Origin of the sequence: uncultured Draconibacterium sp., from assembly GCF_913063105.1 — a bacterium.
GTDB lineage: Bacteria > Bacteroidota > Bacteroidia > Bacteroidales > Prolixibacteraceae > Draconibacterium.
Map to the genome: position 1 here is coordinate 1 of NZ_CAJXYQ010000022.1, position 57,671 is coordinate 57,671.

A 57,671-nucleotide genomic window follows, 5' to 3' on the forward strand; every position below is an offset into this window, starting at 1 on the left:
TGAAGTCTTCCGGCAACTTGTTGAGATTAATTTTAACGGGGGAGTAAATTTCGCGCATGGCATAAAAACTACCTTCTTTTTCGCGATGGGGGCCAACCAAACCATCGGGTGCATTTACACGGTTGGCATCAATAACGTTATCCATATCGGTTCGCACCAATCCTTCGTCGGCCAACACCCACGAGAAACCGCCTGCCGAACGCTCCGAGTTCCAGAACAACTCCCAGAAATCAGCAAGCGCAGTTGCTCCGCCTCCATCATCCTGGGCATGCAAAAACTCAGTTGGCATATAAATAAGGCCACCGTCAAGTATTTTTTTCGAACTGTAGTAATTTTCGTAGTGGTTACAATCTACGCCGTTGTAATCGTTTCCGGGTTTATGGTGTGCATGAATTACCGGGCGTTTCGATGGGTCGTACATGCCGTAATTATCATCCAGTTCTTTGTTGGTGCCACCTTCGTTGCCGTTGCTCCAGAAAAGAATTGATGGGTGATTTACATCTCTAAGCACAAGCTCGCGTACCAGTTTGCTGCCCGATTCCGTATCGTATGCATTTTGCCAGCCGGCCAGTTCGTTCATAACATAAAGCCCCAACGAGTCGCAAAAATTCAGAAATGCCTTGTCGGGAGGATAGTGGGCGCAACGAACCGCATTCATGTTCATGGCCTTTATCAGTTTAACATCGTTAAGGTCGATTTTTGAATTTACGCAACGTCCAGTTTCGGGCCAAAAAACATGGCGGTTTACGCCCTTCATTTTAATTTTTGTACCGTTCAAGTAAATTCCATCTCCTTCACGGATTTCGATGGTGCGGAAACCAAATTTTTCAATTAATTCATAAGTGGTGGTATTTTTATCTTTCAAACTTACTTTTACTGAATAACGATTTGGCGTTTCGGCCGTCCATGTATTTGGATTCTCAAGAGTGCAAGAAAGCACAACAAGAGAATCGCCTTTTGAAACTTTGCTTTCGAAACTTTTAACAATATTGCCTTTTGGGTCAAATATTTCGGCAACAATAGTTTGCTTTTTTTCGATATTTACGGGGAAAGTTTCCATTGAAAAAGAACCATCCGCTTTTGCGTTTATAGCCACCCTTTCAATGAACGATTGTGGTACTGCCTCCAGGTAAACCGGGCGAAAAATACCTCCAAAAATCCAATAATCGGCATAACGTTCGGCACGGTTTACTGAGTGATTCGACGACCATTTGTCAACTTTTACTTCCAGCTCATTTTCCCCCGCTTTTAACTTATCTGTGATATCGTATTTAAACCGGTAAAACGAGCCCTGGTGGATAGGACCAGCTAGTTGACCGTTAATCTTAACTTCTGTATCGGTCATCGAGCCTTCAAAAACAATAAATACTTTTTTCTTTTCCCATTTTTCGGGAACAGTAAAACGGTGTTTATAAATACCGCTTTCTTTCGAGTAGTTAAATTTTTTGCCGTAAGTGCGGTAATCGCGGCCATAATCGTATTCGCCAAAACCTTGTTGCTCCCAATGCGAGGGCACTTCTATTGTTGTCCATTCGCCACTCTTTCGTCCTTCGGTACAGAAAAAATCCCAGGTTTTGGTGTTCTCATTATCGGTTCCCGAGAGGTATTTAATTTCTTTTTTTGTGGAATTGGCAATCGCTGCTAAGGAAAAAAATCCGAGCGTAATAAAAGTAATTAGTTGTTTTGTGAGATTCATATTTTAGTAGTTAACTAGTTTTCTATTTGTAATGAGAAGCTCTTTCCTGATTTTTCAATAATTACTTTTCTGGTATTTTCATCGTAGCTCCATTTATCAGCACCATTAACCTTTTTGGGTTTTGTCTTTCTTATAACTTCTATGGTATAATCATGTTCTTTTTGTCCTTTAATCTCAATAAGCTTTCCCTGGTTTTGAGTGCTTATTTCAACCTTCGACTGGTAGAAACCATCACCCAGAGGTTCGTAAAAATGCATATTGGCATTTTCTTCTTTTAAAATGTGTACCACAAACTCTTTCGAATACAAAGTTGTATCGCCGTTAACCAAGGCTTGTATTTCAGTTGGATTTACCGGAATAATTACCAATTCGGCTTTAAAGTTTATTTTTCTAAATTGCTCGTCAAGCGTTAGTTTTCGCTCTTCTTGCTTTGGTGCAGCATTGGTCTTTATCAATTCCGGCTGTTGAATATTTGCACACTCAATTAACTCAATTGGTTTACCACTGGCTGTTTTAAGCTGAACATTTTTCATGGTCCAATCGCTGGCATAACTCAATTTGCCGCTTTCTTCTGCTTCAACCAAAACATTTTCCCAATGAATATTATGAATTGGTTTTTCGGGGTAGGCATTGGCATAAAATGCACGTTTGGCTTTTTCAACAACAATGTTGCTGAGTTTTATATTTCTGAACTCAGGTATTCCTTTTTCCTCCGGTTCAACACGTTGACTAAGCACACGCCAGCGGTCTTTAATTTCTTCTTCGGGAATAGATTCTGGAATGTTGCAGTAGCTGTATTCGGGGTACCAGTTCAACTCAAAATGAAAAGGGTTAGCAACATTTTTCATTTTAATATCGTGAAAATGAATATTTTCCATAAGGCCACCACGAACTTTAGCTGATTTAAACCGGATTCCGATATTGGTTCCATCAGCCTCCAGCCCGTATACCTCAATGTTTCGCATACCGCCCGATGTTTCGCTACCAAGCGTTAATAAACCATGGCCTGCTCGGGTTATGCAGTTTCGGTACACAATATTTTCCGCCGGACGGTTTACTCGTAGTCCATCGGCATCTTTCCCGGCTTTAATACATAGGTTGTCATCGTTACAATCAATGTCGCAATTCTCCACCAGAATGTCTTTTGAAGAGTCGGTGTCAATACCATCCGAACTAGGTCCATGACCGCCAATGTTGTTTCGAACCAACAGACCATCAACATGAACACGGGAGCTGTAGGTGAGCGAAACGGTCCAAAAACCGGCACGTTTAACGGTGAAATCTTTTAAAAGCACGTCTTCCGATTCCCAAATTACCACAGGCCGAACACGTTCACAGTCGTAGTCAACCGCCCAGCGGATGCCTTTTTCTTTGTATTCGCCCCACATGCCACCGCTGTATTTTGGTTCGCCCCAAAATTTATTCCACCAATAGCGTCCGTTACCATCTATAACACCTTTACCCGTAATGCGTACATTTTTTTCATCGTAAACATTAATTAAGGCTGCCGGCCATTCCATTTCAATTCCGGCAATTCTTGTCCGTTTTCTTGGGTAGTGGTCGTTGTTCTGAATGGCTTGAATAACCACTCCTTCTCCAATATGGAGTTCTACATTCGATTTTACAAAAAGTGCACCCGAAAGGTAAGTTCCGGGTTCAAAAATTACTTTACCACCTCCGGCTTTTGCTGCTGCATCAATTGCTTTCTGAATCGCTTCAGTTGCAACAGTTTTACCATCGGCCACTGCTCCGTAATCGGCTACTTTAAAAGTTGCATCAGGAATTACAATAAAGTCATTGTTGTAAAAGAATCCTTCAAGTCGTTGAACCAGTTCACTTTTTGGAGATTGTTTTTCTTTTTTTGTACACGCAAAAAGTGCAAGCAAAATAAGTATTACTGGAAATGTTTTATTTATCATGTTTTCGATTTTTGTAGCATATTAAAATACGGGAGAAATGTTTTCCCATTTTACGTCCCAGTCTTCCGGAAAGCCGGGATTCTCAGTCTGGTTTCCTTCAAAACCAGCACACATCATTGCCACCGCCGTTAATAGACCGCCATTACCAGGCAAATAAATTCGTAAGCGTTGCCCCTGATAATTATGCCCGTTGGCTAAATAGGTGTTTTTAAGTACATCTTTTAAAAGCAAATCGATGGCTTTGTCTGGTTTTCCAAGTCGGGTAGCGCACATCGCTGCCATTGGGTAATCCCATCCCCAGGTTCTTTCCCAGTTCCAGGTTTTTTCGATGTAATCGAATGTATTTGCCATAATTGTGGTATCCATTGGAAGTGTTTCGGGCAAAATGCCAAATGCGCCTAAAACCATTGGATGATCAGAATAGTATTCTTCATTTTCGTAAGAATCGGGTGCGCTTTCGGCAGCCAAATACAAACCATCTTTATGCGCAAATTCCGATAAATCGTCGATAATAACCTGCCAATCAGGATTCGTAGGTAGGCCTAACTGCTTTAGCCAGTTTTGTGCAGTTGAAAGTCCCCAATGCCAGTATCCCAGCTCAAAGGGTGGATTAAATGTAACCTCTCTTTCAAGGCTTTCCTGCGCAGGAATTAAAGGTGGCCCCAAAATGTATCTTTTATTTTTCTCGTCCCAACGGGCAAAGCTTGCCATAAAATCGGCTGTTGCCGAAACCAAAGGCAGGTATTTTTTTAATACTTCCTTATCTTGATTTTCCTGAAACAGTTGTTCAGCAAAATAGATAATATGGGGTTGTTGCCAAATTAGAAACTCGCCAACACCCGATGGGCTGTCGTTTCCAGAATTGTCGGTCATTTTTGGCCAGCGAACTCCCTCGTAACCCTGAATCTCTGCTTTTACCTTTGCTTTTTCATAAATGTCGAAATAGTAATCGAGGCTTTTTTGCATTAACTCACTTCGGTTCCAATACGACCAGTGCGCTGCATGCCACCAATGCATTTCGAGGTGGAATTTGCCGTACCAACTGTTAAATGTTAAACCGGTTTCCTGCGGAGGGTAATTTCCAGCGCATTGAATTCGGGTTAAATATTGCGAAAGAATTACCCGACGTTCTAATTCGTAAGCTCGTTTGTCTTCCGTACCTGAAAAATCAACTATTCCTCCCGTGCTCCAGTAATTTTTCCATGCTGAAATTGCCTTAGATTTTGCAGTATCAAAGGTTTCATTTTCAGTGAAATTATTTTCTAAATTAAATTCAACCGAAACATTTAATTCAGTTGTCTCTGTTTTAGGTTGAAGTACAAAGTAGTGCTTTTCTTTCTCTGCTATTTCGGCATCTTCAATCCAATTTAATTTTACAAAATAGGTGGTGGTATCGATGGTGTGCTGAAATATCGCACTGTTTTGGTCAGAAAGGATAATTTCGGATTGGTGCTTATCCACATTATTCCAATCTGAAGCATTATCAACATGATTACCTGTAGGATACGGGAATTGCAACTTAAGCGAAACAAGGCCGTTTTTTAATCGGTCGGATTTTATTTGTGTATAAAGTTTATCTTTTTCAGAATGAGAAAAAGTTGTCACTTCTACATTGGATTCTTCAATTTCGAAAGAGCTGGAAATTACTCCTTCCCATAAATTTAATTGCTGATTAATGTTTTTTATTTGGGAAGGCTGAGTTGGTGAATTATCGGCATTTAAAAGTTCTAAGCCAATATTAGCCAATTGCAAGCGGTGCGGATTTACCCTGAAATAATTGGCAGCATCTTGTTGCTTGCCAGCTTCTTTCCACTGAACCGCATAAGCGATTTTTCGACCTTCAACATCGTAATATTTGTAGGCTTCTTCCAGTTTGTAATTTTCGGTATTTGGGAAACTGTGCCAGCCCCATTCGCTCATGGTTCCGAGGCAAACGCCATTTTTATAAACTTGCGGGAAAGTTTGCAATCCCGTTGCATCAACTGTTAACGCAAATTTTCCGTTTCCTACCGAAAGTGAGGAAAGAGAATCAAAATCGTTGATTTGAACATTATGGCGGTTTACCAATTCAAATCGATTGATTTTGGTTTCTGTTTTTTGTGTTGTGCAAGAGAAAAGAACAAATACAGCGAATAGAAAGCTTAAATGTGATTTCATTGTTGAGTTTATTGGATTTGTTTTTGAGTTATTTCAGAAATGGTAACCGGCCCCAGCAAACCAGAAGGAAGTGGTTGCCAGTGTGCGGCTGTAAAATTCCCATCTTCGCCTCTGTTTTCGCGTAAATGGGCGGCAAAATTGATGTTGTAAAATTTCTTATAATTAACACCATTTTTATCCATGTCAATAATTCGGTTTGCCATGAGGTTGGTAACCTCCACTTCCAGGACGTTTATGGTTTGCAATAATTCTTTTGGCAAAACAATCTGGAATGTTGGTCCAACCAGTGTTCCTAGTTTTGTTCCGTTGAGTTTGATTATTGCCGATTCGTGAACAACACCCAAATCGAGTAATAAATCTTTCGGCAAGTCGGTAGCTAGCTCAAAATTAGTTAAGTATGTTGCGGTTCCCGAGAACTTTGCTAGTTCTTCGGAAATGCTTTCCCAACCTTGAAGCTCGGCTAGTTGCAAAGGCTTAGGTAGGTAGGGACCGCCTTTTTCAAATGTAATTTCCCAGGAATTATTAATTTCCTTTTTTACTGAAGAGCTTTCCCAAACTGGATAGTCAGATGCTGTAACCCGAGCGTTATAACTCTGTAAAATCAAAGTTTCTCCGGGTTTAAGCTGTAGATGTACTTTCGTTGATTTATTTTCATTTTGCGTTAGAGCATTTCCGAAAGTTTTATTCATGGGGTTAAACCAAACTGCTTCCTCCTCAGCTGAATTTAAGGCTACCCATTGGTCAATGTTTTTATCGGTCCAGTTGCTAATAAAATAGCAGGTTCCTTCGATTCTTTTTACACGGTTAAACCACAGGCCAAGTTTCGATAGTTCTTCAGGTAAAACTTTCACCTCCTTTAGTAATAAGTCAATGTTACTTCCTGTGAAAACCTGTCCGTTTCCTTTTTTAGCGATTGCAACCTCCTGAGTCGATTTAAACTGCAAACGCTGGATAAGTTCTTTTACCTCATTTTCTTTTGCCTGGAAATTATTAAATCCGGGAACTTTAGTAGGAATTTGGTTTTGGAATACGATGTTTGCGCCGGATTCTGCCAGCTTCATAAGTTGCTGTAACGTTGACAACGAAAGGAATTCACAAGCAGGAATAAGAATGGTTTTGTAGTTTGCACCCTTCGATTTTATGGCTCCGTTTTCAACCGACAGTTTTGCAATCTGTTTGTCGGAAATATAATCGAAAGTATATCCTTTTTTTAGTAAACTATAACTGATTTCTTTTGTCAATTCTTCAGTGTGCATGCCAAAATGGGGCAGGTGTTCTTTTGTGCGTTTGGTCCATGCATCGTAAATGGGGAAGTAGAGTAAGATATCATTATCAGGCTCTGCATTTTGCATGAACGATTGACAGTTGGCTACGTATTCATTAACCGTTTTTAGCTTGTCCCACCAGGTGTTGGTTGGGGCAAAATGAACGGCTGCATAAAACATCCAGCCTGGCCATTTGTCCTCAATTGGCGAATAGGGTGTACCGTGATAAACAATGTGATTTACGCCGTGTGTTAAATACATATCGGCATTTTGTTTTACATCGGCGAGGTTGCTTAAAAAGTGTTCGTTTAACCAGGTGGCAGCTTCGCAGGCAACCAAAGGTTTACCTGATGTATGTGCAGCCGAAGTTGCCATTTTTATGCGCATGGGGTCGGTGCCTTCGGTTTCGGGAATGTGGCTGGCTTCGTACAAATCGAGAATTGCAGCCGGAGAACCGTGTGCCTGATTTCTAATGCTAGAATTATGTTTTTCGGCCCAGTTAGCCCATACTTTTGTGAATTTCTCTAAGATTAAATCGGAAAGTGTTTCACGATAATCGCATAAAACGCGATGGTTGGTTTCTTCATCCATATCGCCAAATAAGGCCGGTAAATGGTTTCGCAAATCATAACCACGGCGCTTTTGAAATTCTTCAAAAAATAATGGTGTCCAGTTGGCATCTCCACGAGCATCATCCACTTCGTATGAATCGTTAAAAAAGGCACGCAAATCAGCTAAATCGATGTTTTCTGCATTTTTATCGAAGTCGGACAAAAATACGTTCAGCGCTTCTTCCGAGAAGTGGTCGATAACATTTCCTTCGCCACCGGTTCCGGCACGTTCTACCATTTTGCCATGCCATCCCTGAAAAACAGCGTATAAATTCCATGTTCCTGCAGGAGCTGTCCAGTTCAATGCTCCGTTTGCGTTAACGGAGTCGGTTAAATTTAAAGTTTCGCCTTTTTCGTTGTAAGCCATGAGGGTTTGCAGCGGAAGTGGCGTTTCAAAACGAACCTGGTCGAGTGCCAATTCCTGCAGGTTTGTGTTACTGCTGATTGGGAATTTAACCTCAGAAATATCTACCCTTTTTCCTACTGCTCGGACCAAAGGTTCCTGAATAAATTCAATTTTTTCGGATAATTGCTCGCCTTCTTCTAGGGTGTATGTTTTATATCGTAAATTTTTACAGGCATGATCAGCAGAAATCCAGGGACCTCCAAATGGCCATCCCGAAGCATTTGCCAAATCAACTCCAAGGCCTAAACGTTGCGATTCTTTTAAGGTGTGCTCGAACATTTCCATCCACTTTTTCGATTGAAAAGAGATGGATTTATCTTCGTCACCTTTTACATCGTAAATTGGTGTTATTTCTACACCTCCAAAACCTGCTTTTGCCAGTTCTTTCAAATTTGACGTGATGTTGGCTTTATCAACTGCACTACCGTGCCACCACCAGCGAGTCCATGGTTTGGTTTCGTTGGTGTGTTCAGGCCATTGCGGAGTAACTGTTGGTGTGCAGGTACAAAAAGCAAAAGGCATAAAAAAGAAAAGGGCATAAACAGAAAGAACGGAGAGGTACTTTTTCATAGCTCAATATTGTTAGAATAGTAGAGAAGTATTGCGCAAAACTCCTCAAAATTATAGGTTTAAGTGTTTGCTGTCAATTATTAATTTTGCAAACATGAGTATTATTTTAACTTCCAAACCAGCACATCGGCAGTGCCTAACGGTTGTTCTCCAATCATTATTTCTGTTCCTGCCGGTAGTTCAACTTGGTATGGTTTATCTGAATAGTTTACTGCAATTCCAAAACCATCACGGTAATCGGTCATCACACCTTCCGGGTAATTTTCTGTTTTAATATTTAGGCGGGCAAACAGTTTTTTTAGAACCTCGGATTCAAGTTTTCCATTGTGGCTGTCGGCACCAACATAAGTTACGCTACCTTTTCCTAAGTGGTTAAATGTAACTGCTGTTTTGCCGGAATAAAAATCGCCGCTATAGCTTGCCCAGGTCTCAGTTGCTTCATCCGGATTTAATATATCTCCCCAGGTTGTCCATGCATACTTTTTATCATCCATAAGAATTGTATCGGGTGCATAGGTTCTCAGTAAATCATAAAATTCAATTTCTCCGCCAATTAGCTCGTACAAAGGTTCGGCATGTTTGGCCTCCCAAAGGTGTCCCAGTTCATTTTGGTGTCCGGTTCTACACGACATTACCAAATTCCCACCGTTTTTAACGTAAGTAGTAAGTTTTCCGATTGTTTGCCTACTCATTTGCTGGAATGCCGGAGCCACAATTACCGGATATTGTTGAAAATTCATTGTATCGCGAATAAAATCAACGGGGGCACCCAAAGCTTTTAAGGTTTTGTAGTACTTTAAAATATGTGCTTCGGTATTCCAGGCAAGTGTTTGTTTATTGTTGTTTATAGCTACGGTATTGTCGGGGTCGTACAAAATTGCGGTTTTTCGGTTTTGGTAATCCTGCGGAATTTTTCCTGCAGAAGGGGAATCGCGAAGCACTTGTATTTCTTTAATAAATTGCTGGTATTCCAGTCCTCCCGGTGTTGGAGTAACGCCATCCGGGCCAACAATGCCATAGTGGTATTGTTCGTAGCCATAAATTGGTGCACGAAAACGATAGGTACAGGTAAATTTACTACCTCCGGCAAAAACATGCCACAACCAAAGTCGTACTGCACCCGGCAAGGGTTGCGAGTTGATGGTTCCCCAGTTTACCTGTCCGGGTTGGAGTTCCATAACGCCGTAAATTGGTGTTAAAGGCCTGAAATAGTCGTTAGCCATGGCAATGCGCGAATATTCGCCTACCCGATAGCCTTTTTTACCAATGCCCTGGTGTTCGCCATAAATCATGTAGCGGGTGTAGGTTATAAAATCAAGTTCAGTGCTGGCACCAATATAGCGTGCATCGTAATACGGTATATAATTGCTTGTTATCCACTGGCTGGGGGTGGCGTATTTACGGATTACCCGGGCTTGTTCATCCAAAAAACTACTGGTTTCGTAATCGCAAAAACGACTATGATCCAGACGTTGGTATAAATTCATTCCCCACTGCGAGTGGTTCGGAATATTTATTTCATCAAAAGTACTGTAAGTTCCGCTCCAGAAATTCGTCCCCCAGGCCTTGTTTAGGGTTTCAATATTTTCGTATTGCTCCTTTAGCCAGTTTCGGAATCGGTTTTGTGCATCTTGTCCAAAATCAACATTTGTAGCGGGTTCGTTATCCAGCTGCCAACCACAAATGCGGTTGTCGTTGCCATAATGTTCGGCCAGTTTTTCAATCATTTTTAGGGCATAACTGCGGTAATAATTGTTCGAGAACGATGCGTGTTGACGTGCTCCATGGTCCATTTTTGTTCCGTTTTCATGCTCTTTTAAAATATCAGGATGCTTGCGCACCAGCCAAACGGGTGGGGTGGCGGTAGAGGTGCACATAACCACTTTAAGCTTGTATTTGGCAGCAAGGGCAACGGCCCTGTCAAGCCATGAAAAATCATACACTCCTTCATGCGGTTCAAGCTGCGCCCATGCAAATTCAGCAAAATGCGTGAATTCAAATCCCATCTCTGCCATTTTTTTGATATCGCGTTCCCACTGGCTTTCGTCCCAATGCTCGGGGTAATAATAGGCACCTACCGTGGTTAAATCTGATGAGGGAAAAAACTTGTTTTCCTGTGATTGTACCTGTAAAGAACAGACAAGAGAAAGAATGAATAGCGAATAAAAAAGTTTTGATTTCATTGGATAGTTTTTAATGCAGTGATGTTAATGATGGAACAAATTTATATCATGCACAAAAATGTAAAAAAAGAATAGTATGTATTTTATGACGATCAAATTTTATTACTTTTTAAAAGGTTTTATTGAAAATATCCCAGCTATTACTTCTGTTTTTTTGTATCTATTTGAAAAACCGGATGTTCATCTGGAATTTGATCACCTATTAATTCCAGCAATTCAATGGCATTTAAACACCATTGTGCTGTGTGGTTTGTTGATACTCCCTGAACTTCGTAAACCGGTTTTAATAATAAGGGATTATTCACAAAATTTAAATCAAAATTGGTATAACGTTGCTGGTATGGTTCCGGATTCAGAAAATAACTCCATGCTTTTTCGGCATATTTTTTTTCTCCTGAAATTTTGGCATAATAGGCAGGCAGGCGAGCGTACCAGGTTCCCTGCTGACCTAATTTTGCAGCAACTCCCAGTTCGTTTTTAATAGTATCAGCAGACGCTCCATAAAGTCTGCAAAACTGCAACCATAACTTATCCCATCTTTTATTGTTAAGCAGGGGCGAAAGCTCGAAAGCAACCTCCGGGCCTCCCATTAAAACCGACAGGTGAGATGATCCAATGGCATCTTTATCCAGTTGAAATAAGTTTTGCGTTGCCGGATTGTAACCCATTGCGGCACCTTTCCCTGAGAACAAGCCATAGGGCATTTCTGCAAGATCGTTTACACCAGCCAAAATCATATTTTTATATTTTTCGTCGCCTGTGCGTTCCCATTCGGTCATCCAGTTGCCAATCAGAGCGAGCCAGTCGGGGCCCATTCTTGCATGTGTTGGGTATTCTGATTGATCGAGTATCTTGCGTAAAGGATCAATTTTACCAATGGCTTTATTCGAGCCCTCCACGGTTGCCCGCATTAAATCGCCAGTGCGTTCGTCGGTGGTGAGGTAATAATAAAAACGTGATAGTGCAGCCTGGGAAATTCTTACCTCTTTTGCACCGCAGCCCCAGTGCCGAACATTATGTCGCGAGCCCAAGCCCGCAAAACGCCCTAAATGGTACACGTCAACTTCGCCATTGTGTCGTGTCATTGCCTCTGCCATTCGAAAAATTTCGGCTTTACCCGATCGCAAATATGAATACCAAAGCCACATGTTTGGCATTAATTCGGTGTTGTCCCAGGCATAACCACCAATATCGTATCGCCAGGTATGACGTTCACGATCGTAGGCGTGCATTACATCGCCAAAATCCCAGAATCCATACCAATTACGCTGTTCTACTTCCAATTGATAATAATTAAATGCCTTGTCCAGTTCGTTTTCCAGCCAGGCCTTTCCTTTTGAACTCTTGTCGGGTAAACTCCAGGCCCCAAAAACCGGGATACTATGAATATACTCGGGAGTTGCCGATAATAATGCCGGATTGTTACCTTGTTTTGTCAGAGCATTAAGTGTTTGAGCTGAAGGTACATCAGTAGATGCAAATAACAGTAGCTCGCTTGTGCGGCCTACACCGGTAGCAATACTGAAACCGGGTTCCACATCTTCGTAACTGGCTTCGAGGTTATGTCCGTACGCCAGGGTGTCGTAATGGCGCATATCCATTGCCTCGGCATCGGGCGACCACAACCATGTTTTTAATTTTGCCGTGTCCGATTTTGCATGGCATATTTCGAGGGTTGATGGGAATGATTGCCAAAAACTACGCATGCACACCGCTAAACCACCTGAAACATCGCCAACAAAAGCAAGCCCTGATGCGCGGCCACCTGCTCCCGCATCAATCCAGGCACTCTGGTCGTTGGTTCGTTTTCGTACTCTAAAACCAGAGGCATTTGCCTGATACAATTTAAAGTCGTTCCACGATGCCCAGTGTTGCGTTAAGAACTGTTCTTTTTCGGTTAATGATTCTCTGTTAAGAATACGTTTTCCCTGAAGTTGTCTGGGATAAGTTTCTTTGTTCGCCATCGATCGACGCCCAACAAGCGGCTGAACAGGTTCTGCCCATAATCCATCTTTCTCTGCAGAAAATCTTACATGCCGGTTATAAAATTCTTCATCCAGCGGTACATCAAATACCAAACCGATTCCGCGCACAAAATCCTGATTCTGATCTCCATCGTAAATAAAAGTATGCATGATTTTTACCGATTGTTGACCGGCGTAAAAATACAAGCGTATAACAAAAGGAAACAGGCTTTTGTCTCCTCTTTCAGACTGGTGGTTGCCTTCAATTTTTATAACCGAACGCACCGGGCTATGCTGTTCGATTGTTACTTTTGAGGTATTACCGATAAGTTTCTCCTTTATGGGTTGGGCACCGTATTCAGTTTCAGGACCATCTTGTACAATACAAACCAGTTCTGCTCCAGTTGAAACTTCTTTGTTATGTATTTTTATTGAATTGATGATTTGTTTCCCCATGCGAGGAATCCTGCACGTTATAAGCCCGGTATTTACTTCTATTGCATCATTGGTTTGTTTTACTTCTATTTTTGGCAACAACTCATTTGTTGTTGATGCATCGCCAGGGATTAGCCTAAATTCTGAACCAGATAACGAATCAACAACTGTGCTTAACCCGATCCATTTTATGGAGCCATCGGGCCAGTAGGCGAGAGGCCAGGATTGTACTGGCATCGAATCGCCATTTTCATCTTTTAGAAGGTATTGGTCATCAGGTTTAACTTCTCCTTGTTTGAACGGAACCCCCCAACTTACTCCGGTCTCAATAGTTGGAGCTTCTTCTCCGAGCCATTTGATTATTACAGGTTGTTTATTTTGTGCACTGGTGTTAGTACACGTAAAAGAAATGCCGAAAATGAAAAACATGCCTATAACTGGCAATTTTAAGGTAAAACAGCGTGAAATAAACTTGAGAACAGTATACATAAATATTAATCTATAATTCTTAATAACGGTTTAACCATTGTTTGGGAAGAGGTACAATACAAATGTTCATTGAGCGATTATCCTCTGAAAGCATTGCCGACTGGATTTGTATTTTTGTTCCGTCGGGGCTAAATGTGGGATGAACGTGATCTTTAGCCGAACTTTTATGACCTGTTGAGAGCAAAATCATTTCTCTGGTTTTTCTGTCTATCAGGTAAAGATTTCTGTCAAAATCATCGCCGGTTGCAAAACGTCCGTCTGAAGAGCCACTAACGTGCCAGAATCCACTTCCTTTTAGCGTTTGACCCACAATCAACATTTCTCTAGTTCTAAGGTTGACAATCCCCAGCCCTGTTGGCTTTTCGCGTGTTCCGCAAGGACCCCATTCGCTTTCCTGTCCCGGATTGGCCCCATAAACACCAGTCGCTTCTTTATACTCAGTTATTGATGAATTGGGGATGGCACGATGTCCCATTATAGCTATGGCTACTTCATCTGGACCGATCACTGCTTCATGAGTTACCCATTCGTATTTTGATTCCGGGTAAAGCGGCCGAAGTCCGCTTCCATCAGCGTTAACCAACCAGGTCCGTTGTGGTGATTTCCCACCGGTTTCCCAACAGAATATTATCTCTCCTGATTTCCAAAAATTACTTTGAACATGTCCAACCTGAAAGGGAACAGAAACAATGTATTTTGTCTCTCCGGTATTAACATTTATAGCTGCTATGCCGCCTGGGCCAGCACCCATATTTCTTGGTCCAAAATTTTTTTCAATTTTTGTGTCTTCCGGTAAATACTGAGCTGCTTTTTCTTTACCTACCGAGAAGTAAATCCATTCTTCGTTGGCATCTAATGCCAATTCTGTGCTGGCTTGCATTTCTTTTGGTATCGATCCGCAAATGCGCTGATAATTTTCGGCTGGTTTGAGATTCCCATTTTCACTGTGTGTAAATAACTTCTGAAGGTCAACTTCAATCAGTTTTTGCAGCTCATTTTTGTCATCTTCAACTGGCTTTCTCCAGTAAAACAAACGCATCGATTTTCGGGCAACACCAAGCGTTCCTGAAAAGCCACCTTCGGTAACCTGCACAATATCTCCCGTTTTTTCATTTACAGCCATTGCTTCTCCCTTCACTCTGTCTGACCGGAAGATTAACCATTTACCATCAGAAGTCCACTGGTTATGTGTGGGGTATATTTTAGAATCATCTGCTGCTGTGGAAGTTAAAAAAATAAGTTCAACACCAGTTACCGGATCTTTAACGATTTTTTTCTCCGACGGGAAACGACTTCCTATTTGCCCATTGCTTGTAAAAACAGTTAGCATGAGTGTAAAGAGCAGTAATAACATTTTGATTTTGGTTGCTCTCATTTTTTCTGGGATATTTTGAAATTAGAAAAACGCGATGAACGTGTAAACATCAATCGTAAGCCTATTCTTCCTTCCTCAATAATTGGTAAATCAGAGTTGTTGAATTGGCAATAATAACTTTGTTCGTTATTGGAAATGCGCATAAAAATCTTCCTGTTGGTCTTTATAACCGTAATTTTATGCGGAACTCCAGGAGCAAAAAGTCCTTCCGGGTAATAATCGGGATGCAAATCTGTCCCTTCTAAACCTTTTTTATGTGGCACATAGCGTCGTGCGCGCAGGTATGATTTTCGATTATCTCCACTATTGGGAAAAGCTGCATAACTGATATGATAGGTATTCATATGGTCGAAATACATGCGCATCGCCGGAATTTTTCGAAGATCATTCCATTTTGTAATGTCTTCGGAAAAAGGTTCTTTGCCACTTCCACTGGCTTGTATATAAAGAATATTTACACAACGTGTTTCGAAATCGAGCCGCGTGAATTCATATTCTATTTTCAAATCTCCTTTAAATGATTCTTTTGTCCACAATACCATGTGGTGAGCATCGTTTTTGAATTGAGGACCAGCGGTAAGTTGCATCCCGTTTTTATCGTTACTAACTGCTGCTATTTCACCATCCAGAAACCAGTTTCTTTCCCAGTTACCAGTGCAGGAATCAGTAAAAATCGTTTCCCAATTCTCTTTATTGGCTTGTGTAAAGGCTTCTTTTGAAATACCATTTTGCTGAGCAAAGCACACGACAGCACTACATAAAAGCAGAGGCACAAATGCCATTATGGTTTTTCTCATTGTAAAATTTCTTTGAGACGTAAGTTTAATGATGGTCAACAACTCCATCTTCCTCTACATAAAATATTGCAGCTTTTGTATCTATCTTTTCTTTGTAAAAAAGCACCGCACTATCATTCATTTTAGCGGTATGGTTTTGTAACAGCCGATACATCTCGGCCCCGGCATAAATTACCGGGCCATATCCATGACCTGCTGCTGTGTTTACCGGCCGGTAATAATAGAAAGCAGGATCATAGCCCATTCCTGTTCCAACGCAGGTACCTTCAATTTGTCCTTTCTCATTTACTTTGGTTGTAACACCGTGCCAGCCAAGCATGGTTTGCGAACCATAGGCCAACATGTCAATCCAACCTTCGTTAATGGCCTTTGCCATACAATACACATAAATAGCACTGGCTGAAGTTTCAAGGTACGAATCGTTTCTGTCTAATAGCTGATGCCAAAGACCTTCACTGGATTGTAATGCACACAAACCCTGAATATGAGCCTGTAAAAGCTTCAATACTTTTTCACGTCCAGGATAATCTTTTGGAAGTGCATCTAATACTTCAACTTTAGTAAGTAAGGCCCAGCCATTGGCTCGCCCCCAGTGGAATGCCGGGTGAGGGTGCATCGCTTCTACCCAGCCATGGCGGTAGAGGCCTTTTTCGGGCAGGAACATACGATCGGCAAACTGGGTAATTTGTTTAATCGCTTCATCGTAATATTTTGTATCACCGGTAAGTCGGCCCATGTTGGCAATGGCAGGTATGCCCATAAACATATCGTCGAGCCAAATGGTGTTTCGTTGTGGTCGGTTGCGGGCGAAAGTGCCATCGGGCAAGCGGTATTCCTTATTTATTATCCAGTCAAAGTAACGGTCCATTATGGCTTGTCCGTTAAACTCCATGCCATCCAATTTTGCTTTTATCATGGCTGAGCACATGGCCCCTGCATCATCGAGTGCCAATGGGCGCAGTAGCTGACGCATTTGCGGATCAGCCTTGGAATTGTCTTTGTGAAGAACTGGTGCAAAATAGGGCGCAACGGCTGTTAAAAACTGAAAACGATCGGACACATATTCTTTATAGCGTTCGTCTCCGGTAATTTTTGCAGCACTAAGCATTGATGAATACGTAACTCCCCACATATAGTTTGTTATGCTGAATGTACCTTGTTTGATTATGGAATTCTCATCTATATTTTTATAATCGGTGATTTCTTCTTTTGTGGTTTTATCTATTACTCCGATTGGTGTTGTTTCCTCAAGGTAAACAAGAATCCGGTCGATTACACCTTTAACTGCTTCTGGCTTTGTTTCTCCATAAGGTGTTTTGTAGCCGGGTTTGGCCAGGTAAAGCTTTGTGGAAGCATCCACTTTTTTTGTGTCAACATATTGTGCAATAACTTTTGTTGATGCGAGAGATAAACTGGCGATAATTAATAATATTAATGTATTCTTCATTGCTTATTGATTTATTTTTTCTGTTTACGCTTTTATTGGGTAAAATCTAGCACTCGTTCCATATCATCTTTAACAATCCTAATTATGCCGGTATTGTATATTGATTTCAGGTATGGACTATTAAAGACCATTTTGGGTTTGTAGTTGATATATTGTCCGTCAATCATTGGTATTTCATTATTGGCCAGGTTAAAATAGAATTCTGTTCCGTTTAAACCTTTATATTTTAGGATATGGTAACCCGGAACCACAGTTTTTTCGAGTGCAACAGGGTTTTTTAATATGGCCAACATAAAATCTTGTAAAGAAGGGTAGTGTGGCCTTCGCGAGCTTTCAAAGATGATTCCTGAATATTTATCTTTTAAATGAATGAGACTGCTGTCTTTACTCCATGTGTAACTGTTATTTATAATTTTGCTGACATTGCCGGGTGACGCATCATCCTGAAGAATTCTCCAGCCATGGGCATATTCTCCCAGGAGAGGTTTTATGGCTAAAAATGCATTGCCATTTTCAATAAACAACCAACCTTGCTTTTCAATAATTATATCGTGGTTTTGTCCAATAAAAACTCCATATTCCAGGTCTGCCCTCGATTTCATTGGGTACCAATCGGGGTTTACTACAGTAAAACCTCTCGATTGCTGCACAAGCATTACATTTTTATGTTGTACACACCGGGTGTATCCGTTGGCGTAAGCTTTATATTCTCCTGACTCGTTTTGCTTTAAGGCCGTTGGAAAAACACGGGGCCCATTCTCGCCTTTAAAGGTAATGCCCTGCCAGCGGTTTTGAATACTTAAATGACTGTGAACTGCCAGGGGGTGATCCATTTGGCATCCCATAATATAATCGGGAGTAATCCAACTGTAGCGAACAAAACGCGATTCCGTATTACAAAGCATGGTTCTCTCTGTTCCCCACGGGCGAGGCATTGTACCTTCTTCTTCTCCCGGTTGCCGAGAAACAGATTCGAATTCACCACGTCCTTCACGATCCAAAGCAATATGCCAGATAATTGGTTTCCATTGGTATGAACTCAGTAATTGAGCAAAAAAATGTGTTGAAGAACTTCCTTCTCCTCCACTGTAAAAACGAGCAAACCGGTACATTGCATCTTCCCATCTTGTTCCTATCTTCTCGCGTGTTTTTGCGCCACCTCGCACACCTAGTAGCTGTTCTTGTGCCCAATCAGCCCAAACTACATCCAGAAAATCTTCAGCCTTATGTTTAAGTTTTTCATTTTCACATAAATCGTAAATGTCGGTGAGGTAAGATACGGTAACAGCCATATAGCCAAAAGAAGCCATCTCAAGGAAAAAGCCTTTTTTTGCTCGTTCTGTAAAAAAGTCATCAAAATATTTTACCCAAGCCTGGTAATGGTCGGCTGCTGTATAATTTTTTCCATCCTTGTTATTGGCACGTCCGTGTGGCCCTTTAATTCTGTCTTTTCCATACATATGGTGAAACCAGTATTCTTCGCCGGCGCCGGTTCCAAGGTCGGGATAAATGCGGTACTTAAAATCCTCCTCGTTCATAAATATTTGCGAAGATATAAGATTACTTACTTTGGCAACAATGTCGTGGTTTTCGCTTCCAACCATCCACCAGGTACTTTCTCTGGCCAGATGAATATCGTTCTTTAGCTTTGTTTTGTCCCAAAGTAGCTCTAAAAGTGCTTTTTCAGTTTCTGGATATAAACGTCCGGGAAACCGTGTGCTTTTTGAACCAAAAACATAATACATATGGTAGGCAACCTGCTTAAAAGCCAGACACCACGGATCGTTTAGCCTATACTTTTCATGAATAGCCGGGTCATCTGAAGTAAAAATTTCAAATAATTTTTTATTGTTGTCATCAAGGTCTTTTCCCAGGTATAAGTTGGCTATAAAGGGACAAAATGCTTCACGTAATCCTTCTCCCGAGGTGTTCTCAAATGCAAATTTAATTCGTTTTTGTTTGGTGGCTGATGTGTTCTCAATGTAAGTTATTATTGTGCTGGGGTTATGAGAATAATCCTGTTGGAAAATCTGAGATGTGAATTTTGTTTGTGCCTGTGAAAGGCTAAAAAGGGTTAGGCTAAGAACAAGCAGAAACAAGTTTTTCATTCTCTAATAATTTGTTATTATGAAGAGGACAAAAGAGGATGTCAAAAAGGGTAATTGAGATATGACCTTTATAGACATCCTCTTTTTAATATTACTTACTTATTGATTGAATTCATCAATCTAGTAACCCGGATTTTGTTGTAATTTTGGATTTGCATCAATAGCCGTTCTAGGTATTGGGAACAATTTTCTGAATGGTTCAGATTCAGCTTTAAATTCCCATGCATCGTTAAATTTATCGAAGCGGATTAAATCCCTTCTTCGGTGCATTTCAAATGCCAGTTCACGACTTCTTTCGTCAAAAACATCTTCCAAATTAACAGAGGTTAAAGGAGCAGCATTACTTCTTTCCCGAACTTGGTTAATCAAAGGAAGTGCTGCCCCGGAATTGCCTTTTCGGGTCAATGCTTCAGCTTTTATTAACAGGATGTCGGCATATCGTATATAAGCAATATCATTCCCGGCATTACCTCCCTGGGTGTTTGGATCGATTCCCCACTTAATCCACTTAATACCAGCATTCATTGGTTGCAGGCGAATACCAGTGGCTGGAATAATGTCGTAAGTAACTGGTCCTTCAGCTGATTGCCCCGGTACATAGAGAATGGAGTTATGATCAGGAACAACACGTTCAACATAAATTGTATCGCCGTTACGTGGATCGGTTAGCGGGCCATAATAAAGAAACATATCCTTTCTGATGTCACCATCTTCGTACATGTTATAAACCGAAGGACGTGTGGCAAAACCATTTTGCGGTGTATAAGGCAAACCAAAAAGTCCGCCCTGAATGCCCGGTAACACTTTTTGTACCAATGGGTGTCCAAGACCACCCGAGATATCGGGAGTATAAACGCCACCAAAGATAAACTCTTCGTTGTTGGCGTTATCGGCAGAAAAGTTGGCAAAATAATCGTCGAGAAGGGTGTAAGAACCTGAGTTGATTACTTTATCAGCGTATTCAATAGCCTTGTCGTTCTGTGCAGTTCCGTTGTAAACCTCAGCATTCAGGTAAACGGTAGCCAGCAAAGCATAGGCAGCTTCTTTGGTAACCCGGCCATAGTATTCAGAAGGAGTTTCTGCTTTTGCAGGCAGAACTTCAGCAGCGGCCATAAGTTCTGATACTACAAATTCAAAAACTTCCTGACGGGTATTTTGCTCCGGTAAATTTAAAGGATCAACTTTTGCTTCTGTAAATACAGGAACATTACCAAAGAAATCCATCAGGTAGAAATAGGCATAAGCGCGCAATGCTCGTAATTCGGCAATAGGTTGTTCAACAATATCTAAACCCGAACTTTCGAGCGATACAATTAAAGCGTTGGTTTGCCCCACCACTTTAAAGAAAAAGTCATATGAACCTCTGATGTATGAGTGGTTCTCATCCCATGTGTGCTCCATTAATCCTTCGAAACTACTGTTTTGCCACCATCCTTGTATCTTTCCATGAACCACTACCTGGTCGCCCGATAGTTCCATAGAGCGGTATTCAACTCCCATTCGGGCAAGGTTGGTAAAGTTGCGGTATATTCCCGACATGGATGAAAGAACCTGTTTTTCGTTGGCATAAAATGTTTCAGGAGTATAAATCGAGTAGGTATCTTCATCAAGGCTACAACCTGAAATCATAATTAGCACGAATGCTAATGCCCCGATTAAATTTTTCTTGATTATATTATTTTTATTTTTCATTGTAATCTATTTATAAATGATTCCTGAATGCTTAAAATGAAATACTTGCACCAAACATAAATGTTCTTGGTCGTGGGTACGATAAGTAGTCGATACCGGCAGAGCGTGTACTAACTTCAGGATCCCAACCCGTGTAATTGGTAATCACAAATAAGTTTTTACCTGAAACATAAATTCTGGCATTTTTAATAAAGTCTACGGTGCTCACATCAAAATTATAGCCAATGCTCATATTATCTAAACGCAGATAACTGCCGTCTTGTAACCAGCGAGATGAATATTCCGCATTTTGCTGACGACTGGCTTCCGTAGATAAAACTGAGCGAAGAACATTTACACCCGGGGCAGAGGAAGGATAAGAGAATTCAGCATCGGTATTGTTGTAAATATCGTTTCCAACAACTCCTCTGAAATTTATAGTAGCATCAAATCGTTTATAACTGAAGTTATTGTTGAATCCAAAGGTAAAATCAGGATCTACTTGGCCAATTACTACTTCATCGGCGCCGTCTTCACCATCAACATCCAAATAGGTTTCCAGTCCGTTTTCATCAAAACCAGTGAATTTTTTACCGTAGAATGTTCCAAGAGGTAATCCTGGTTTTATAATTTTAATGTTTACACCATTAGCCACAACACCTGATCCGGAAGCATATCTGATTTCTTCTCGTGTGAAAGTGTCGTTTGAAAGGGAAACTACTTCATTTTTATTTTTTGCAAAATTTACGTTGGTTCTCCAGGTAAAATTACCGCTGTTGATTACACTGGCACTCAAATTCAGCTCAATACCTTTATTGGTAACCTCACCCACATTGGCCCATTGTGTAGAAACAACAGAAGGCGCTGCAGTTGAGAAGCTTAATAAAAGATCGGTTGTTTTCTTGCTGTACAAATCAATCGAACCAGATATTCTTTCTTCAAACAATCCAAAGTCTATACCAATGTTTGATTGCGCTGTTGTTTCCCATTTCAAATCTGGGTTAGCATAATTTGTAGGTAAAACTGCTGGAATTGCTTGTCCATTCATGTAATATATTGCTGAACCCGAAATACCCAATTGTTCGGCGTATAAATAATTCGGAAGTTCCTGATTACCAGTAATCCCGTATCCCAATCTCAATTTAAGGTTACTTACTTCGGTATCTTCCATAAAACTTTCATCGGCAATGTTCCAGGCAATAGCTCCCGAAGGGAATGTACCCCATTGGTTGTTTCCACCGAAGCGGCTCGAACCGTCTCTGCGTAAAGTGAAGGTCAGTAAATACCTTTCCATTAATTTGTAGTTAATCCTTCCGTAATAGGAGGCCAGTCGGTTGGCTTCTTTAAACGATGTATTCGAGAGGATTGTTCCCGATTGCATCAGGTTCCATTTTGTAGCTGTTGAAACAAACTGGTTGGCTTGGGTATAGGTATTCTCCGTTTCAAAACGCTGGTACGAATAACCAATAAGAGCTGTTAGATGGCTATTAGGTGTTATTTGTTTGGTGTAAGTTAGGTTGGTTTCCGATAGAATTGTTTCGTTCTGAAATTTGCTGATGGATGCTCTTCCGCCTTCTGATTCAGCAGCTGGGTGCGAGTCAGGAATACTAGTGTAGCGGTTACTGGTTTCTTTTGAAGTACCAATATCCACATTTAGTTTTAATGATTCTAATAGTTGATACGATAAACTAACATTTCCTAAGAAAACATTGCTTTTCGATTCATCAATAACATCAATCCACGAAACCGGGTTAATTCTTAGCTCTCCCAATTGGTAGTACGAGCCATCTTCGTTATAAACCGGCAGGGTAGGAGCCCAGCGTAAGGCGTCTTTCAAAATATTACCACCTTCGTTGCCAATACTTGATGAAATTGGTGTTTTGTCATCGTCAATTTGCGAGTACGACATGTTAATGCCGATGTCTAATTTACCATCAAAAGCTTTATGCACACCATTTACTCTTCCTGTATACTTCTTCATTCCTGAAGAAAGGATTACACCTTCTTCATCGCTGTAACCAAATGAGGCTCTAAAGTTTGATGTTGTTGAACCGCCTGCAAACGATACATTGTGATTTTGGGTAATAGCCGTTCTGAATATTTCATCCTGCCAGTAAGTATCAACGCCAGCATCTGAAAACGGAAGATCGTTGTCGTTGGCATATTTACGGTATTCCGAAGCATTTAAGAAAGGTAGGTTTTCGCGTACTGTTGATACGCCAACAAATCCATCGTACGATACAAAATCACCCGAACGGCCTTTGTTTTTGGTGGTTATAATAATTACACCATTAGCACCCCTCGAGCCATAAATTGCTGTGGCTGAGGCATCTTTTAATATGTCAATACTTTCGATGTCGCTAGGGTTAATAATATTCAATGGGTTTGATATATCGCTGGTTAAAGGCGTAGTGCCGCCTTGCGATCCCACATTTACGCTGTTGTTTGCGCTTCCAAATTGCAGCGGCACACCGTCGACCACGTAAAGTGGATCGTTGCCGGCCGAGATTGAACTGTTACCACGTATTCGCACAGTAGAAGCAGCTCCAGGAGCACCACTTGCCTGAACAACATTAACCCCGGCAATTTTACCTTGGAGAATTTGTTCGGGTGCCATTGGTAATCCATCAATAAAGTTGTCGGATTTTACCGAACCGATAGCACCTGTTACCTCTTTTCTGTTTGTTGTTCCATACCCAATGGCAACAACCTCATCTAATCCAATCGAGCTGGTTTTTAAGGTTACATTAATCGATGTTTGGCTTTCAATGGTAATTTCCTGGGTGCTCATTCCAATAAACGAAAAAGCAACAATGTCTCCGGTTTTAACATTGGGTAAGGTGTAATTCCCGTCAATGTCTGTTACAGTGCCGTTTGTGGTCCCTTTAACTATTACGGTAACTCCAGGCATTGGCATACCAAGTTCGTCGGTTACTTTACCCGATATGCCAGTTTGGTCAATGGCATCCAATACGGTTTTTTGCGTAGTTATTACTATCAGTCTGTCTTTTACCTCGTAGGCTACATCGGTTTTAGCAAATAACTGGTCCATAATATTTTCAATAGACTTGTTTTTTACATTTACGTCAACACGACGTTCCACATTCAGTAACTTTTGGTTAAAGAGAAAGTAGAATTCGCTTTGTTCTTCAATTTCATCAAGAACATCGATAACCCTGGTGTCTGACATTTTCAGGGTTAAGCGAGTCTGTTGAGCATAGCTGTCGAGTGCCCAGCTTTGCACAATTCCTACGAAAAGAAGTAAGCAACAAATTCGCATAATTTTCCAAGTTTTAGTTCTGATGCAATAGTTTATCGCATCACGAATACAATTAATTTTCATACATTTGATTCGTTAAGTAGTTAAACAAAATATATATCTCACACTGCTTAATTTTACAGGAGGGTGTTGCAGCACCTTCCTGTTTTATTTATAAGTTAAAAAGCATTTGCACGTTGTTTGTCGAACCGCAGTTCAACTCTTTTTTTTAGGTATATATTGTTATTGGTTTGTTCCCGCTCGATGATGGTATAACACAAGGGAGCTGTCTTTGCCAAAAGTTTTAAAACTTCTTCTAAAGGTTCGTCAATAAAAGTTGCTCTGAATGAATGTTCAAGTAGTCTCTGATCAGTAATTTCTATTTCAACATTGTACCAACGGCCCATACGTTTGGCCACTTGTTCCATGTTTTCGTTTCTAAACACCAGCATTCCTTCGGTCCATGCCAGGTATTGCGAGGCATCAATCTCATCTTGGGCGAAGGTCATTTTTGAGGCATCTAGAACAAGGCGTTCATCAGGTTTTAGTACAGAAAGTTTTTGGCCGTGAACCGATGCCACTTTAACGCTTCCATCGGCTAATATTACTTCTTCGGTATTTTCGTTTTCAAAAGCTATAACATTAAATTCGGTTCCCAACACTTCAATCGAAAGGTTTTGGGTTTTTACTGTAAACGGATTTTCGGTGTCGTGCAGAACGTCAAACCAAGCTTCGCCCACAAGTTCAATATTACGGTTTTCGGTAAATAAAACAGGGTATTTAATAGATGACCCACTATTTAAAAAGCCCGTTGATCCGTCAGGGAGATCAAATTTTATTCGGGCACCCATTGGGCACTGTAATTCGGCATAGGTAGTTTGGCTGGCTTGTTTGTGCGTTTGAAAATAGTAGGTAGCTATAAATGTAAGTAGTAATTGTACAACCAAAATAGCTGCGATTTGGCGCCAGGATGAAAAGAAAGTTATTTTGTGCGATTTTGTTTGGTCGGAATTAATTTTCTGGTGTATTTGCTGTAATAAATGATCAACATTTTTACTTTCTATTTCTTCGTCGTTAAATTCAAACCAATGATTCTCCAGTTCTTCTTTTAAGAATTTCTGTTCTCGTGGATCGGAAAAGACAGATTTTACCCACAAATAATCTTTCCTTGAATATTCGCCTTTAAAATAGCGACGTAGTATTTCAGGTTTGAAATCCATTTATTGATTTAGTTCATTACATATAGCTATAGGGGGTAAACCGAAAATGCCCCTAGTTAAAAAGGAATTTTTTTAAAATTTATTTTGAGATGAGGACAGTGAAGAACAGCAAAGATGATAGATTTTCGTCGGACAACGATTTTTTAATTCTTTTAAGTGCCTCACTAATATGGTTTTCTGTGGTTTTTGGGCTGATGTTAAGTTGCCGTGCAATTTCTTTTATCGAAACGCCTTCTTTTTTTCGAAGGATAAAAATATCGCGTTGGCGGGGAGGTAACTGGTTGATGATTGTATCTACTTTTTTCAGCAACATTTGATAATCAAGGCGCTCATCAAAGTTGTTTACTGTCACTGCATTCTCTTCGAGCAGCGTATGTTTAAAGGCTTCTCTTTTATTAATTTTATTGAAAGTTTCAAGAATAAGGTGGTAAGCAATTTTGAACAAATAACTTTTAAACGATAAGTCGGGATTCAGGTTAGATCGTTTACGCCAGATAATAATAAAAGCTTCCTGAACTATTTCTTCTGAATCGAAATTTGATTTCAGATAACCATTGGTAAATGCAAAAAGGCGCGCCCCGTAAATGGAATAGAGTGTGTTAAAAGCTTGTACTTCTCCGTTTTTTAACCTTTTTACCAGAATTTTTTCATTGTTACTACTGTCGTTAGTCAATTGGTTGTTGTTAGTTCTTTTATTCGGTACGAAAATATAAAAAAATGGCTCAGATAAAATATTATTTTGTATTGGCCCATTCGCCAAGTATATTGTTAATGGTGTATTTTTTTCTTTGATTGTTGGTTAAAGTCTGGGACCACTTTATGCGCATATTGGTGTTTGCTCCGGGCCCCTTATTGCCATATTCTGCATAAAAGGTTGTATTCAAATTGGGTTTATTGCTCCATTCTTTCCAGCCTTCCGGCAGAATATGGTTTCCGAGTTCGCAGCTAATAAAAACGGTTTTGGCATTGGGGCGCCATGGTCTGCCTAAATAAACTTTTGACACTCCCTCTTCAGCAAGTAATTTACAGTATAGAAATACAAAGCCAAATGCTTTACCTTTTGTTGTGCTGGCGGCGGTTATGTAAGAGTTTCCTCTGCTTACAATGCTGCAATGGTTAAAAACAACGGTTGCCGAGCCAAAAATAAAATCGGTAGTACCGGCAATGGTGCAATTTTCAAATAGCTGTTTGCTGTGCTCTCCGGCAAGGTAAACGGTATCTTGGTTACCAATTATTTTGCAGTTTTTGAAACGGCACCTATTGCCTTCAACATGCAATGCAACTGCCTGTCCAACGGGTCCTGCCGCGTTCTCTATCGTTAAGTTCTCGGCATAAAAATCGTCGGCTTCCACTTTTAAGGTATAGGTAAAAAAAGTGCTGTTTCGCCCACGGTTTATTTTATTGAAATAGTCGTTCCAAATAATTATAGTTTTGTCCTCATCTTCACCAATTAAGGAGAGTTTGTCGTTCCACGATGGAACACATATTTTTTCGCGATAGATACCGTTTTTTATAAATATGGTAATCCGTTTAGGCGGAAAGGCTTTGGTGGCGTCAATGGCATCCTGAATACTGGCGAAATCTCCGGTACCATCTTGTGCCACTACTATCTTGTAATTAATTCCTGACTGTGATTCAGCCTGAAAGACTGAAAACACAATCAGGAGTAGTAAGCCTAATTTACTCATATTCATTTTAATTTGTGTGCCAGTTCAGGAACTTGATTTGCCAATGCGGTTGTCGCAAGTTCTGCAACCTTATGAGCCCCTTGGTCAGATAAATGGGTATCATCTGTACGCGGTTCTTTAAAACGTTCTGTGGTTATGTTGGTCCACATGTACATTTCCTTTGACGCTTCATCTCCTAAATTATTTACCCATTCTTCAGTAAGCTTTTGAAGATCAATCAAAGGAACGTTTAGCTCGGCAGCCACTTTTCGCGTGGCAACCGGGTAGTCTCCATGTGTATCGCTTAGTTGCCCATTTGCTCCAAATTTTCGTCTTACAATGGAGGTAAACAAAATTGGAGTGGCTTTTTTCTCGCGTGATTCTGTAACAAACTTTCGCAGATTATCGGTATAAGAGCCAAAAGGAACGGTATATCTGGTTGAATCGTAAGCCTTTTGATCGTTGTGTCCGAATTGAATAAAAACATAATCGCCGGGTTGCAGGCTGTCTAAAACGGTTTGCCAGCGGCCCTCGTCAATAAAACTTTTACTGCTTCGGCCATTTTTTGCATGGTTTTTTACTTTTACCGAACTGTTAAAATATTCATCGATTACCATGCACCATCCATGTTCCGGGTACGCTTCAGCAGCTTTGTTAGCCATGGTAGAATCGCCTATGCAAAAAACTGCTATTTCTTTTTCCTGCTCACAGCCAACAAACAAGATAGACGTTACGCAAAAAAGGAACAGTATTTTTTTCATCTCACTAAAATTGTTTACTTCATTTGTACTCGATGGAACTCACATAAATTTTAATCCTTCTTGTTTGTGAATTTAGAATGAGGAAAATTCATGTTCGTTTTATATTGAATTTTTGCTACAATAAATCTGCAATTAAAACTTTACGGTACCTTCTTTAACTTCGGGGCCAATGCTCGTATATTCCTGAACGGACGGTGCAGTATTCTCCAGTGAAATATTTTCACATACCTGACCATTGATTTGAATAGCTTCGCTGGTTTTATAATTATAGTCGAGGCCGGCAATGGTCACATTTTTACAATTAAAAATTTCCATTGCCCCGGTTTTTTTAGTTTTCAATTTTACATCGCTAATTTTAACCTGCTTGGCATCAATAATCGTAAAACCGTTGGTGGCATCAAGTACCAGGTTGGAGAGCTCAATATTTTCAAGGTTCATTTCCGGTAATCCTTGTAAAAACACAGCCTGATTGGCACCATTTACGGTAATATTACTGATTTTGATGTTTTTAAACTGTGGTGTTTCTTCGGTAACTGGCAGCAAATCTGTTGATTTTTCCATGCCTCCTTCTGCCATCATTTCAGAGATGGAACGGCCTCCGTAATAGAGGTTAAATGAAATAGCATTGGTTGGAATGTTGGTCATGTAAACATTAGAAATGAAAATATTCTCAACAACACCGCCGCGCCCGCGCGTGCTTTTAAACCGCAAACCAACATCGGTTCCCATAAAGGTGCAATTTGATACATGCATATTTCTTACACCTCCCGACATTTCGCTACCTACGGTTACACCACCGTGCCCGTGGTAAACAATATTGTCTTTAATAATTAGGTTTTCGCAAGGAATACCATGCCTGCGGCCATCTTCGTTTTTGCCCGATTTTATGCAGATGGCATCATCACCAACATCAAAACTACAGTTTTGTACCAAGACGTTTTTACACGATTCAATATCAATACCATCGCCATTTTGTGAGTACCATGGATTACGCACAGTTAAATTGCGAACAATCAAATGTTCTGTCCACAGCGGATGGATGTTCCATGCAGGCGAATTTTGAAAAACAGGCCCATCAAATAGTACCCGCTTACAATTTTGGATACTTACAAAAACAGGACGCAGGTAATCACGAATGGTTTCGAAGTCTTCTATTGTTTTCAAATCGTCGCGAACATTTTGATCGCCACTGCCTTCTGCTCCTTTTTTAAATTGTTCCGAAGGATACCAACCATCGCCTCTGTCGTTTACAATACCACCTGATTCAACCAGTTTGTTCCATTGACTTTCAGTTAATTTCGATTTTTTTACGTAGCGCCAGGCATCGCCATTGCCATCCCAAACACCTTTTCCTGTAAAAGCAATATTTTCAAGGTTTTTACCATAGATAGGCGAGAGGCAGCGATAAGTATCCAGGCCTTCAAAATTGGTCTCAATTACCGGATAAAGGTCTTTATTGGTAGAAAAAAGAATTAAAGCGCCTTGTTGTGCATGAAGCTCAAGGTTGCTTTTTAATCGTATTGGCCCGGTTAACCATATCCCCGGAGGAATAATTACTTTACCTCCACCCTTTTCAGATACTGCGCTTATGGCGGCTTCAAAGGCATCGCTATTCATTTCAATTCCTCCGCTAACAGCACCAAAATCAGTAATTGATACGGTGTAGTCGGGAATAACTGGTTCTTCAATTTGAGGCATTTCAAATTCAATACCATCATAAATGCTGTTGGACGTAGTTTGTTTGTTGCCCGATTCGGTGCAGCCTACTGTTAAAACAGCTAGTGCAAGTAACAGGTTGGTGATTTTCTGTAGTATCATGTTATAAATTTTTGATTTTTTCAAATTCTGATATCCATTCGCCCAGTATATTTTTTGGGGTGTATTTTTTCGCTTCTTCATCACTTAGTTGATGCGACCATGCCACTCTTTTGCTACTTTGGGCTCCTTTACCGGTATTTTTGTATTCTGCAAAAAATGCGGTTTTTTCTTTGGCCGGGTCGCGCCAGTTGTGCCATCCTTCGGGTTTTATGTGTGCCCCTAAGTTACAGTTAATAAAAACTGCTTTTCCGTAAGGGCGCCACGGACGACCGAGGTAAAACGACTGTTCAGGTGCATTGCCCGTAATATTACAATCTAAAAATACCAGGCCAAACTCGGTGTCTTCTTCTGTTGATGGAGCGGTAATGTATCCATGGTCTTTGCAAAATAGGGTACATTCATCAAAAACGGCAGTAGACCAGCCAAAAATAAAATCAACGGTTCCTTCAATATAACAGTTTTTGTAGTACTGGCGACTGTTTTTTCCGTGTGGGTACAAGGTATCCTGGTTACCTAAAAATCGGCAATTGGTAAAAGCCACTTTGTCGCTTTCTATACGCACGGCAACTGCTTGCCCAACCGGTCCGGCGGAGTTCTCAAAAGTCAGGTTATCAGCAGTAAACCCTTCTCCGAAAATAAAAAATGATGAAGAGCCGGTTGTACCGAGTTCTTCGCTAAAGCAATTTTTTTTGCTGGCATAGTCATCGTAGGTAAGAATGGTTTTTTCCAGGTCTTCGCCAACAAACGATACCTGTGTTTTGCTGGTGGGTAAAACCAGTTTTTCTTTGTAGGTTCCTTTTTTTATAAAAATACTTGTTCGATTTTTTCTAAAATCCGGTACAGCATCAATCGCTTCCTGTACGGTTGTAAAGTCGCCGCTTCCATCCTTGGCAACAACAAAATCCCAGGCAGTTGCCATAAAAGGAACAATAAAAATTAAGAGAAATATTGTAAGGAATTGTCTCATGCTATTTGTCAATTCTAAACCAGTCAATATCTACAGTTCCCGAGTCGTTTGTAATGTCATTACGAAGCGCGAAATAACCAATTTTGGCTCCAATCCACCGGCCGGGTTTGGCTTCAAGCTTTTCTCCAACTTCCTTAAATTTATTCCCATCTGCACTGAAACTAAAACTGCACAGGGCTCCTTTTTCCACTTTTACTCTAAAAAATATGTTTTTACCATCAAACTCTTCACGGTGTAATTCTACTTCTTTTCCACCGGTACGTGCCTGTAAACATTTTGCAACCCGAAGGTAAAGTTTATCGTTTTTGCTTTGTAACGAAATGTATTGGTAATCTTCACCCATTACTACAAAACCAGCTTCTTCATCGTTGGTGCGTGAAGTAAACGAAAGTTTTGTTGTAGCAGTAAATTCTTCAGCCGGAAATTTTTGGAGCAGCAGGTTGGGCACCATCCACAAACCATCTTCCCCCTCGGGGCGCACGATACAGTTAATTCGGTAAAAGCCCAGATTTCCTGAAGGGTAACCGTATGAAATATGTTTGTTGGCGTGCCATTGCCATTGCACTCCCAGCGAACTGCCGTTAAACTCGTCACTTTCCGGAGGGGTAACAATAGGGTAGGTGGCACCTACATCGGGCTTTTTATGCGAAAGAACCGGTTCGCCAACTCCATCTCCGTCTTTATCAATGCCAATAACAGGCCAGCCATCTTTCCAGGTCATCGGATTTAAATGAACAATTCGGCCATAGGCTTCTTTGTCCTGAAAATGAATAAACCAATGTTCGCCTGTTTGGGTAATAACCCAGGCCCCCTGGTGCGGACCATTAATATCAGTGTCTCCCTGGGCCATTACTGTTTTTATTTCGTAAGGACCAAAAACACTTTTTGAGCGAAGCACAGTTTGCCATCCGGTTGAAACTCCTCCGGCTGGTGCAAAAATATAATAGTACCCATTTGCTTTATAGAACTTGGGGCCCTCTATCGTTCCATGTCCATTATGTCCATCAAAAATCATTACTTCCTCGCCAATAACGGAAGTACCCTCGCTATTCATTTCCTGCACAAACAATACACTTTTAACTCTTGCCCGGCTACCGGCAAAAGCATGAGTGAGGTAAACTTTTCCATCGTCGTCCCAAAGCGGCGAGGGATCTATTAATCCTTTTCCTCCTTTTACAAGAATAGGTGTCGACCAGGGGCCTTCTGCATTTTTTGCTTTAATCATATAAATGCCAAAATCGGGATCAGGGTAATAAATATAAAATTCGTTATTATGATAACGGATGCAGGGTGCCCATACTCCGTTTCCGTGTTGAGGTATGCTAAAAACATCTTCGGGGATTTGAGGATTTAATGCATAACCTTTTAGTTGCCAGTTTACAAGGTCTTTTGAGTGCAGAATGGGCAAGCCCGGAGCACAGTTAAATGATGAGGCGGTCATGAAATAATCGTCGCCAACACGCACGACGTCCGGATCGGAATAGTCGGCATGGATAATTGGGTTTTTAAAGGTGCCGTCTCCATTATCGGCAATCCAAACTTTTGAATTTTGAGATTGACTTACAGCGAAAAATGTGGATCCAAATAAAATTAGAAGTGTAAAAAAGATTTTCGGTTGCATTGATAAACAAATTATAGTGTTAATTAGTATTGATTCGGTGTTTTTTAGTAAGCTTTTAAACTTTTTGAATGCATAATTCCATTTCAGGTTTTAAAAAACTAATGGCTGCTTTGTAGCAATTAGAACATGCATTGCCACAGAAGTTGATTTTTAAAAATAGCGTTGCCATTATTTTAAATTTAGTTTTGCTGAATGAAATATTGATTCATTATTAAAGGTTACCCCAGTAGTAAATTGATTAAAAACATCACAAGAATGATGAGACTAATCACTGAAAGGATAAGTACAAGGTTGGTTCTTCTTAAGTTTCGTTTGATTTCGCTCATTAATTCAGGTCTTTAGTTTTGGGATGCAAGTTAGCCGAAGCCTGACAAAACATTCACGCGTATTTCCCAGATGTAACGGCGCATTTTCCCGCAAGGGGCAATATTTCCCAAACAGCGCGATTAACTTACATGGGTGTCAACCTTGTTTTAGTGTAAGAAGATAACTTTCAATGATATGCGTGCTACTTACTTAAGCACTCTCTTTTTCCTGATTTTTTTTTGCCAGATACTCCGTTGCACTCATCCCAAATTCGCGTTTAAAACATTTTCTAAAATGAGAAAGGTCTTTAAATCCTACCTGGTAGGCAATTTCCGAAATATTTAGTTTTTGTTGATCGAGTAGTTGTGTGGCCCGTTTCAGTCGAATGTGGCGTATAAACTCCTTAACTGTCATGTTGGTTAATGCCTGTAGTTTACGGTACAGTTGCATTCGGCTAATGCCCACTTTCCCAGCAAAATTTTCAATGTCTAACTCACTATCTCCAATATTTTCTTCTACAACATCAACAACACGTTTCAGAAATTTTTCATCAGGTGAGGTAAGCACAACGTTTGTTGGTTCAAGTATCATTTTGGAGGTGTATTTTTCTTTCAACGAGTCGCGCATGGATAAAATATTTTCAACTTTAGCCTGCAAAACCGACAGGTCGAATGGTTTTGTGATGTAGTCATCGGCTCCTTTTGTTAGGCCCTTTAGTTCGTGTTCTTTGGAGTGCATAGCCGTAAGCAGCAGAATTGGAATATGCGATGTACGTTCGTCGGATTTTATGCGTTTACATAACTCATAACCATTCACTTCGGGCATAATTATATCGCTAATAATAATATCCGGAACAGTTTCCAGTGCCTTTATCCAGCCATCTTCGCCATTTACCGCCTGGTGAATTTGGTAATAAGCCGTAAAGTGCGAACTGATAAATTGTCTTACATCAGCATTGTCTTCAACAATAAGCATAATTTTGGCATCTTCTTTAGGCGCTTGAGCCTGGGTAATCACCGGCGATGCTATGGACTCCTGCTCTGATAAGTTTGGCAGTTGCTTTTGTTGTGCAGGCTTTTCTATTCCCTCGTTGTAAGGAATTCGTATGGTAAACCGTGTACCCTTGCCCTCTTTGCTGGTAACAAAAATTTCGCCTTTATGCAGTTTTACCAGGTCTTTAACCAGGGCAAGCCCGATGCCTGCGCCTGTTTTGGCATCAGTTTCATCGTTCTGAAAGAAACGCATAAAAATACGGTCCATATTTTTTCTGGGGATACCTTTTCCCGTGTCTTTGATGCTAATTTCTATAAACTGTTTTTCTTCATTGGCATCCGTAAAATCATCATCAGCGGCATCAAAAATCAATGAAAGGTTTACAGCTATTGATCCATTTGCTTCGGTGTATTTAAAAGCATTTGAAAGCAGGTTGTTTATGATTTTTTCAACTTTATCGGGGTCAAACGAAACAAACAATCGTTTTTTCAACGATTTAAAACTTAGCTTAATATCTTTCTCGATAGCATAATCGCGAAACGAGTTTACAATGCTATTTACAAAACTTACAATATCGGCTTCGGTAAGATTAAGCTTTAAGTTGCCCGATTGTAATTTCCTGAAATCAAGTAATTGGCTAATCAACCTGTCGAGATTCTGCGCATTCCGGTGCATTAGGTGCAGATTCTCTTTTGTTTCGGGATCGATATTTTTTGATTGTGTAAGTTTGTTTAGTGGCCCAAGGATGAGGGTTAAAGGTGTTCGTATTTCATGCGATATATTGGTGAAGAACTTTAATTTCATCATGTCTATTTCATGCAGTTTTCGGGCATTTGAGCGCTCGATAAGCAACTGTGTTTTTATTTTCTCGCGGTTAATAAAAAACTGGATTGTAGTGTAAACCAAAGCAAAAATAAACAGGAAAACAAGAAATAAGAACCACCGGGTTTTCCAAAAAGGAGGTAAAATAGTAATAGTCATTTGCAATTCAGCCTGATCCTCTTCTGCTCCGATAATTATGCGTTTAATGCGCAGTGTGTAGTTGCCGGGGTTAAGGTTTGTGTAGGTTGCTGTGCGGCTTTTGCTGGGTTCGTTCCAATCGGTGTTGAAGCCTTCCAGCTTGTATGAATACAAGTTATTTTCGCTGTTAACGTAGTTTAGTGCTGCAAACTCAAGCGTAAATACATTTTGTTTGTGATTAAAAACAAGGTGGTCCGTTTCGGTAATACTTTGTTTCAAAATTGATTTTTTGTCTGTTCTTACCGGCACTGTTTTGTTAAATACTTTTAGGTCTGTAAATACGAGCGGAACTCCCGATTCGTCAACATTAATTTCGTTCGGATTAAAAACATTAAAACCGGAAACAGTTCCGAAATAAAGATCGCCGTTATCGCTTTTTAATGCTGCGCCATAACAAAACTGGTTGTTGGCCAGGCCGTCTTTACTTGTGAATCGTTGAAATATTTCTTTTCTGGGATTAAATTTTGAGAGGCCATTGGTTGTACTAATCCAAAGGTTTTTGTGTTTATCCTCCAAAATGCATAAGGCTTGATTGTTGGATAATCCGTCGGTTTCGTTGTAGTATTTCTTAGGGCCATTATCGACCGAGTATAGAGCAATTCCTTTGTCGTTAGTAGCAACCCATATTTGGTTCTGAGCGTCTTCGAGCATGCTTCGTGTACGTTCAAACCAACGATTAATTTTATTTTGGCGATAGTTAAAAACAATTAATTCGTCACCACTTCCCATCCATAAATTACCTTTCGAGTCGGCTTTAATCCACTGTATACTTTCATGGCCGTTTAATTGTGGATAATGAATAAACATGTTGCTGTTCTTATCATATCTGTCGATGCCTTTGCTGGTTGCAATCCACACCTGCTCATCTTCATCAATACAAATGTCCCATACCCGGTTATCCGATAGCGTACCGGCTTGATTTGTTTTGTGGCTGTAATTGGTAACACGGCCAGTGCCCAGGTCAATAACATCAATTCCGCCAAGGAATGTGGCTACCCAAAGATTTCCTTCATTATCGTTTTTAAGTGCTTTTATACAGTTTTGAGAAATGGTATATCCGGGTCGCCCCTCGGTGGTTATGTAGTTGTATCTTCCGCTTTTAGGGTTGTAAATATTTACGCCTCCGTCTTCAGTTCCACACCAAACTCTGTTTTGCTTGTCCATCCATAGAGCATAAATCGTACTGCTGTTCAGGTATCGGTCGTCGTTATGTTGAGCGGTAAAGCTATGAAACACCTGCTTGCTTTTGGCCAAAAGGTTGAGGCCTCCTCGTGTACCAATCCAGGTGTCTCCTCGTTGATCGTGAAAAATACTCAGAATAGAATTGTTTGACAGGCTGCGCGGTTCCTGAATATTGTTTCGGTAAAAACCTTTTACCCCTGTTTGTTTCGAATATCGGAACAAACCGCCCCTGGTGCCTATCCAGTAATCTCCAAAAATGCCTTTTGATATGGCTTTTACAGTTGCGGTACGTTTGACTGATGACTGCAACGAAACTTTATTTACCGTTTTTGTGGATGGATTAACAATAAACAGGCCCAGTGCGTAAGTGCCTATCCATAGTTCGCCATCATCATCAAGAAATAATTCCCATATCTCTTTGTTTTCCGTTGTGCCAAAGGGAAGTGGAAAATGATCCAGATTATTCTTGTTTTCATCATAAATAAATACGCCGTTATCGGAGCCAATCCAAAGTTTTCCCTCGTGGTCTTTTACGAGGCATCTTATATAAACATCTTCAACTCCGCGTGTATCTTCTTTTAATACAGGATTTAAGGGTGTTATTGTACCTGTACTGTCCATGTGTAAAACATTAAAATCGGTAGCTAGCCAAAACGAACCGTCGTTGTTCAGAATGATATCGTTAACTGAGAACTCTTTGGTGGCATATTCCGGATCGTTTTTATGTGGAAGGAAAAACTTTTCTTTTTGGCGATTAAATACATTTAAACCTCCGTTTTCGGTACCAATGAGCAAGTTCCCTTTTTTGTCTTCTTTAATGGTTCTGATGAGGTGTCCCTTTAAACTGCAAGAGTCTTGAGAGTTGGGAAGGTAGTTGGTAAAATCGTAGCCGTTAAATCTGCTTAATCCCTGGCTGGTACCTACCCATATCCAACCTTTTTGATCTTGATAAATGCATTGAACCTGGTTATTTGGGAGTCCTTCTTCCAATCTGAAAATGTCGAAACTTAATTCCGCTTGTGCCTTTGACTCGGTAATAGAAAAACAAAAAGCAAGTAATAAAAAGAAGAAAAAGATGGTATTTAAGCTGTATTTCATTTTATTGGATTGTTCTTTTGTAAATAGTATAGCTCCGCAAATAAAAAAAGTTTTATCGCACTTGCCAATATGCTGGTAATATAATCATTTAATTGGGAAGATATACCCGCTTATTGATACAAATATACCTATTTGATAAGTAGGGTGGTGTGTGGTGTATTTGGCAGTATAGCAGTGCTTTTGTGGCTTGTGTGTTCCGCTTTTACCTATTTATTGCATAATTTTTTTTCCCGCTCTCATGCTGAAGCAAAATGCTGCTGTTTTATATAATTCAGAAATATTTCTGGGAATTTCTGACCTCACATTTGGGAATCTTTTTAGTTATGTACGAATAAACGCAAGTTATTTTTGCCTCATAAACTAGAACTGATCTTATGAATTTAAAAACTTATGCAATCGATTGCTTAATATTTTCCCATGATATTTATTCGTACCCTCCAGATAATTGCCAGTAATTAAAATGGCAAAACAGTCAAACTGAGTTCAAATTTTCGAGCTAATATTTATAACCAAATTTTAAAGTATGACAAACTTAAAAAGTGAAAGAACAAAAGCTATGCGTATAAAAAGATTATGCGCAAAGATGCTGGCGTTGGTTATGTTTGTTTTTACGGCTTCAGTAGGCTTTGCCCAGGAAGTGTCAGTAAATGGTAATGTAACCGATGCAAAAACAGGGGAGCCAATCCCAGGTGTAACAGTTGTGGTAAAAGGAACCGGTACCGGAACGGTTACCAACATTGATGGTAACTACTCTTTATCAGGTGTCGCTTCTGACGCAACCTTGCAATTTTCTTTTGTTGGCTTAAAAGCCCAGGAAATTTTAGTTGCCGGAAAAAGTGTTATTAACGTAAAAATGGAGGCCGATGCGATTGGATTAGCTGAAGTTGTAGCCATTGGTTATGGTACTGCAAAACGTGCAGACATTACCGGTGCAGTTTCATCGGTTTCAACCGAGCAGTTAACCGCTGCACCTGTTGGCGATGTAACACAGGCACTAAAAGGGAAATTGGCCGGTGTTAATGTAACTACACAAGATGGTCGCCCGGGAGCTGATGTTTCAATTCGCGTTCGCGGAGGTGGCTCTATCTCTCAAAGTAACGACCCTTTGTTTATTGTTGATGGATTTCCGGTAAGTTCAATAAGTAATATTCCGGCCAGTCAGATTGAAAGCATTGATGTTTTGAAGGATGCTTCGTCAACAGCAATTTATGGTTCGCGTGGTGCAAACGGTGTTATCATGGTAACTACCAAAGGCGGTAAAGCTGGTAAAATTAAAGTTACTTATGATGCCTATTCTCAGTGGAGTACTATTCCTGAATATTTAGATGTAATGGGGTCGTACGATTATATTTTATATAACTGGGCCTATGGTGCTGCAATTGGTGACCAGTATGCCGATGCCTGGGAGAAGATGTGGTCAATAGGACGTTACGAAGGAAGTAACTCTGCCGGTATTGATCATTATAGAAACGTACCTAGTAAAAACTATACTGAAGAGTTATTTAATAATGGTTTTACCCATAACCACAACTTTAATATTGGCGGAGGTACTCAAACAACAAAGTACCTTTTGGCAGTGAACTATTTGGATCAGGAAGGAACAAAAGTTGGTTCGGGTTACGAAAGAGCAAATGTGTCGTTTAAAATGGATCAGGATTTAGGAGATAAATTGAAATTCACAATAAACACTCGTTTTGCAGAAGTAACCGAAGATGAAAAAGCAAACGAAGGAAATTCAACTGCTTATTATTTCCGTCCTATTGCTACCGAAGATGTTTTAGGTGATATGGATGTTACAAGTAACACCCAATTAGGTGACTATAATGATATTCTTCAGGATGAATTTAACCCGATTTCTCAATTAAATGACGGTTTTTCAGAAAGAGTATCGCGTTCACTTGTTGTTAATACCTCGTTGAGTTGGGAAATTGTTAACGGACTTACTGCCAAAACAGATTTAGGTTACAGTATGAACTGGTACCGTCAGAAAACCTGGTCGGGCGCAATTAATAATAATTATCTTACTACTGATGGTACGCCTACTTATTCGGGTAATGCTACAGTTAGAGCGGGCGAAGGATGGAATTTACGTTGGGTAAATACCTTAAATTACGAAGTTCAGGGATTGGGCGACAATCATAAACTGAATGTTTTAGGAGGTATGGAAATTTCCGATTCCGGCTCAGAATGGACGCAGCAATGGGGGCAAAGATATCCTGTTTCGTATGATGCAGAACGTGCTTTTGCAAACATGGATCAGTTCCTGGTACTGCCATTAACAGGTACTTCGCTTCCTCCGGTTTATGGTGGATTAGATTCAAATATTGGAACACCATACCGCATGAATTCTTATTTCGGACGTGCAAACTATACCTTTAAAGATAAATACCTGCTAACCGGTACTTTCCGTGCTGACGGTTCTTCAAGGTTTGCTCCAAGCAACCGTTGGGGATATTTTCCTGCAGCTGCATTCGGATGGCGTATGTCGGAAGAAGCATTTTTGCAAGATGTTAGCTGGTTGGATAACCTGAAAATGCGTTTATCGTACGGTAGTGTAGGTAATGATGGTATTGGAGCCGACTTGTGGAAACAAAGCTGGAAGCCAGGTACTACCAGATGGTCGATTAACGAAACACCACAATCGAACTATACACCTGCTTCAAATTTAATTGCGAACCCTGATTTGAAATGGGAGACTACTATTACCCGTAACCTTGGGTTCGACTTTGCCATGTTTAACAGCCGCTTAAGTGGTTCGTTGGAATTGTATAAAAATACAGTAAAAGACCTGTTGTTGGTTTCTCCTGTATCAGACCTTACCGGTTTCCAGTATACACAAAAGAATATTGGACAAACCAGCAATAAAGGTCTAGAATTATCATTGCGTGGCGACATTATTCGTGGTGCCGATTTTAATTTGCGCGGAAGCATCAATATTAATGTAAACAGAAATAACATTGACGAATTAGCGGAAGGAATTAACGGACAATACAGTTCGGGTTTTGGAGGTGTTCATGCAAGTCCTGGTTCGGGTGATTACTATTTGGAAGAAGGAAAAGCTGTAGGACGAATTCGTGGATGGATTTGGGATGGAATGTATACAATTGACGACTTTAATTACGACTCGGCTGATGGCGGAGTGTACACCTTAAAAGATGGCGTGCCTGATATGGCAAGTGGTATGCTTTCAACAATTTATGGTACAATGAATCATAAACCTGGTGCTCAAACGGCTTATCCTGGTGTTCAGAAATTTAGAGATATTAGCGGTCCTGATGGTATTCCTGATGGCGTTGTTGATGATTATGATATTACAGTTATTGGTGATACCAATCCTGCACACACAGGTGGTTTTAGCTTAAACGGTAATTATAAAAACATCGATTTTGGTTTAGACTTTAACTGGAGTTACGGAAATGATATTTACAATGCAACTCACCAGAATGCTTACCTCGGTATTAAAGAGGCCGGGTTATACCGTAACAGATACCAGGAATTGGCCGGACATTATAAAATTTATGATGTGGTAAACGGACAAATTACGCCTGTTGTTGAACCGGCTGCATTAAGTGCATTGAATGCCAATTCAACAACTTTTATTCCTTATGCTGAAAGTGCATCAATCTCAACTTTCTGTATCGAGGATGGTTCATTCTTACGTTTAAATACGATTACTTTAGGATACACAATTCCTAGTAGTGTTCTTGATAAAGTTGGTATCGAAAGATTTCGGATATATGGTTCTATCTACAATGCTTTAACCTGGACAAGCTATAGCGGCTTCGACCCTGAAGTTAGTGTTGACGAAAGTAGTAGCGATTATTATCCTACTCCTGGCCTCGATTACAGAGCGTATCCTCGCGACCGCTCATTTACATTAGGAGTTAATATTGAATTTTAATATTTAACATTTTAAGAATTATGAAGAAATTAATATATATAACGCTGGCGGCATTCTTAATTGTTAATACTGCATGCGATAAGGATTATTTAGATGTACAGGCTCCTTCGTCTGTAGATGATGACTTTGTATTTGCTTCAACTGATGAGGCACAAAAGGTGCTGGCAAGTATGTACGATCTCTGGCACGATTTGGATAAACGACTTTTTTATGAAACAGAATCAGTAGGTTCTGATTCAGAGTGTCACCCTGAAAACTACGCTTCTCAAGGCCGACATATACCAGAAGGATTATTTGCCACCGAGTTTAATATTAACGATGGAAACTCATCGGGGACATGGAAAGAATGTTATACCATTATTAACAGGTGTAATATTATGATTGAGGCTTTGGAAGAGAATGAGGATTACCAGGAATCGGTAAGTTCTGGTAAAACAAACGACTGGACTCAGCTTTATGGTGAAACACTGGCAGCCCGTGCAACAGCTTACAAATTGTTAGTTCGTTACTTTGGCGATGTTCCATACTTTGATTATGCAATCAGAACTACTGAACAAACAGACTCATTAGGCTCGAGTTCTCGTGATATTATTTACGAAAGCGAAATAGCTGCACTAAAAGCAGCAGTTCCATACATGTACCGTCTTGGCGAAAACGGGGTTACAGCAGAGCGTTTTTCTGGTACTTACGTTGATGCTTTAATCGGACGCTTAGCTTTTGATGCAGCTGGTTACCAATTGCGTCGTACTGATTTTGATTACGGTAATGTTACTTTCGATCAGATAGGTAAAGAAAACGATACCTGGAAAGCAAAATATGTACGTCGTTCAGACTGGCAAAGCATGATGGCTATTGCTAAAGAACATTATCTGAAAGTGGTGAATAACCCTGGTTCTGCTTACCTGATCGAGTCCGATGAGCGTGGCGAAGCGTTCGACAATCCTTTCCAGCGAAACTTCCAGTATTTGATGGATCTTCAGGTAAGTCCTGAATCATTGTTCGAGTGTGGTTATACTCGTGGTCAAAACTCCGATTTCCCTTATTCTTGGGGACGCCCTTCAGGTGGTGGTGGAAGAAATGCTTACCCTTGTAAAAACTATGGACAGGGACGTATTTACGCCAGTTATTATTATGGCGACTTCATCGAAGGCGATAAGCGTCGTGATGTAACAGCTTGTGTAACTGCAAACTCTGGAGCAGCTTCAGAACGTTTAATTAACTTTACTCCTGGTAGCCGCGAAAAAGGTGGGTTGGCACAAAACAAATTAGATGAATCACGTTTTGCATCTCCATACACAACCAAACAACGTAACTCGGGTTGTAACTGGCAACAGCTGCGTATGGCCGATGTAATGTTGGATTTGGCTTATGCTTCTGCCGCAACAGGCGATGATGCTACAGCAAAAACTTACCTTAAAAAAGTACGTAGCCGTGCATTCTCAGCAGCCGATCAGGCCGAAAAAGTTGATGGTTACATTAATCCTTTATCAGGGCAGGCATTGTTGGATGCTATTGCTTTTGAGCGTAAATTAGAATTAGGCGGCGAAGGAAAAACCCGCTGGGATATGACTCTTTACGGTACAATGCCGGAAAGAATTAAAGCGCTTCGCGACCGTCAGATTGAAATGGTTGAAGGATTAAAAGCAAATGGTTACTATACTTTCCCAACTACCGGAATGACCATTTCAAATTACATCTGGACAAAATATGTTAAAATGTCTGATATCGACGAATCTCTTCCATTATTAACAACGCAAACTCCTGAAGGAATTACTACTGATGATCCAAGGTATCCTGTATTAGTTCCGGGATGGCGTGGTACAAGCGACTTATGGACCGATTACATTAGCACACTGCCAAGCGATTCAGTGAATATTGCTATTCGTGGATTATACGAATACATTGATCCAAACGGACCTGTTGCTGCTGCTCTTGAAGCTGAAGGTTATGAAAAATCTGACTGGGGATCGAATATTGTTGCAAATGAAGGTCAATATACAACTGATATTTTTAAAGGATATCCGGATGCGTATTATTTCGCAGGCGAACCACCTCGTTATATGAGAGCCGTTCCTTATGAAACTCTTGCACAATCAAATGGATTAATCACGCAGGGTTATGGCCATGCGTCGGAATAGTTAGTTAGTTAGTTAGTTAGTTTAATAACCCGCTGCCATCTTCGGTGGCGGGTTATTTTCGATTAATAAACACCTACAACCATAAAATTATAACCTAAAAACCAATGAAATTCATCCAACGAATTACATTCACTTTTCTGTGCTGCCTGGTTTTTACTTCTGTATTGGCACAAACAACCCAAACAAACAAGCTCTCTCAACAATTCGATTGGCCTTTGGCCGAGCTGATAACCAACGAAGAAAAATTACAACTAATTGGCAACCCACAGGTGGTTGAAACAGTGGTTGGCAAAGCAGTACGTTTTAATGGCGAAGGTGACGGCATTATCTTAAACGAAATGCCCCTCCAAAACTTCACTGCTTTCACTATCGAGCTTCTTATCTATCCGGAAAAAGGAGGCAATTTTGAACAACGTTTTCTGCACATGGGCGAAATCCGTTCTGATCGGGTGCTGCTTGAATTACGCGCAAAAAATGATAGCTGGTATTTCGATTCATATCTTTCATCCGGCAACAATCAACTCGCCTTAATTGATTCGAACCTTGTTCACCCCTTAAACGAATGGTATCATGTTTCTTTTGTGGTAAATAACGGACAACTTAGCTCGTATGTTAATGGCATAAAAGAACTTGAAGATGAATTGCAACATGGAGCTGTTAATTCCGGAAAAACATCAATTGGAGTTCGCTTAAATCAGGTATCGTGGTTTAAAGGATGTATTTCAAGAATACGCGTAAGCGGAAAAGCTCTAAAACCCGAACAATTTTTTGAAATAAGCTGTATAAACCTAAAATCAAAACCTAAAAAATAATGAAAACCAAAACGATATTTTTGGCCTGCATTCTTATCGTTTGTTTTAGCCAACTGCGGTCGCAAACGCAGGATAATGGCTTAAGCAGTACCGTAGAAGAAAGTATGCTCAGAGCTACCCAATACATGCTTGATAGTGTGAGTTACAATGGCGGTTATGTGTGGTATTATTTGCCCGATTTCTCGAGGCAATGGGGCGAAATGGAAGCCTATAAAACAATGATTTGGCTGCAACATCCCGGTACAATCAGCATGGGACATACATTTTTAGAAGCCTACCATGCCACCGGTAACGAATTTTATTACAGGGCTGCGCAACAAGCTGCTGCCGCAATAATCTGGGGCCAAAGTCACCGGGGTGGCTGGAATTATATGATTGATTTTGCCGGCGATCGCTCATTAAAAAAATGGTACCGCACAATTGGAAAAAACGGATGGCGACTGGAAGAGTTTCAACATTACTACGGTAACAGTACTTTTGATGACGATATAACATCAGATGCAGCCCGTTTTTTGCTACGCATGTATCTTGAAAAAATGGACCCTGCCTATAAGCCGGCACTCGAGAAAGCAATTGATTTTATTCTGGAAAGTCAATATCCGGCCGGCGGCTGGCCACAGCGATACCCCTTAATGAATGAATTTAGTAAAGATGGCCATCCTGATTATACTTCGTTTTACACTTTTAACGACGATGTGATTTGGGAGAATGTTCACTTCTTTATTCAGTGTTATGAAACCCTGGGGCAGGAGCGTTTTCTTGATCCGATTTTGAGAGGAATGAATTTTTATCTCCTCTCGCAGGATACATGCGGGGCATGGGGACAACAGCTAACCATGAATATGCAGGTGGCAGGTGCCAGAACCTACGAACCGGCAGCTTTGTTGCCATCAACAACCTTCGAAAATGCAATGTTGCTGCTGAAGTTTTATGCGTACACCGGCGATAAAAAGTTTATTGATGCCGTTCCGGCAGCTATCGCCTGGCTCGAAAAAACAGAATTACCAAAAGCCCAACAAGAAGGAGCCAGAACACATCCTGCATTTGTTGATGTAAAAACACAACGGCCAATTTATGTGCACAGGGTAGGAGCAAATGTAAAATATGGACATTATTATACTGATGAAGATGATTCAAACCTGTTGTCACATTACTACGGAAAATCGCGAGTTCCCTTGCAAACGTTAAAAGATGAATACAAAAGGCTGGTTAATCTGTCGACAGAGGAGCTTACCAAAGATTCTCCATTGGCTGTAAATTGTTTTAACCAACCCAATACCACACCCCAGAAATATTATGATCTTAATCGTTTTCGCATCGACATTGAATTACCCGAATCCGAAATCCGCCGGATTGTTGAATCGCTTGACGACAAAAACCGTTGGTTGCAAAAACATGCCTACATTAGTCACCCATACACCTGCGATGGTACAGACAACGAGCAAACCGAAAAATATGCTACAACTCGGGTTGGCGACGAAACCGACACTTCTCCTTTTCCCGACAATAGCGACCAGCTATACATTTCCACGCGTTTGTATATCAGAAACATGCATGTTTTAATTAACTATCTGAAAAATGCAGAACATCCTTAAACCCGTTTTTACAATGAAAAAGTACACACTTTTAGTTTTAATCAGCCTGGTTTGCTTTTCTGCAAAGGCACAGGAAAATGATAAGGTTGATAATTACATTTCTATTATAAAATCAAACGTATACAAAGATTATAAAAACATGTACCGCCCCGGAAGCGGTTCGCTGGTACACCCGTTTTTAACTCCCGGAAGTAACCAATATGCCAATGTGCTATGGGACTGGGATTCGTGGTTAAGCAATGTGGCCTTACGTCAGATTCTTGCCGATATTGGCTCGCCTGCCGATAAAAGCGAGGCATTGCCATACGAACAAGGTTGTGTTTTAAACTTTTTGCATTATGGCGATTGGGATGGCTATATTCCGATTGTAATTTGGGAAAATTCGAAACCACGCAATATTGCAACTGAAAATATTTTTGATGTAAACATGCACAAACCGGTTTTGGCACAACATGCTGCATTAATAACCCAACAAAACAATGGAGATGCAGAATGGATGCGCGAAAAGTTTTATCATTTGCAGGCCTTTGTAAACAACTATAAAGCACACCACCGGCATAAAGCAACAGGTTTGTTTTATTGGCAAAGCGATGTGGCTATTGGTGTTGATAACGACCCATGTACATTTTTCAGGCCCAAAAAAAGTTCAGGATCAATATATCTTAACTGCCTAATGTATAAAGAACTAAAAGCAATGGTTTACCTGGCCGAGCAGTTAAATTTGTCGGATATCGGAGCCGAATTTAACAACGATGCTATGGCGCTAAAATCCGCGATTCAAGAACATTGCTGGGATGAGCGCGACGGTTTTTATTACAGTGTTGATTTAAATTTACGATCGCTTGAAAATAATCCGGACAGTACACTGGGGCAGGTTTTTTTAATCCACAGCGGTTACCCACGCGATTACGATTGTATTATTCAACGCATAGAAGTATGGTCGGGATTTCTGGCCTTATGGGCTGGAGTTGCAACTCCCGAACAGGCAAAAAGAATTGTTAACGAACATTTTAACGACCCTCGCACTTTTAATTCGCCATCAGGTGTTCGTACCTTATCAAAAATGGAAAAAATGTACAGTTTGCGTGCCAGTGCCAATCCTTCTAATTGGCGCGGGCCAATTTGGGGAATATCAAACTACATGGTATTTAAAGGTTTGGTTGACTACGGTTTTGATGCAGAAGCACGGGATCTGGCAACAAAAACAGTTCAGTTGTTTGGACGTGATTTTGAAAAAAGCGGGGCTTTGCACGAATATTACGAACCCGAAACCGGAGAACCATTGTTGAATAAAGGATTTCAGAACTGGAATTACCTGGTAATTAACATGATTGCCTGGCTTGAAGACCGACCAGTTGTTCAGGAGTTTTAAGAGCCTTGGTAAAAGTAACTGCAATTAATAGATTTTAGTAATGATGAAAAATATAATTTTTATACTGCTGCTAATCGTGCTAACTGATTTTTATTCAGGCGCACAACCACTGAATGGAGAGCAAGCAAAAACTTTTACAAATCCTGTTTTAGGGGGCGATTACCCCGACCCTTCGATTTTACGTGTAGGAACCGACTACTACCTCACGCATTCAACTTTTGAATATTACCCGGGACTTTTGCTTTGGCATTCAACCGACCTGTTAAACTGGAAACGAATAGCTCACGCACTGGAAACAAATGTGGGCTCGGTTTGGGCTCCCGACTTAATAAAACACAAGGATACTTATTACATTTATTTTCCGGCGGGAGGAACAAATTGGGTAGTAACGGCAAAAAATCCGGCAGGGCCGTGGAGCAAACCAACCGACCTGAGACTGAATGGTTTTATCGATCCAGGCCATGTGGTTGATGCCGAAGGGAAACGCTACCTTTATCTTTCAAAAGGTTATATTATTAGGCTTTCTGATGATGGTTTGTCAACTGTTGGAGAGCCTGTTTTTAATTATGGTGGATGGCAGTTTCCAAAAGAATGGAGCACCGAGTGCTATTGCCTTGAATCGCCAAAGTCGACTGTGCGAAACGGTTATCATCACATTATAGTTGCCGAAGGAGGAACAGCAGGGCCGGCAACCTCACACATGGTGGTTTCCGGACGTTCAAAATCGCCATACGGACCTTTTGAAAATTCGCCGTACAACCCAATTGTGCATACCAATAGCCGGGCCGAGCGCTGGTGGAGCCAGGGACATGGAACATTGGTGGACGACGTGGAAGGAAATTGGTGGATGATGTACCATGGCTACGAAAAAGGGTTTCATACCCTGGGCCGGCAAACTTTAATGTTGCCCATCGAGTGGACGGATGACGATTGGTTTAGAGTTCCGGATGGGGTGACAAGTATGGATAAACTACCACGTCCGGCAGGTGACATTTCTGAAGAAAGCAGTGGATTGTCAGATGACTTTTCGGGTGTTAAGCTCGGATTGCAATGGCAGTTTTTAAAAAAATATGCACCTGAGAGAGTTGCTCTTGAAAATGGAGAACTATTGTTGCGTGCCGCCGGTAATTCGTTTGATGAAAGCTCGCCACTGTTGGTTAACTCGGGCGACAGAAAATACGAAGTTACTGTGCAGTTTACTCTGGAAGACAACACTAAGGCCGGACTTTGTATGTATTACAATGAAATTGGTAACGCCCGCATTGAGGCCGATACCGCAAACTTTACCGTTTATGTGCAGCAAAAAGCAAAAATAAGGGTGAAAAATGAAATCGGAAATACCGGATTTTTACGCATTTTGAATGATGAAAACGAAGTGAGTTTTTATTTTAGTGCCAATGGTAACGAATGGACCCGCGTAGAGCGAACCATTGATGCAACAGGATATAACCACAATGTTTTTGCTGAATTTTTGAGCTTACGAGCCGGGGTGTATGTATTTGGCGAGGGAGTGGCAAGATTTGATAACTTTAGTTACAACAAACTTTAGTTTTTTTTGTAACAGATTGTAGAATCCAGTGTGTATAAACAACTAAAAATAAAAATATGGCAAGTGAAAATGTGCTGAAAAAGGACAGAGCCTGGGAGGACCTTGGCGATGGTGTATCAAGACAAATTATGGGTTACGACAACCAGATTATGATGGTAAAAGTTAAGTTTGAAAAAGGTGCGGTAGGAACCGAACATACCCATTTTCATACGCAAACAACTTATTGTGTTAGTGGTAAATTTGAATTTACCATGGAGGGTAAAAAAGTAATTGTTGAACCCGGAGATGGTTTGTATGTGCCGCCAAATATGTTGCACGGTGCCCTGTGTTTAGAACCCGGAGAGCTTATTGATGTTTTTAGTCCGGTTCGTGAAGATTTTTTGTAAATAAAAAAAACATCAGAAAAAAACAGCGCAGCCAGAATATAAAATTCACGGTTGCGCTGTTTTTTTTTGATTCATAAATTTACTGTTTTACAAGCTTACCATTATTTCTTCTCCAGTGTAGTTCACTGTTTTTTGCTGGTTTGCTTGTTTAAGCATAGCCACAGGATTCTCAGGCGATACTTTTATAATTCTGAAAACACGGCTCTTTATCATCTCCGGGTAAGAACCTTCCCGTTTCCCAATTTTCAGGGTATTATCCTTTTCAGAGTACGAAAAATTAATGGTGCAAAATTCGCCACTTTCGTAGGCATAGGTGGTTCCTTCATCTTCGTACATTTTAAACGATGCATCTTTCCCGGAGTACACGTAAATGTCAATTGGGGCATCTTTTTTCTGGTCAGTGTACTGAATTTCCGGGCCAACCGGAATTATCGATCCTTCGCGCACAAACAGCGGCATTCGCTCGTAAGGAGCTTTAACATCCAACTGCTGACCGCCCTCAACAAAAGCACCGCTGTAAAGGTTGTACCATCCTGTGTTTTTCGGAAAATAAACAGCTCGCTTGGTAGCCTTGTATTTGTAAACGGGGCAAACCAGTAGCGATGGTCCAAACATAAACTGGTCGCCAATATTCAGCACCGCGGGGTCGCTGGCAAAGTCCATTGCCAGGCCACGCATAAGGGTATAATCATCGTGATAAACGGCCCCGGTTAAGCTGTAAATGTATGGCATTAGCCGGTAGCGTAACTTATTATAGTACAGCATCGATTGGTAGGCCGGATGATTTTCGGGGGCAATGTTGTAAATCTCGCGGTACGGAAACTGACCATGAACCCTAAACAGTGGTGCAAAGGCGCCAAACTGATACCAGCGGGTATTTAATTCGCGCCATTCAGCCATTTCTTCACTTCCTTCAGTAGCCCGTTCAAATTTCTTCTGCACACAAAAGCCACCAATATCCATGGTCCAGTAGGGTAAGCCCGACATGGAGAAATTTATTCCCGCCGAAATTTGTGCTTTCATATCTTCCCAGGTCGTTCCAATATCGCCACTCCAGGTTGTTGTTCCATAGCGTTGCATGCCTGCAAACCCCGATCGGGTGAGAATAAACACCCGGTCTTTTGGATTTTTTTCGCGCTGTCCTTCGTAAATCCCTTTGGCATTCATTAAGGCAAATGCATTAAAATATTGGGTTGATGATCCTAAAGCTGTGGGGTTCATCAGCTTTTTACGGTACTCAATACTTGCATTCGAAAGAATATCGGGTTCGGTAGCATCCAACCACCAGGCATCAATACCCATTTCGTATAAATGTTCATCAATCTGTTCCCAAAAAAGCTGGCGGGCATCTGCGTTGTAGGCATCGTAAAACGAACCAATGTAGCCCGGGTAAATCCAGTCGCGAATACTATCGTTTATCGCTTGTTTATACATCCATCCGTTTTTGTCAAACTCGTTGTAGTGTTCGGTGCCCAGGTAAAATTTTGGCCATACCGAAATTAATAGGCGGGCATTGTTTTCGTGCACCATGTCTACCATCCCCTGGGCATCGGGGAAACGTTTTTTGTCAAATTCGTGACTTCCCCATTGGTCAACCTCCCAGTACGACCAGTCCTGTACAATGTTATCAATCGGAATTTTTCTTTTTCTGAATTCTTTTAATGTGCTTTCCAGCTCGTTCTGTGTTTTATAGCGCTCGCGACTTTGCCAAAAACCCATTGCCCATTTGGGCATCACTTGTGCTTTACCGGTTAGCGAGCGGTAGTGGCCAATTACTTCGTCTATGTTGTTTCCTTTCATAAAATAGTAATCAATCTGGTCGCCCATTTCCGAGTAAAACGAAATATCATCCTGCAACTCGGGTGCAACAGGCGATAAGGCTTTCAGGCCAATGTACGAAACACCACCATCCGGAATCCAATCGAGTTTTAGGTGGTATTTTTCTCCGGCTTTCATATCGTACTGAAATTTTGCTACCGAAGGATTCCATGCAGTTCGCCATTTGCTGGCCATTAGTTTGCCGTTTATCCATATTTTTGTGTAACCGGCGTAGTACAATAAAAACCTGAATAGGCCACTTTCCTCGGGTTCTATTTCTCCTTCCCAAACAATTTGAGCCTGATTAAAATCGAAGCCCTCGGGGAATTTTGTAATCGTTTCCAGGTTTTCGTAATCAATAGTAGCCTCTTTTCGGGTGGTAAACACGTGGTTTTCTTCCGTATTGTCAATGTAGGTTGCGGTTAATCCGCCTTCGTTGCCATTTGCATCGTAAAGTTTAAACTGATTAATTTGTTCGTAAGGCCGCGGATCGCCAAAACGCGACAGTGAATAATTGTCCCAAAGCAAGCCATAGTTTTTGGTGGATACTATAAAAGGCACCGATACTTTGGTGTTGTACTGAAACAGTTCTTCGTTTTTTCCTTTGTAATTCATCTCGTCGGCCTGGTGCTGCCCCAAACCGTAAAGCGCCTCGTCTGCTGCCGTTTCAAATATTTGCCGCGTTGCGTAAGCTTTTTCTCCATCAACCTCAACAGGTACCAATTGCTTGCCACCATTCTCTTTTTCTTGCAAAAGAAGCTCTTTGTTTTCGTCTAAAAACTGAACTTCTCCGGTTTGTATTGAAACTTTTACCGTGGTTTTTGCAGTAGAAATCAGTAACTGGTCGCCGTCTTCTTCAACCTGAAAAGGAACCGTGTTTTGGTGGGGTAGAACAATTAAACTTGCTTGGGTACTAAAACCTTTTGTGGCGCTTGCCGATACTTTGATTATTTCGTCGTGTACCGGGACAATTTTTACGGTTTGGGCTTGTTGGTCGGTTTTCTGTTTTGGGTAAATGATTACGCCTTCCGATGTTTGCTCCCAGTTTTTTTGCGAGCACGAAAGCATTAAAATGCCCATTATAAAAACGAAAATGAAACTTTTCATGTTACCTGAAATTTTTTTAGTTCGAATTCTAAATTATTTAGTAGTGTATATTTATGCTTCTTGTATAAAGTACAATAAAAGTGTAAATATAATTAATTAAAGAATATGCTACGCTAAAGTGCACGTAAAATGAAGAATTGCCGCCTGCTTGTTTTCAGCCGTTTAAATGCTAAAAATTTTTAATCAAATGAGAATAAGCTGCGGGTTTTAGCTATCTTCGTTAGCGTTAGGTTTAACAGGTATCAGTGTTACAAAAAATGCAAACTGACCAGCGAAAAAACACCTGCCACCATATTAAAAGAAACCAATTATGAAACGAGCATGGTTTAAAGAACACAAAAGGACATAAATAAATTAATCATGCCAGTTACACGGGTATCGACCAGCAATTTTTAAACAGACGTTATATATGTTTGGAATAAAGGCTATTATCATCAATTATTTTTAACACTAGCTATAAGTTGAACTATTTTCAATAAAACCAATAATAAAACGAGTAGATTAAAAAGTCTCTGAATACTTAGGAGAATGATTATGCGATATACAGGAGTGACCAATAGAAATGAACAATTATAGACACATGAAAAACTTAGTACTACTTACACTTTGCTTGGCGTTTTTAGGCTTTGTGCAAGCGCAAACAAAATCAAACAATATTTCTCCTTTGTTGACAGAAGCTAGTCCTGAAAGTGTTGGCTTATCGGCAGAGCGCCTTGAACGGCTTGATAAAATGTGCGCAGAACAAGTGAGCAAGGGTAACCTGCCCGGTATGGTTTCGCTGGTGACACGCAACGGAAAAATTGTGCATTGGAAAGCTTATGGTGCAGCCAACGAAAGGGGCGACCAGCTGAAACGCAATGCCATTTTTCGTATTGCTTCACAATCAAAAGCCATTACCTCAACAGCTGTTATGATGCTTTGGGAAGAGGGTAAGTTTCAGTTGGATGACCCTATTTCCAAATACATTCCGGAGTTTAAAGGGCAACAGGTGTTGGCATCATTTAAATATAGCGATACCACCTGGACAGGCGTACCCGTAAAAAACGAAATTACAATAAGACACTTGCTTACACATACTTCAGGAATTGGGTATGGGGTTATTGATAGCGATGAACGTTTTAAAATGCTGTACAAAAAAGCTGGAGTAACCGACTTGTTTACCACAAAAAATATAAGCATTGAAGAGAGTGTAAAGAAACTGGCCAAAATGCCCTTGCATCACGAGCCGGGAGAAAAATTTACCTACAGCGAAGGGCTCGATGTTTTAGGCTACTTTATTGAAGTTGTTTCGGGAATGCCATTCGATCAGTTTTTGAGAAGCCATATTTTTGATCCGCTGGGGATGGACGACACCCATTTTTATCAACCGAAAAAGAATGCAGACCGATTGGTAGAAGTGCAACACAAGGTTGACGGGCAATGGAAAAAATACCCGGTAACTTTTTATGATACTGATTATCCGGTAAAAGGAGCCCGAACATTTTTTTCGGGTGGAGCAGGCCTTTCGAGCACGGCCAAAGATTATGCTACTTTTTTGCAAATGTACCTTAATGGTGGAGAGTACAACGGCATTCGTTTATTAAGTCGGAAAACCATTGAGGTGATTATGGCTAACCAGATTGGGGAAATTTGGGGCAACGACTCGGATATGAAGCATGGCCTCGCATTTAATGTTGCTACCCAAAAGGGACAGGATTTAGGCGGAAAAGGAAGTAAGGGTACTTTTACCTGGGGCGGCTATTTTAACACCCAGTATTTTGCCGATCCGGTTGAACAAATAATAGGAGTGATAATGAAACAAACGCAAGGACCGGTTAACGATAATACCAGTTGGAAATTTCGGCAATTGGTGTTTCAAGCTGTTGATGATTAGTGACTTGGGTGTTTCTGTGAAGGATGTAGTCTGCAAAAAAATACAATCAAAAATAAACCTCGCCATTCGGCGAGGTTTATTTTTTTTACTCTGTTTTTTAAGCCAGAAACGATTCCAGCATCCAAATTTCTTTTTCAGTATTTCCAATCCAATCGCTCATCATTGCAGCTGTACCTTCGTCGTTATTTTCTCCAGCAATTTCAAGTATTTCGTTAAAGCTTTTAAGGAAATAGCGCTGGCTTTCCAATACACTTTCAACAGCTGGTTTTGCCTCCGAAACGTTGGCTACCACACCCAGTTTTGCTGTTTTTAAGTAGTCCTCAAATGTATGCAAAGGCTGGCCTCCCAGCATTAAAATGCGTTCTGCAATTTCGTCAACTACTTCTGCTGCCTGGTTGTAATACCCTTCAAATTTTTCGTGAAGTGCAAAAAACAATTGCCCTTTTATATTCCAGTGCAAACCGCGCAGGTTTTGGTAATGAATTTGGTAATCTGCCAATAACTGATTTAATTTCTCAACGGTGTTTTGATTTGTTGCTTTCATAATGTGTAATTTTTAATTTATTTAAATTTTTTCTTTTGTTTCAACACTTCAAAAATACTATTAGTAGTATTTATTATATTTATGATATTATTAGTAATTCTTATATTATGAATATTGCTCAATTAGAATATTTAAAGGAATTGTATGTGAGTGGTTCGTTTTCGGTAGCTGCCGACCGACTTGGAGTAACCCAGCCGGCTTTAAGTTTGCAAATACAGAAACTGGAAGACGAACTGGATTTTAAGTTAATTGACCGAAGTAAACGCCCCTTTCAATTTACTGATGAGGGAAATTTGTTTTACGAAAAATCGCTGGATATTTTAAAACAAATTGAGGCGCTAAAACAAATATCTATTACCATAAGCGAAGAAGTAAGTGGTAACCTGAAAGTAGGTATTATTCCAACCCTGGCACCTTATCTGGTACCGCTTTTTATTCATCAGCTGCGGCAAAGCTTCCCGGCTTTACAATTAGAAATATACGAGCTAAAAACCGAAAAAATAATAGATAAGATTAAAATGGGCGACATTGATTGTGGCATAATTTCAACGCCTGTTTCGGCTACAAATGTTGCGATTACCCCACTTTTTTACGAACGCTTTTTTGCCTATTTGTCTGAAAATCACCCGATGTTTAACCGCGATGTTATTAATATTAAATCGGTAGAAGAAAGTGATATTTGGTATTTGGAAGAGGGAAATTGTTTTCAGAACCAGATGAATTCAATTTGTCAGCTAAATCCGCAAAAACAAAACAAACAAAGCTTAATTTATCATAGTAATTCTATAGAGTCGTTGCGGCGTATTGTGGAAAACCGAAGTGGCCTTACCTTTATTCCGGAGCTGGCCACCATAAATATTCCGGCCGAGCAGGAAGAGCTGATAAAAGAAATTGTTCCCGACGAGCCCGTGCGAGAAATTAGCTTGATTACCGCAAAACGCTATGCCAAAGAAAGACAGGTTAAGGCATTAAAAGAAATAATTAGCGTAAGTGTACCTGCCCGGATGCGAACAAAACCGGATGGATGGGTGGTTGATACCCTGTTGTAAACTCGCATCAGTACCAGGAGCATGGTGTTAAAATCATAATTTATGCGACAGATAAAGTAAACTTTAATACGAACGGAATGTTTTAGAGCTTAAAATAAGGCCATGCAAAAACACGATCACCATCATCACCACCACCATCACCACGATGTAAAAGGGAAAAAGTTGCTTTGGGTAACTATTCTAAACCTTGCCATAACGGTTGTTCAGGTAGTGGGTGGTATTGTCTCCAATAGTTTGTCGTTATTGTCGGATGCTTTGCATAATCTTGGCGATTCGTCGGCGATTTTTATCGCCTTTTTGGCCGGAAAAAGAAGCCACAAAGAAGCCAACGAGCAAAAAACTTTTGGATATAAACGTATTGAAATTCTGGCTGCCCTTTTTAATGGCGTGGTGTTAATTGGTATTTGTTTATACCTGTTTATCGAGGCATACGAACGCTTTTTGCATCCCGAACCAATAAAGGGAAAAATAATGTTTATTGTGGCCAGTTTTGGTTTGCTTGCCAATTTAATTTCGGTGGTGGTGCTCAATAAAGACAAAAATGATAACCTGAATATCAGGGCGGCCTATTTGCATTTACTGGGCGATACTTTTTCGTCGGTAGCTGTTATTGTTGGCGGGCTGGCTATCTGGAAATTTGGTGTTTTTTGGATTGACCCACTAATTACTGTTTTAGTAGGCCTGTACATAATTTACCACACCTGGGACGTGGTTAAAGAAACGGTTGATATTTTAATGCAGTCGACACCCGCCAATATCGACCTGTCCAAAATTAAAAACGAAGTGGAAAAAATTGAGGAGATTGATAATATTCATCACATTCATGTGTGGAAACTGGATGACACGCAAATTCACCTTGAAGCACATATAAACCTGGCTAAAAACATTACCATGCAGCAATTAATGGAGGTAAGAGCTCAGGCAGAAGAGGTTTTACACCAAAAATTTGGTATTGCACATATTACGCTTCAGGCCGGCTACGAATGTTGCGGCACCAATCCTGATTTGCTCGCCCACTGATTTGGCTGTTTTTGCTAACCGGTTTTTATGAATAGCAACTGCCAAAATCCCAAAATCAGGCGATTGTTTGTTCTTTGGTAATCAGCAATATTTGTGTTGTAAAAAACCAAAATTCAAGCTATGATTTTTACCTTTATTTCGGGCATTACAACATCGTCGCAAACAGAGCTGTTACGCTTGTTTCTTATCGATTTTTCGTTTTATACCTTCTTGGCAGGGCTTGTGGGCTGTATGCTGTTTCGTAACGAAAGAAAAAAGTACCTCAGTAAAATTCTAATGGTTTTGATGACCCTGGCGTCTTTTGTTTTCCTGGTTTTGCAGTTCAATTAAAAGCGCCAGGCTAAATCGAAAAACCATCAACATCAACCAGACCATTGGCAACCGCATAAATAACCAACGCAGCAGTTGATTTTACCCCCAATTTATTACTGATGTTTTTTCGGTGCGAGATTACGGTATGGATACTGATAAAAAGTTCTTCGGCAATTTCTTTATTGGCTTTACCAATAGCCAGAAGTTTTAAAACATCAATTTCGCGTTCACTCAGAGCACTGTCGTTATCGTTTAAAGGCTGCGGAGCCGATGCAAAATGTTTTGCAAGTATATTGCTGATAGTGTCAAAACTGTCGGTAATAAAAATATTATCGGTAAAGTTTTTATGCAGGTTTCGGTCGTAGTGGTTTGAAATTAGTCCGATTATATTTTGTTGATTAAAAAATAACTGGAATTTACTGAGTGTAACCTTTGAGTTGCTAAAGGTAATCGGGTTAACAAGTACCATTTTAAACAGTTCGGGCTGACCGGTTTTAAGTGCCTCTTCAACCGTTTCTACATGCAACAACTCCGTTTGGTCTTTAATGTTTTCAATAATGGCAATTATGCCTTCGCGAATGATAACCGAGGGTTCAATAATTAATATTTTACAAGGCTTATTCAATTAGGCAAGGTTTTGTTTTTCCAATTGTTCAACCTGTGGAATTAGTATCTCGTTTTCAATTTTCGAATGAATTTGCAGGTCGGCATCCAAATCGAAAAGTGCAAATAATATTTTACGTCTTAGTTTACTGTTTGATTTTTGTGGGAGGTGTTCAATCAGCAAACGTTTTACATCGTCAAGCTTTTCCTGAATATCATCGTGGTGCTCGCGGTAGTCAATTACCGAATAATTATTTTTGGCGCTGGCTTCCAGTAAGTTTAAAATGTAGGGGAAAACAGTATTGTTTTCATAATCAAAATGCTGGTCAACTTCATTTTTGTATTCATTAAAAAAACGTTCAACCAGTTGCATTTCAGGTTTCTGGCTGTCTTCACTCATTAAATGAATATTTTGTATAATTTCCGGAAAAACCTCGTCGGCATAGTAGGTATGCGATTGCATCAGGTATTGCACAATTTGCTTCACCTCGTTTACATCAAATTCAAGCTGGTAATTGTACGAGCTGTCGATATTAAGGTTAGCCACCATTAAAAATACTTTGGTGCTAATCTGGTACTCTGCACAA

The 57,671-nt window shown here is 40.5% G+C and carries 35 protein-coding genes (1 of these 35 running past the window's edge); 11 read left to right on the top strand and 24 right to left on the bottom strand.

What is annotated here, in order from left to right; all coding sequences use genetic code 11:
* The 20 genes from QZ574_RS17115 to QZ574_RS17210 form a co-directional block, all read right to left on the bottom strand.
* Window positions 1-1,696 (bottom strand): glycoside hydrolase family 2 TIM barrel-domain containing protein (locus QZ574_RS17115; RefSeq protein WP_297091782.1); only part of this gene is annotated, 1,696 nt, incomplete at its 3' end.
* A gap of 14 nt (window positions 1,697-1,710) precedes the next feature.
* Window positions 1,711-3,615, bottom strand: a complete 1,905-nt coding sequence (locus tag QZ574_RS17120; RefSeq protein WP_297091783.1) for a glycoside hydrolase family 28 protein — start codon at window positions 3,613-3,615, stop codon at window positions 1,711-1,713.
* A 21-nt stretch (window positions 3,616-3,636) separates the two neighbouring features.
* On the bottom strand, window positions 3,637-5,772 hold the full coding sequence (locus tag QZ574_RS17125) for a hypothetical protein (RefSeq protein WP_297091784.1): 2,136 nt from the start codon (window positions 5,770-5,772) through the stop codon (window positions 3,637-3,639).
* A gap of 8 nt (window positions 5,773-5,780) precedes the next feature.
* The gene (locus QZ574_RS17130) at window positions 5,781-8,624 is read right to left on the bottom strand and encodes a glycosyl hydrolase (protein ID WP_297091785.1); all 2,844 of its coding nucleotides are present in this window, start codon (window positions 8,622-8,624) and stop codon (window positions 5,781-5,783) included.
* A gap of 101 nt (window positions 8,625-8,725) precedes the next feature.
* Window positions 8,726-10,807, bottom strand: coding sequence for a beta-galactosidase (locus QZ574_RS17135; RefSeq protein WP_297091786.1), 2,082 nt, complete (start codon window positions 10,805-10,807; stop codon window positions 8,726-8,728).
* Between the two features lie 140 nt (window positions 10,808-10,947).
* Window positions 10,948-13,635 carry a hypothetical protein gene (locus QZ574_RS17140; RefSeq protein ID WP_297091787.1) on the bottom strand — a complete coding sequence of 896 codons (2,688 nt, stop codon included), beginning with the start codon at window positions 13,633-13,635 and terminating at the stop codon, window positions 10,948-10,950.
* Window positions 13,636-13,714: 79 nt separating this feature from the next.
* Window positions 13,715-15,070, bottom strand: coding sequence for a hypothetical protein (locus QZ574_RS17145; protein WP_297091790.1), 1,356 nt, complete (start codon window positions 15,068-15,070; stop codon window positions 13,715-13,717).
* Window positions 15,067-15,867 (bottom strand): DUF1961 family protein, encoded by an 801-nt coding sequence (locus tag QZ574_RS17150; RefSeq protein WP_297091792.1) that lies wholly within the window; start codon window positions 15,865-15,867, stop codon window positions 15,067-15,069. Before QZ574_RS17150 ends, QZ574_RS17145 begins: the two co-directional genes overlap by 4 nt.
* 25 nt (window positions 15,868-15,892) lie before the next feature.
* Window positions 15,893-17,314: a glycoside hydrolase family 88 protein gene (locus QZ574_RS17155; protein ID WP_297091802.1), complete on the bottom strand. Its 1,422-nt coding sequence runs from the start codon at window positions 17,312-17,314 to the stop codon at window positions 15,893-15,895.
* A 32-nt stretch (window positions 17,315-17,346) separates the two neighbouring features.
* Window positions 17,347-19,422, bottom strand: coding sequence for a hypothetical protein (locus tag QZ574_RS17160; protein WP_297091804.1), 2,076 nt, complete (start codon window positions 19,420-19,422; stop codon window positions 17,347-17,349).
* Between the two features lie 120 nt (window positions 19,423-19,542).
* Window positions 19,543-21,114 (bottom strand): RagB/SusD family nutrient uptake outer membrane protein, encoded by a 1,572-nt coding sequence (locus QZ574_RS17165; RefSeq protein ID WP_297091807.1) that lies wholly within the window; start codon window positions 21,112-21,114, stop codon window positions 19,543-19,545.
* A gap of 31 nt (window positions 21,115-21,145) precedes the next feature.
* Window positions 21,146-24,373 carry a TonB-dependent receptor gene (locus tag QZ574_RS17170; protein WP_297091808.1) on the bottom strand — a complete coding sequence of 1,076 codons (3,228 nt, stop codon included), beginning with the start codon at window positions 24,371-24,373 and terminating at the stop codon, window positions 21,146-21,148.
* A 158-nt stretch (window positions 24,374-24,531) separates the two neighbouring features.
* Window positions 24,532-25,572, bottom strand: a complete 1,041-nt coding sequence (locus tag QZ574_RS17175; RefSeq protein WP_297091810.1) for a FecR domain-containing protein — start codon at window positions 25,570-25,572, stop codon at window positions 24,532-24,534.
* A 79-nt stretch (window positions 25,573-25,651) separates the two neighbouring features.
* Window positions 25,652-26,245 carry an RNA polymerase sigma-70 factor gene (locus tag QZ574_RS17180; protein WP_297091811.1) on the bottom strand — a complete coding sequence of 198 codons (594 nt, stop codon included), beginning with the start codon at window positions 26,243-26,245 and terminating at the stop codon, window positions 25,652-25,654.
* 61 nt (window positions 26,246-26,306) lie between these two features.
* The gene (locus QZ574_RS17185; protein WP_297091813.1) at window positions 26,307-27,260 is read right to left on the bottom strand and encodes a pectinesterase family protein; all 954 of its coding nucleotides are present in this window, start codon (window positions 27,258-27,260) and stop codon (window positions 26,307-26,309) included.
* A gap of 2 nt (window positions 27,261-27,262) precedes the next feature.
* A complete protein-coding gene (locus tag QZ574_RS17190; protein WP_297091815.1) occupies window positions 27,263-28,000 on the bottom strand; it encodes a rhamnogalacturonan acetylesterase in 738 nt (245 codons plus the stop codon).
* 132 nt (window positions 28,001-28,132) lie between these two features.
* Window positions 28,133-29,818, bottom strand: a complete 1,686-nt coding sequence (locus tag QZ574_RS17195; RefSeq protein ID WP_297091817.1) for a glycoside hydrolase family 28 protein — start codon at window positions 29,816-29,818, stop codon at window positions 28,133-28,135.
* Between the two features lies 1 nt (window position 29,819).
* Entirely contained in the window at window positions 29,820-30,785 is a 966-nt protein-coding gene (locus QZ574_RS17200; RefSeq protein ID WP_297091819.1) for a pectinesterase family protein, read from the bottom strand.
* A gap of 1 nt (window position 30,786) precedes the next feature.
* A complete protein-coding gene (locus QZ574_RS17205) occupies window positions 30,787-32,406 on the bottom strand; it encodes a glycoside hydrolase 43 family protein (RefSeq protein ID WP_297091821.1) in 1,620 nt (539 codons plus the stop codon).
* Between the two features lie 516 nt (window positions 32,407-32,922).
* Window positions 32,923-37,005 (bottom strand): two-component regulator propeller domain-containing protein, encoded by a 4,083-nt coding sequence (locus QZ574_RS17210; protein WP_297091823.1) that lies wholly within the window; start codon window positions 37,003-37,005, stop codon window positions 32,923-32,925.
* A 523-nt stretch (window positions 37,006-37,528) separates the two neighbouring features.
* Here QZ574_RS17210 and QZ574_RS17215 point away from each other — a divergent pair.
* From QZ574_RS17215 to QZ574_RS17245, 7 genes are all read left to right on the top strand, one after another.
* Window positions 37,529-40,906, top strand: a complete 3,378-nt coding sequence (locus QZ574_RS17215; protein ID WP_297091824.1) for a TonB-dependent receptor — start codon at window positions 37,529-37,531, stop codon at window positions 40,904-40,906.
* 20 nt (window positions 40,907-40,926) lie between these two features.
* Window positions 40,927-43,044: a RagB/SusD family nutrient uptake outer membrane protein gene (locus tag QZ574_RS17220; protein WP_297091826.1), complete on the top strand. Its 2,118-nt coding sequence runs from the start codon at window positions 40,927-40,929 to the stop codon at window positions 43,042-43,044.
* A gap of 104 nt (window positions 43,045-43,148) precedes the next feature.
* Complete coding sequence (locus QZ574_RS17225) at window positions 43,149-43,856, top strand: LamG domain-containing protein (RefSeq protein ID WP_297091828.1); 708 nt, start codon at window positions 43,149-43,151, stop codon at window positions 43,854-43,856.
* Window positions 43,856-45,451, top strand: coding sequence for a pectate lyase (locus tag QZ574_RS17230; RefSeq protein WP_297091829.1), 1,596 nt, complete (start codon window positions 43,856-43,858; stop codon window positions 45,449-45,451). The genes QZ574_RS17225 and QZ574_RS17230 overlap by 1 nt, the downstream gene beginning before the upstream one ends.
* Before the next feature lie 13 nt (window positions 45,452-45,464).
* On the top strand, window positions 45,465-46,823 hold the full coding sequence (locus tag QZ574_RS17235; RefSeq protein WP_297091831.1) for a trehalase family glycosidase: 1,359 nt from the start codon (window positions 45,465-45,467) through the stop codon (window positions 46,821-46,823).
* A gap of 40 nt (window positions 46,824-46,863) precedes the next feature.
* Window positions 46,864-48,372, top strand: coding sequence for a family 43 glycosylhydrolase (locus QZ574_RS17240; protein WP_297091833.1), 1,509 nt, complete (start codon window positions 46,864-46,866; stop codon window positions 48,370-48,372).
* A 56-nt stretch (window positions 48,373-48,428) separates the two neighbouring features.
* The gene (locus tag QZ574_RS17245) at window positions 48,429-48,758 is read left to right on the top strand and encodes a cupin domain-containing protein (protein ID WP_297091835.1); all 330 of its coding nucleotides are present in this window, start codon (window positions 48,429-48,431) and stop codon (window positions 48,756-48,758) included.
* 87 nt (window positions 48,759-48,845) lie between these two features.
* Here the strand turns inward: QZ574_RS17245 and QZ574_RS17250 are convergent, their stop codons facing one another.
* Entirely contained in the window at window positions 48,846-51,683 is a 2,838-nt protein-coding gene (locus QZ574_RS17250) for a TIM-barrel domain-containing protein (RefSeq protein WP_297091837.1), read from the bottom strand.
* A gap of 580 nt (window positions 51,684-52,263) precedes the next feature.
* Here QZ574_RS17250 and QZ574_RS17255 point away from each other — a divergent pair.
* Window positions 52,264-53,556 carry a serine hydrolase domain-containing protein gene (locus QZ574_RS17255; RefSeq protein WP_297091839.1) on the top strand — a complete coding sequence of 431 codons (1,293 nt, stop codon included), beginning with the start codon at window positions 52,264-52,266 and terminating at the stop codon, window positions 53,554-53,556.
* A 97-nt stretch (window positions 53,557-53,653) separates the two neighbouring features.
* On the opposite strand, the gene QZ574_RS17260 is transcribed toward QZ574_RS17255, so the two are convergent.
* A complete protein-coding gene (locus tag QZ574_RS17260) occupies window positions 53,654-54,100 on the bottom strand; it encodes a Dps family protein (protein WP_297091841.1) in 447 nt (148 codons plus the stop codon).
* A 107-nt stretch (window positions 54,101-54,207) separates the two neighbouring features.
* Here QZ574_RS17260 and QZ574_RS17265 point away from each other — a divergent pair, with 107 nt between their 5' ends.
* The 3 genes from QZ574_RS17265 to QZ574_RS17275 all read left to right on the top strand — a co-directional run bounded on the left by QZ574_RS17265 (window position 54,208) and on the right by QZ574_RS17275 (window position 56,499).
* Entirely contained in the window at window positions 54,208-55,149 is a 942-nt protein-coding gene (locus QZ574_RS17265) for a hydrogen peroxide-inducible genes activator (protein ID WP_297091843.1), read from the top strand.
* A 102-nt stretch (window positions 55,150-55,251) separates the two neighbouring features.
* Window positions 55,252-56,169 carry a cation diffusion facilitator family transporter gene (locus tag QZ574_RS17270; protein WP_297091845.1) on the top strand — a complete coding sequence of 306 codons (918 nt, stop codon included), beginning with the start codon at window positions 55,252-55,254 and terminating at the stop codon, window positions 56,167-56,169.
* Window positions 56,170-56,289: 120 nt separating this feature from the next.
* The gene (locus QZ574_RS17275; RefSeq protein ID WP_297091847.1) at window positions 56,290-56,499 is read left to right on the top strand and encodes a hypothetical protein; all 210 of its coding nucleotides are present in this window, start codon (window positions 56,290-56,292) and stop codon (window positions 56,497-56,499) included.
* Window positions 56,500-56,509: 10 nt separating this feature from the next.
* On the opposite strand, the gene QZ574_RS17280 is transcribed toward QZ574_RS17275, so the two are convergent.
* On the bottom strand, window positions 56,510-57,106 hold the full coding sequence (locus QZ574_RS17280) for a helix-turn-helix transcriptional regulator (RefSeq protein WP_297091849.1): 597 nt from the start codon (window positions 57,104-57,106) through the stop codon (window positions 56,510-56,512).
* Window positions 57,107-57,671: the 3' portion of a hemerythrin domain-containing protein gene (locus tag QZ574_RS17285; RefSeq protein WP_297091851.1), read on the bottom strand. It continues 134 nt past the right edge of the window; the window shows 565 of its 699 coding nt (coding positions 135-699); the start codon falls outside the window, past its right edge; it ends in the stop codon at window positions 57,107-57,109.

Bases quoted from the DNA above. Each gene is read 5' to 3' on its own strand.
- QZ574_RS17230 (WP_297091829.1), top strand. From the start codon at position 43,856: ATGAAAACCAAAACGATATTTTTGGCCTGCATTCTTATCGTTTGTTTT.
- QZ574_RS17130 (WP_297091785.1), bottom strand. From the start codon at position 8,624: ATGAAAAAGTACCTCTCCGTTCTTTCTGTTTATGCCCTTTTCTTTTTT.
- QZ574_RS17150 (WP_297091792.1), bottom strand. From the start codon at position 15,867: ATGAGAAAAACCATAATGGCATTTGTGCCTCTGCTTTTATGTAGTGCT.
- QZ574_RS17250 (WP_297091837.1), bottom strand. From the start codon at position 51,683: ATGAAAAGTTTCATTTTCGTTTTTATAATGGGCATTTTAATGCTTTCG.
- QZ574_RS17245 (WP_297091835.1), top strand. From the start codon at position 48,429: ATGGCAAGTGAAAATGTGCTGAAAAAGGACAGAGCCTGGGAGGACCTT.
- QZ574_RS17270 (WP_297091845.1), top strand. From the start codon at position 55,252: ATGCAAAAACACGATCACCATCATCACCACCACCATCACCACGATGTA.
- QZ574_RS17215 (WP_297091824.1), top strand. From the start codon at position 37,529: ATGACAAACTTAAAAAGTGAAAGAACAAAAGCTATGCGTATAAAAAGA.
- QZ574_RS17235 (WP_297091831.1), top strand. From the start codon at position 45,465: ATGAAAAAGTACACACTTTTAGTTTTAATCAGCCTGGTTTGCTTTTCT.
- QZ574_RS17125 (WP_297091784.1), bottom strand. From the start codon at position 5,772: ATGAAATCACATTTAAGCTTTCTATTCGCTGTATTTGTTCTTTTCTCT.
- QZ574_RS17165 (WP_297091807.1), bottom strand. From the start codon at position 21,114: ATGAAAAATAAAAATAATATAATCAAGAAAAATTTAATCGGGGCATTA.
- QZ574_RS17255 (WP_297091839.1), top strand. From the start codon at position 52,264: ATGAAAAACTTAGTACTACTTACACTTTGCTTGGCGTTTTTAGGCTTT.
- QZ574_RS17225 (WP_297091828.1), top strand. From the start codon at position 43,149: ATGAAATTCATCCAACGAATTACATTCACTTTTCTGTGCTGCCTGGTT.
- QZ574_RS17140 (WP_297091787.1), bottom strand. From the start codon at position 13,635: ATGTTTTTCATTTTCGGCATTTCTTTTACGTGTACTAACACCAGTGCA.
- QZ574_RS17155 (WP_297091802.1), bottom strand. From the start codon at position 17,314: ATGAAGAATACATTAATATTATTAATTATCGCCAGTTTATCTCTCGCA.
- QZ574_RS17220 (WP_297091826.1), top strand. From the start codon at position 40,927: ATGAAGAAATTAATATATATAACGCTGGCGGCATTCTTAATTGTTAAT.
- QZ574_RS17265 (WP_297091843.1), top strand. From the start codon at position 54,208: ATGAATATTGCTCAATTAGAATATTTAAAGGAATTGTATGTGAGTGGT.
- QZ574_RS17195 (WP_297091817.1), bottom strand. From the start codon at position 29,818: ATGATACTACAGAAAATCACCAACCTGTTACTTGCACTAGCTGTTTTA.
- QZ574_RS17185 (WP_297091813.1), bottom strand. From the start codon at position 27,260: ATGAGTAAATTAGGCTTACTACTCCTGATTGTGTTTTCAGTCTTTCAG.
- QZ574_RS17275 (WP_297091847.1), top strand. From the start codon at position 56,290: ATGATTTTTACCTTTATTTCGGGCATTACAACATCGTCGCAAACAGAG.
- QZ574_RS17145 (WP_297091790.1), bottom strand. From the start codon at position 15,070: ATGAGAGCAACCAAAATCAAAATGTTATTACTGCTCTTTACACTCATG.
- QZ574_RS17170 (WP_297091808.1), bottom strand. From the start codon at position 24,373: ATGCGAATTTGTTGCTTACTTCTTTTCGTAGGAATTGTGCAAAGCTGG.
- QZ574_RS17210 (WP_297091823.1), bottom strand. From the start codon at position 37,005: ATGAAATACAGCTTAAATACCATCTTTTTCTTCTTTTTATTACTTGCT.
- QZ574_RS17175 (WP_297091810.1), bottom strand. From the start codon at position 25,572: ATGGATTTCAAACCTGAAATACTACGTCGCTATTTTAAAGGCGAATAT.
- QZ574_RS17205 (WP_297091821.1), bottom strand. From the start codon at position 32,406: ATGCAACCGAAAATCTTTTTTACACTTCTAATTTTATTTGGATCCACA.
- QZ574_RS17120 (WP_297091783.1), bottom strand. From the start codon at position 3,615: ATGATAAATAAAACATTTCCAGTAATACTTATTTTGCTTGCACTTTTT.
- QZ574_RS17200 (WP_297091819.1), bottom strand. From the start codon at position 30,785: ATGAGACAATTCCTTACAATATTTCTCTTAATTTTTATTGTTCCTTTT.
- QZ574_RS17135 (WP_297091786.1), bottom strand. From the start codon at position 10,807: ATGAAATCAAAACTTTTTTATTCGCTATTCATTCTTTCTCTTGTCTGT.
- QZ574_RS17190 (WP_297091815.1), bottom strand. From the start codon at position 28,000: ATGAAAAAAATACTGTTCCTTTTTTGCGTAACGTCTATCTTGTTTGTT.
- QZ574_RS17160 (WP_297091804.1), bottom strand. From the start codon at position 19,422: ATGAAAAACTTGTTTCTGCTTGTTCTTAGCCTAACCCTTTTTAGCCTT.
- QZ574_RS17240 (WP_297091833.1), top strand. From the start codon at position 46,864: ATGATGAAAAATATAATTTTTATACTGCTGCTAATCGTGCTAACTGAT.
- QZ574_RS17260 (WP_297091841.1), bottom strand. From the start codon at position 54,100: ATGAAAGCAACAAATCAAAACACCGTTGAGAAATTAAATCAGTTATTG.